General features: G+C 70.9%; 49 protein-coding genes (2 of these 49 running past the window's edge). 27 read left to right on the top strand and 22 right to left on the bottom strand.

What is annotated here, in order from left to right:
- Positions 1–969, bottom strand: partial view of a Fic family protein gene (locus OV207_RS35220; RefSeq protein WP_267559501.1) — the 5' portion only. It extends 402 nt beyond the left edge of the window; only the first 969 of its 1,371 coding nucleotides appear in the window; it begins with the start codon at positions 967–969; its stop codon lies off the left edge, out of view.
- A gap of 221 nt (positions 970–1,190) precedes the next feature.
- On the opposite strand from OV207_RS35220, the gene OV207_RS35225 reads away from it, so the two are divergent.
- From OV207_RS35225 to OV207_RS35255, 7 genes are all read left to right on the top strand, one after another.
- On the top strand, positions 1,191–2,273 hold the full coding sequence (locus OV207_RS35225) for a porin (protein WP_267559502.1): 1,083 nt from the start codon (positions 1,191–1,193) through the stop codon (positions 2,271–2,273).
- 99 nt (positions 2,274–2,372) lie between these two features.
- Complete coding sequence (gene kdpF / locus OV207_RS35230) at positions 2,373–2,462, top strand: K(+)-transporting ATPase subunit F (protein WP_120615194.1); 90 nt, start codon at positions 2,373–2,375, stop codon at positions 2,460–2,462.
- The gene (gene kdpA, locus OV207_RS35235) at positions 2,462–4,180 is read left to right on the top strand and encodes a potassium-transporting ATPase subunit KdpA (RefSeq protein ID WP_267559503.1); all 1,719 of its coding nucleotides are present in this window, start codon (positions 2,462–2,464) and stop codon (positions 4,178–4,180) included. The genes kdpF and kdpA overlap by 1 nt, the downstream gene beginning before the upstream one ends.
- Positions 4,181–4,182: 2 nt before the next feature.
- A complete protein-coding gene (gene kdpB / locus OV207_RS35240) occupies positions 4,183–6,243 on the top strand; it encodes a potassium-transporting ATPase subunit KdpB (RefSeq protein WP_267559504.1) in 2,061 nt (686 codons plus the stop codon).
- Positions 6,244–6,264: 21 nt separating this feature from the next.
- Entirely contained in the window at positions 6,265–6,867 is a 603-nt protein-coding gene (gene kdpC, locus OV207_RS35245; protein WP_267559505.1) for a potassium-transporting ATPase subunit KdpC, read from the top strand.
- Between the two features lie 13 nt (positions 6,868–6,880).
- A complete protein-coding gene (locus OV207_RS35250; protein ID WP_267559506.1) occupies positions 6,881–8,053 on the top strand; it encodes a sensor protein KdpD in 1,173 nt (390 codons plus the stop codon).
- Positions 8,050–9,888 carry a sensor histidine kinase gene (locus OV207_RS35255; RefSeq protein WP_267559507.1) on the top strand — a complete coding sequence of 613 codons (1,839 nt, stop codon included), beginning with the start codon at positions 8,050–8,052 and terminating at the stop codon, positions 9,886–9,888. The genes OV207_RS35250 and OV207_RS35255 overlap by 4 nt, the downstream gene beginning before the upstream one ends.
- Positions 9,889–9,891: 3 nt before the next feature.
- On the opposite strand, the gene OV207_RS35260 is transcribed toward OV207_RS35255, so the two are convergent.
- Both OV207_RS35260 and OV207_RS35265 read right to left on the bottom strand, forming a co-directional pair.
- Entirely contained in the window at positions 9,892–10,353 is a 462-nt protein-coding gene (locus OV207_RS35260) for a hemerythrin domain-containing protein (protein ID WP_193349957.1), read from the bottom strand.
- Positions 10,354–10,504: 151 nt separating this feature from the next.
- Positions 10,505–11,854 (bottom strand): sigma-54-dependent transcriptional regulator, encoded by a 1,350-nt coding sequence (locus OV207_RS35265; RefSeq protein WP_267559584.1) that lies wholly within the window; start codon positions 11,852–11,854, stop codon positions 10,505–10,507.
- Between the two features lie 163 nt (positions 11,855–12,017).
- Here OV207_RS35265 and OV207_RS35270 point away from each other — a divergent pair, with 163 nt between their 5' ends.
- Together OV207_RS35270 and OV207_RS35275 are read left to right on the top strand one after the other, a co-directional pair.
- Entirely contained in the window at positions 12,018–12,389 is a 372-nt protein-coding gene (locus tag OV207_RS35270) for a hypothetical protein (protein WP_227027445.1), read from the top strand.
- A 421-nt stretch (positions 12,390–12,810) separates the two neighbouring features.
- Entirely contained in the window at positions 12,811–14,403 is a 1,593-nt protein-coding gene (locus OV207_RS35275) for a methyl-accepting chemotaxis protein (protein WP_193349955.1), read from the top strand.
- 78 nt (positions 14,404–14,481) lie between these two features.
- On the opposite strand, the gene OV207_RS35280 is transcribed toward OV207_RS35275, so the two are convergent.
- A complete protein-coding gene (locus OV207_RS35280) occupies positions 14,482–16,134 on the bottom strand; it encodes a formate--tetrahydrofolate ligase (protein WP_267559508.1) in 1,653 nt (550 codons plus the stop codon).
- A gap of 178 nt (positions 16,135–16,312) precedes the next feature.
- On the opposite strand from OV207_RS35280, the gene OV207_RS35285 reads away from it, so the two are divergent.
- Positions 16,313–17,089, top strand: a complete 777-nt coding sequence (locus OV207_RS35285; RefSeq protein ID WP_267559509.1) for a hypothetical protein — start codon at positions 16,313–16,315, stop codon at positions 17,087–17,089.
- A 3-nt stretch (positions 17,090–17,092) separates the two neighbouring features.
- Here OV207_RS35285 and OV207_RS35290 read toward each other — a convergent pair whose 3' ends face one another.
- The 4 genes from OV207_RS35290 to OV207_RS35305 all read right to left on the bottom strand — a co-directional run bounded on the left by OV207_RS35290 (position 17,093) and on the right by OV207_RS35305 (position 22,332).
- Positions 17,093–17,872, bottom strand: coding sequence for a hypothetical protein (locus OV207_RS35290; protein WP_267559510.1), 780 nt, complete (start codon positions 17,870–17,872; stop codon positions 17,093–17,095).
- Between the two features lie 96 nt (positions 17,873–17,968).
- A complete protein-coding gene (locus OV207_RS35295) occupies positions 17,969–20,680 on the bottom strand; it encodes an AsmA family protein (RefSeq protein ID WP_267559511.1) in 2,712 nt (903 codons plus the stop codon).
- Positions 20,681–20,915: 235 nt separating this feature from the next.
- On the bottom strand, positions 20,916–21,377 hold the full coding sequence (locus tag OV207_RS35300; RefSeq protein ID WP_193349950.1) for a fibril protein: 462 nt from the start codon (positions 21,375–21,377) through the stop codon (positions 20,916–20,918).
- 175 nt (positions 21,378–21,552) lie between these two features.
- Complete coding sequence (locus OV207_RS35305) at positions 21,553–22,332, bottom strand: iron-containing redox enzyme family protein (protein ID WP_267559512.1); 780 nt, start codon at positions 22,330–22,332, stop codon at positions 21,553–21,555.
- 199 nt (positions 22,333–22,531) lie between these two features.
- On the opposite strand from OV207_RS35305, the gene OV207_RS35310 reads away from it, so the two are divergent.
- Entirely contained in the window at positions 22,532–23,470 is a 939-nt protein-coding gene (locus OV207_RS35310) for a dimethylarginine dimethylaminohydrolase family protein (protein WP_267559513.1), read from the top strand.
- A 75-nt stretch (positions 23,471–23,545) separates the two neighbouring features.
- Here the strand turns inward: OV207_RS35310 and OV207_RS35315 are convergent, their stop codons facing one another.
- Positions 23,546–24,340 carry a sterol desaturase family protein gene (locus OV207_RS35315; protein WP_420715287.1) on the bottom strand — a complete coding sequence of 265 codons (795 nt, stop codon included), beginning with the start codon at positions 24,338–24,340 and terminating at the stop codon, positions 23,546–23,548.
- 309 nt (positions 24,341–24,649) lie between these two features.
- On the opposite strand from OV207_RS35315, the gene OV207_RS35320 reads away from it, so the two are divergent.
- Complete coding sequence (locus OV207_RS35320; RefSeq protein ID WP_267559514.1) at positions 24,650–25,003, top strand: hypothetical protein; 354 nt, start codon at positions 24,650–24,652, stop codon at positions 25,001–25,003.
- 73 nt (positions 25,004–25,076) lie between these two features.
- Here the strand turns inward: OV207_RS35320 and OV207_RS35325 are convergent, their stop codons facing one another.
- The 3 genes from OV207_RS35325 to OV207_RS35335 form a co-directional block, all read right to left on the bottom strand.
- Positions 25,077–26,177, bottom strand: coding sequence for a hypothetical protein (locus OV207_RS35325; protein WP_267559515.1), 1,101 nt, complete (start codon positions 26,175–26,177; stop codon positions 25,077–25,079).
- A 19-nt stretch (positions 26,178–26,196) separates the two neighbouring features.
- Entirely contained in the window at positions 26,197–27,684 is a 1,488-nt protein-coding gene (locus tag OV207_RS35330) for a vWA domain-containing protein (protein WP_193349946.1), read from the bottom strand.
- 120 nt (positions 27,685–27,804) lie between these two features.
- Positions 27,805–30,645, bottom strand: a complete 2,841-nt coding sequence (locus tag OV207_RS35335) for a PAS domain S-box protein (RefSeq protein WP_267559516.1) — start codon at positions 30,643–30,645, stop codon at positions 27,805–27,807.
- Positions 30,646–30,851: 206 nt separating this feature from the next.
- Here OV207_RS35335 and OV207_RS35340 point away from each other — a divergent pair, with 206 nt between their 5' ends.
- Positions 30,852–32,681: a sensor histidine kinase gene (locus OV207_RS35340; protein WP_267559517.1), complete on the top strand. Its 1,830-nt coding sequence runs from the start codon at positions 30,852–30,854 to the stop codon at positions 32,679–32,681.
- 10 nt (positions 32,682–32,691) lie between these two features.
- On the opposite strand, the gene OV207_RS35345 is transcribed toward OV207_RS35340, so the two are convergent.
- Positions 32,692–33,207, bottom strand: coding sequence for a GreA/GreB family elongation factor (locus tag OV207_RS35345; protein ID WP_193349944.1), 516 nt, complete (start codon positions 33,205–33,207; stop codon positions 32,692–32,694).
- Between the two features lie 87 nt (positions 33,208–33,294).
- Here OV207_RS35345 and OV207_RS35350 point away from each other — a divergent pair, with 87 nt between their 5' ends.
- Both OV207_RS35350 and OV207_RS35355 read left to right on the top strand, forming a co-directional pair.
- Positions 33,295–33,576 carry a rhodanese-like domain-containing protein gene (locus OV207_RS35350; protein WP_193349943.1) on the top strand — a complete coding sequence of 94 codons (282 nt, stop codon included), beginning with the start codon at positions 33,295–33,297 and terminating at the stop codon, positions 33,574–33,576.
- Positions 33,577–33,644: 68 nt separating this feature from the next.
- A complete protein-coding gene (locus OV207_RS35355; protein WP_267559520.1) occupies positions 33,645–34,538 on the top strand; it encodes a DMT family transporter in 894 nt (297 codons plus the stop codon).
- 25 nt (positions 34,539–34,563) lie between these two features.
- On the opposite strand, the gene OV207_RS35360 is transcribed toward OV207_RS35355, so the two are convergent.
- The 3 genes from OV207_RS35360 to OV207_RS35370 all read right to left on the bottom strand — a co-directional run bounded on the left by OV207_RS35360 (position 34,564) and on the right by OV207_RS35370 (position 37,044).
- Positions 34,564–35,490 carry an alpha/beta fold hydrolase gene (locus OV207_RS35360; protein ID WP_267559521.1) on the bottom strand — a complete coding sequence of 309 codons (927 nt, stop codon included), beginning with the start codon at positions 35,488–35,490 and terminating at the stop codon, positions 34,564–34,566.
- 132 nt (positions 35,491–35,622) lie between these two features.
- Positions 35,623–36,195, bottom strand: coding sequence for an SAM-dependent methyltransferase (locus OV207_RS35365; RefSeq protein ID WP_267559522.1), 573 nt, complete (start codon positions 36,193–36,195; stop codon positions 35,623–35,625).
- 45 nt (positions 36,196–36,240) lie between these two features.
- Positions 36,241–37,044 (bottom strand): prolipoprotein diacylglyceryl transferase, encoded by an 804-nt coding sequence (locus OV207_RS35370; RefSeq protein WP_193349939.1) that lies wholly within the window; start codon positions 37,042–37,044, stop codon positions 36,241–36,243.
- A gap of 544 nt (positions 37,045–37,588) precedes the next feature.
- Here OV207_RS35370 and OV207_RS35375 point away from each other — a divergent pair.
- Together OV207_RS35375 and popD are read left to right on the top strand one after the other, a co-directional pair.
- Positions 37,589–39,010, top strand: a complete 1,422-nt coding sequence (locus OV207_RS35375) for a S8 family peptidase (RefSeq protein ID WP_267559523.1) — start codon at positions 37,589–37,591, stop codon at positions 39,008–39,010.
- A 60-nt stretch (positions 39,011–39,070) separates the two neighbouring features.
- Positions 39,071–39,541: a PopC secretion inhibitor PopD gene (gene popD / locus OV207_RS35380; RefSeq protein WP_267559524.1), complete on the top strand. Its 471-nt coding sequence runs from the start codon at positions 39,071–39,073 to the stop codon at positions 39,539–39,541.
- 316 nt (positions 39,542–39,857) lie between these two features.
- Here the strand turns inward: popD and OV207_RS35385 are convergent, their stop codons facing one another.
- Complete coding sequence (locus tag OV207_RS35385; protein WP_267559525.1) at positions 39,858–40,460, bottom strand: malonic semialdehyde reductase; 603 nt, start codon at positions 40,458–40,460, stop codon at positions 39,858–39,860.
- 167 nt (positions 40,461–40,627) lie between these two features.
- Between OV207_RS35385 and OV207_RS35390 the strand changes: the two genes are divergently transcribed.
- On the top strand, positions 40,628–41,050 hold the full coding sequence (locus OV207_RS35390; protein WP_193349935.1) for a winged helix-turn-helix transcriptional regulator: 423 nt from the start codon (positions 40,628–40,630) through the stop codon (positions 41,048–41,050).
- 24 nt (positions 41,051–41,074) lie between these two features.
- On the opposite strand, the gene OV207_RS35395 is transcribed toward OV207_RS35390, so the two are convergent.
- The 3 genes from OV207_RS35395 to OV207_RS35405 all read right to left on the bottom strand — a co-directional run bounded on the left by OV207_RS35395 (position 41,075) and on the right by OV207_RS35405 (position 43,717).
- The gene (locus tag OV207_RS35395) at positions 41,075–41,821 is read right to left on the bottom strand and encodes an SDR family oxidoreductase (RefSeq protein WP_267559526.1); all 747 of its coding nucleotides are present in this window, start codon (positions 41,819–41,821) and stop codon (positions 41,075–41,077) included.
- Between the two features lie 205 nt (positions 41,822–42,026).
- The gene (locus tag OV207_RS35400; protein ID WP_267559527.1) at positions 42,027–43,244 is read right to left on the bottom strand and encodes a PLP-dependent aminotransferase family protein; all 1,218 of its coding nucleotides are present in this window, start codon (positions 43,242–43,244) and stop codon (positions 42,027–42,029) included.
- A gap of 2 nt (positions 43,245–43,246) precedes the next feature.
- Positions 43,247–43,717: an Lrp/AsnC family transcriptional regulator gene (locus OV207_RS35405; protein ID WP_267559528.1), complete on the bottom strand. Its 471-nt coding sequence runs from the start codon at positions 43,715–43,717 to the stop codon at positions 43,247–43,249.
- Positions 43,718–43,973: 256 nt separating this feature from the next.
- On the opposite strand from OV207_RS35405, the gene OV207_RS35410 reads away from it, so the two are divergent.
- From OV207_RS35410 to OV207_RS35430, 5 genes are all read left to right on the top strand, one after another.
- On the top strand, positions 43,974–44,690 hold the full coding sequence (locus tag OV207_RS35410) for a TetR/AcrR family transcriptional regulator (RefSeq protein ID WP_267559530.1): 717 nt from the start codon (positions 43,974–43,976) through the stop codon (positions 44,688–44,690).
- A 9-nt stretch (positions 44,691–44,699) separates the two neighbouring features.
- Positions 44,700–45,695 (top strand): 3-oxoacyl-ACP synthase III family protein, encoded by a 996-nt coding sequence (locus OV207_RS35415; protein WP_193349930.1) that lies wholly within the window; start codon positions 44,700–44,702, stop codon positions 45,693–45,695.
- A 36-nt stretch (positions 45,696–45,731) separates the two neighbouring features.
- Positions 45,732–47,288, top strand: a complete 1,557-nt coding sequence (locus OV207_RS35420) for an acyl-CoA synthetase (protein ID WP_267559532.1) — start codon at positions 45,732–45,734, stop codon at positions 47,286–47,288.
- A 45-nt stretch (positions 47,289–47,333) separates the two neighbouring features.
- Entirely contained in the window at positions 47,334–48,389 is a 1,056-nt protein-coding gene (locus OV207_RS35425; protein ID WP_267559533.1) for an alpha/beta hydrolase, read from the top strand.
- Positions 48,390–48,523: 134 nt separating this feature from the next.
- The gene (locus OV207_RS35430) at positions 48,524–50,512 is read left to right on the top strand and encodes an esterase/lipase family protein (protein ID WP_267559534.1); all 1,989 of its coding nucleotides are present in this window, start codon (positions 48,524–48,526) and stop codon (positions 50,510–50,512) included.
- A gap of 47 nt (positions 50,513–50,559) precedes the next feature.
- Here the strand turns inward: OV207_RS35430 and OV207_RS35435 are convergent, their stop codons facing one another.
- Together OV207_RS35435 and OV207_RS35440 are read right to left on the bottom strand one after the other, a co-directional pair.
- Positions 50,560–51,168, bottom strand: a complete 609-nt coding sequence (locus OV207_RS35435; RefSeq protein ID WP_267559535.1) for a DUF4276 family protein — start codon at positions 51,166–51,168, stop codon at positions 50,560–50,562.
- Entirely contained in the window at positions 51,168–52,403 is a 1,236-nt protein-coding gene (locus OV207_RS35440; protein ID WP_267559536.1) for an AAA family ATPase, read from the bottom strand. The genes OV207_RS35435 and OV207_RS35440 overlap by 1 nt, the downstream gene beginning before the upstream one ends.
- A 142-nt stretch (positions 52,404–52,545) precedes the next feature.
- Here OV207_RS35440 and OV207_RS35445 point away from each other — a divergent pair, with 142 nt between their 5' ends.
- The 4 genes from OV207_RS35445 to OV207_RS35460 form a co-directional block, all read left to right on the top strand.
- On the top strand, positions 52,546–54,063 hold the full coding sequence (locus OV207_RS35445; protein ID WP_267559537.1) for an acyl-CoA synthetase: 1,518 nt from the start codon (positions 52,546–52,548) through the stop codon (positions 54,061–54,063).
- 244 nt (positions 54,064–54,307) lie between these two features.
- On the top strand, positions 54,308–55,045 hold the full coding sequence (locus OV207_RS35450; RefSeq protein WP_267559538.1) for a response regulator transcription factor: 738 nt from the start codon (positions 54,308–54,310) through the stop codon (positions 55,043–55,045).
- Entirely contained in the window at positions 55,042–56,490 is a 1,449-nt protein-coding gene (locus tag OV207_RS35455; protein WP_267559539.1) for a HAMP domain-containing sensor histidine kinase, read from the top strand. Before OV207_RS35450 ends, OV207_RS35455 begins: the two co-directional genes overlap by 4 nt.
- A gap of 64 nt (positions 56,491–56,554) precedes the next feature.
- Positions 56,555–56,675: the 5' end (the start) of an efflux RND transporter periplasmic adaptor subunit gene (locus OV207_RS35460; RefSeq protein WP_267559586.1), read on the top strand. The gene runs 1,190 nt beyond the window's last position; the window shows 121 of its 1,311 coding nt (coding positions 1–121); the start codon lies at positions 56,555–56,557; the stop codon falls past the right edge of the window.

The raw sequence follows: 56,675 nt of genomic DNA on the forward strand, positions 1-56,675 counted from the left end.
GCGTCGAGTCAGGTTGGGCAGGGCGGAGACCGTGAGCCGGGTTTGGGAGCTTTCCAGACGTCGGTTCAAGGAATTGGCGATGTGTACCAGGGCCCCGTGCAGAACTTCGACACCGAGCCACCACTGGACGAGTTCAGGTGGATCGGGGACTTGAACGGTGCTCAACCTGCTCGCGAGGTACTCGATCGCGGGCTCCTGTACCTCGGTGATTTCGCGACTGGCTCGCTCATACTCCTCGAAGCTCTGCTCCACGCGGTCCAGTGTCAGCTCCACCATCGCGGTGAGGTCCCCTGAGTGGGAGGCATCCAGGGCCGCGTAATACCGTGCACGGTCCTCGACGAGCAGAACCATGGCGGGATAGTGCTCTCGCATCAGGAGCAGGTTTGCGAGCAGTCTCCCGGTCCGACCGTTTCCATCCACGAACGGGTGGATCGTCTCGAACCAGGTGTGCGCGATGGCGGAGACGACGACGGGATGCTCCGACTTCTCGCCAGCCAGCCACGCTCCGAACGTGTGCATCTGTTCGGGCACGCGGAAGGCTTCTGGGGGCACATGCTGGGTGCCACCAATCCGCACGTTGATGCGCCGATAGACGCCCGCGTCCTCCGGCTCGATGCCCCGCAGCACGATGCCGTGCATCTCGCGCACGTCCCGTTCGCCCAACACCGTGTCCTTCCGCGCCAGGGACTCGATGAAATCGAGTGCGTGCGCGAGGTTCACCGCCTCGAAGTGGTCCTTGAGGGACTTGCCCGCGATGGTGATGCCATCCTCCAGCACCGCGCGCGTTTCGGGCAGGGTCAGCCGGTTCCCCTCAATCGCGTTCGAGTTGTACGTGTGATGAATCCGGAACCAATGCCGGAGGCTCTGCACCGCAGCAGGTGGCATCACGGCGCTGCGCAGCTGGCGCATCCGCTCGGTTGCCTGCTCCAGCCGGGGCCCCAGCCCCTCGCTCCATCGGTACGGATGCACGCCGACCACCTCCTCCTCCCACTGTAATCGCTCCCTGACCGGAGGCCCCCGGCTTGTCCGCTCGCCGCTGGGACGTTTCACCTCGCAAGGCGCGCTCGGGGCGGTTCGTGCACCTTGCAATCCGGGTATGCGTCGCCCTCCCGCAACCCCCTGGAATGTCTGGAGCAGTCCGCGCTCCGTGAGGGCACGCCGGATGCTCAAGGGATGGGGCGGTGCTCATCATGCCCCTCTCCAAGCTCGTCTCCCTGTTGCCCCACCTCCTCCTGTCCCAGTCGGAGCCCTCCATCCTGTCGCGCCTCCAGGTGGAGGGCGGCGTGGACGCCTATTACGGCTACGACTTCAACCGCCCCGCCAGCGCCACCAGCTTCCTGCCAGGCACGGGCACCACGGCCCGGCGGCACAATGAAGTCACCGTCAACCTGGCCTCGCTCGGTGTGAGCCTGGCGCCGGAGCCCGTGGGCGCGCGCGTGCTGCTGGGCTTCGGCACCGGCATGGACGTCCTCCACCGCGCCGAACCCGCAGGCGATGCCACCGGCCCCGACGTCTGGCGCTACGTGCAGCAGGCCTCGCTGTCCTTCGTCGAAGGCCCCCTCACCCTGGAGGCCGGCATCTTCCCCAGCCACATCGGCCTGGAGTCGTTCCAATCCCAGCTCAACTGGACCTATACGCGCTCGTGGATGGGCGAGTTTTCGCCCTACTATCAGACCGGCCTCAAGGGCACCTGGCGCTTCGATGACCACTGGAGCGCCCAGCTCCACCTGCTCAATGGCTGGCAGACCATCGGTGACAACAACTCCGGCAAGGCGCTGGGCACCCAGGTCGCCTACGCCTGCGACCGGTGGTCCGCCGCCGTCAACACCTTCGTCGGCAACGAAGGCACCGGCACCGAGGAGGCCCTGCGCCTCTTCATCGACACCGTCCTCACCCTGAAGCTCACCGATGTCGTGAGCGTCGCCGCCACCGCGGACGCCGGCAGGCAGGCCCGCCCCGGTGCTGACGCCGCCCTCTGGTACGCGGCTGGCGCCAACGTGCGGGTGCGGCTTGCACGGGCCGTGGCCGTGACGGCCCGCGCGGAGGTTTACCGCGACCGGGACGGTCTCCTGAGCGGCACCGCGCAGACCCTCACCGAGGGCACGCTCACGCTCGAAATGAAGCCCACGGAGCGATTCACCCTCAAGGCCGAGGCCCGCCACGACCGGTCGACCCGGAAGGTCTTCGAGGGCCCGGCCCCCGATGCGGACGGCCTTCCGCGACAGCGCCCCCATCAAACCCTGCTCGTCGTCGGAGCCGTCGCCTGTTTCTGATCTTCCGCACGGAGCACCTGTCGCGGGTGCCCGTCGGTTTCTTCGCGCTCGCGTGGGCCCCAGCCCACGGCCGCGAGCGCCTGTGAGGCACATCCCGTCATGACCTTCGAATACGTCGCCGGGACCGCGCTCGCGGTCCTGCTGTCCGTCTACCTCGTCTACGCCCTGCTCCGGCCGGAGCGCTTCTGATGACCTCCACCGGCTGGCTGCAAACGCTGCTGTTCTTCGTCCTCGTCCTTGCGCTGACGAAGCCCGTGGGCGTCTACCTCTTCCGCGTCTTCGAGGCCGGCACCCAACCCCTCCCCCGAATCCTGGGTCCCATCGAGCGCTCCCTGCTGCGCCTGTGCGGCGTGCGCCGTGAACAGGAGCAGACGTGGGGCCAGTACACCGTCGCCCTGCTCGCCTTCAGCCTGCTGGGCGTCGTCATCCTCTACGCGCTCCAGCGGCTCCAGCACCTGCTCCCGCTCAATCCCCGGGGCCTGCCGGCCGTGGGACCGGCGCTCGCCTTCAACACCGCCGCCAGCTTCGTCTCCAACACCAACTGGCAGTCCTACGCCGGTGAGTCCACCCTGAGCTACGCCACGCAGATGGTGGGCCTGACGTGGCAGAACTTCGTCTCCGCCGCCTCCGGGCTTGGCGTCGCGCTGGCCCTGGCGCGCGGCCTCACCCGTCGTCCGGGGCCGGAGGGCCGCAAGACGCTGGGCCACTTCCAGGTCGACCTGGTGCGCGGCACGCTCTACGTGCTCCTGCCCCTGAGCTTCGTCGCGGCCCTGTTCTTCGCCTCGCAGGGCGTGCTCCAGAACCTCGCGCCGTACCGCGAGCTCACCACCGTGGAGGGCGTGAAGCAGACGCTCGCCTTCGGGCCCGTGGCCTCGCAGGAGGCCATCAAGATGCTGGGCACCAACGGCGGTGGCTTCTTCAACGCCAACAGCGCCCACCCCTTTGAAAACCCCACGCCCCTCACCAACCTGGTGCAACTGCTGCTCGTCTTCCTCCTGCCCGCGGGCCTCACGCACACCTACGGGAAGATGACCGGCGACACGAAGCAGGGCTGGGTCCTCTTCGCGGCCATGTCCGTCCTCTTCTTCGTGGGCGCGGGCGCCAGCTACGCCGCCGAATCCCAGTCGAACCCCGCCCTCGCCGCCGCCCAGGTGCTCCAGCACGGGAACCTGGAGGGCAAGGAGGCGCGCTTCGGCGTCGCGGCCTCCTCGCTGTTCGCCACCGTCACCACCGACGCGTCGTGCGGCGCGGTCAATGCCATGCACGACAGCTTCACCGCGCTCGGGGGCCTGGTGCCGCTCGTCAACATGCAGCTGGGTGAGGTCATCTTCGGGGGCGTGGGCGCCGGCCTGTACGGCATCCTCGTCATGGCGGTGCTCGCCGTGTTCATCGCCGGCCTGATGGTGGGCCGCACGCCGGAGTTCCTCGGCAAGAAGATTGAAGCGCGCGAGATGAAGCTCGCGATGCTCTACGTGCTCGTCTTCCCCCTGGTCATCCTGTGCATGTCCGCCGTGGGCGTGGTGCTCCCGCAGGGCACGTCCTCGCTCAACAACGCCGGGCCGCACGGCCTGTCCGAAGTCCTCTATGCGTTCACCAGCGGCGTCGCCAACAACGGCAGCGCCTTCGCCGGCCTCAACGCCAACACGCCCTTCTGGAACCTCGGCCTGGGCGTGTCGATGCTCGCGGGCCGCTTCCTGATGATGGTGCCGGTGATGGCGCTGGCCGGCTCGCTCCTGAACAAGAAGGTCGTGGCCCCCGGACCCGGCACCTTCCCCACGGAGGGCGTCCTCTTCACCGGCCTGCTCGTGAGCGTCGTCCTCGTCGTGGGCGCGCTGACGTTCTTCCCCGCGCTGTCACTCGGCCCCATCGTCGAGCACTTCCTCGGCGCGGCCGGAAAGGTGTACTGACCATGGCCCCCGCTTCCAGGCAGGCGTCGCTGTTGGACCCGGCGCTGCTCAAGCCCGCCGTGTGGGAGAGCTTCAAGAAGCTCCACCCGCGCGCCGTCGCTCGCAACCCGGTGATGTTCGTGGTGTGGGCCGGCAGCCTCCTCACCACCGTGTTCGTCTTCAAGGACCTGGTGTCACCGCGCGGCGACGGCGCCCCCCCGTGGTTCACCGTGTCGGTGATGCTGTGGCTGTGGTTCACCGTCCTCTTCGCCAACTTCGCCGAAGCCGTGGCGGAGGGGCGGGGCAAGGCCCAGGCGAGCGCCCTGCGCCGCATGCGCCAGGACACCCAGGCCCGGCGCCTGGATGGCGACGACACGGAGGCGCGCGTCACCGCGACGGCCCTGCGCAAGGGCGACCGCGTGGTGTGCGAAGCGGGCGACGTCATCCCCGGCGACGGCGAGGTGGTGGAGGGCATCGCCAGCGTGGACGAGTCCGCCGTCACCGGCGAGTCCGCCCCCGTCATCCGCGAGTCCGGCGGTGACCGCTCCGCCGTGACGGGCGGCACCAAGGTGCTGTCCGACCGCATCGTCGTCCGCATCAGCGTGGACCCCGGCGAGTCGTTCCTCGACCGGATGATTGGACTGGTGGAGGGCGCGGCGCGGCAGAAGACGCCCAATGAAATCGCCCTGCACATCCTGCTGGTGGGCCTCACGCTGGTGTTCCTGCTGGCGTGCGTGACGCTGGTGCCGCTGGCGCTCTACTCCGGCGTGCCGCTGTCCGGCACCGCCGTGGTGGCGCTGCTGGTGTGCCTCATCCCCACGACCATCGGCGGGCTCCTGAGCGCCATTGGCATCGCGGGCATGGACCGACTGCTGCGCAAGAACGTGCTCGCGCTCAGTGGGCGCGCGGTGGAGGCGGCGGGGGACGTGGACACGCTGCTGCTCGACAAGACGGGCACCATCACCCTGGGCAACCGCATGGCCACGGAGCTGCTGCCCCTGCCGGGCGTGCGCGTGGAGGAGCTGGCGGAGGCCGCGCAGCTCGCGAGCCTGGCGGACGAAACCCCCGAGGGCCGCTCCGTCGTCACGCTGGTGAAGGACACCTACAAGCTGCGTCCGCGCGAGCTGCGCGCGCACCAGGCCACCTTCGTGCCCTTCACCGCGCAGACGCGCATGAGCGGCTGTGACCTGGTGGATCCGCACCCGCGCGGCATCCGCAAGGGCGCGGTGGAGGCCATCGTGCGCCACGCGCAGGAGCAGGGCGGCGCCGTGCCGGAGGAGCTGGCGCAGGCGGCGGGACGCATCGGTGACGCGGGCGGCACGCCGCTGGCGGTGTCCGATGGTGCCCGGGTGCTGGGCCTCATCCACCTGAAGGACGTGGTGAAGGGCGGCATCCGGGAGCGCTTCGACCGCTTCCGCGCCATGGGCATCCGCACGGTGATGATCACCGGCGACAACCCGCGCACCGCCGCCGCCATCGCCCGGGAGGCCGGCGTGGACGACTTCCTGGCGGAGGCGACCCCGGAGGCGAAGCTCGCGCTCATCCGCGCCGAGCAGGCCAAGGGCAAGCTCGTGGCGATGACGGGCGACGGCACCAACGACGCGCCCGCGCTCGCGCAGGCGGACGTGGGCGTGGCCATGAACACCGGCACCCAGGCCGCCAAGGAGGCCGGCAACATGGTGGACCTGGACTCCAACCCCACCAAGCTCCTGGAGGTGGTGGAGGTGGGCAAGCAGCTCCTGATGACGCGCGGCACGCTGACGACGTTCTCCATCGCGAACGACGTGGCCAAGTACTTCGCCATCCTGCCGGCGCTGTTCATGGGCGTCTTCCCCCAGATGGCCCCGCTCAACGTGATGGGCCTCACGTCCCCGTTCAGCGCCATCCTGTCCGCCGTCATCTTCAACGCGCTCATCATCGTGGCGCTCATCCCGCTGGCGCTGAAGGGCGTGCGCTACCGCCCCCTGGGCGCGGCGGCCCTCTTGCGGCGCAGCCTGCTCCTGTACGGGGTGGGCGGCGTCATCGTCCCGTTCATCGGCATCAAGGTCATCGACGTGCTGCTCACCACCGTGGGCCTGGCCTGACCTGAAAGGAATTGGCTCACCATGTTCTCAATCCTCCTCGTCGCCCTGCGCGCCAGCGTCGTCACGCTGGTCCTCACGGGCGTGCTGTATCCGCTGGTCGTCACCGGCGCGGCGCAGGTGCTGTTTCCCAGGGAAGCCAACGGGTCGCTCGTGAAGGACGAGCAGGGCCGCGAGGTGGGCAGCGCGCTCATCGGGCAGGGCTTCACGCGGCCGGACTACTTCCAGCCCCGTCCCTCCGCTGCCGGTACGGGCTACGACGCGACGGCGTCCGGTGGTAGCAACCTGGGCCCCACCTCCCGGAAGCTCCGCGACCGCGCGGTGGCGGACGCCGACCGGCTGCGCCGCGAGAACCCCGAAGCTCCCGGCCCCGTGCCCGGGGAGCTGGTGACGGTGTCCGCGTCCGGGTTGGATCCGCACGTGTCGCCGGAGTCCGCGCTGTGGCAGGTTCCCCGGGTGGCCCGGGCGCGCGGGGTGGACCCGGCGCGCGTGCGCACGCTGGTGGCCTCTCAGGTGGAGGACAGGGCGCTCGGTGTGCTGGGCGAACCCCGGGTGAACGTGCTCACGTTGAACCTCGCGATGGACCGACAGTTCGGTGGACCCACGCGGACCCTCGCGAGTCCTTGAGGAAGGCCCTGGCATGACGACGCGGCGCCCGCGCGCGGAAGACTTCCTGGAGCTGGTGGAGCGCGGTCGGCGGGGCCGGCTGAAGCTCTACATCGGCTTCGCGGCCGGCGTGGGCAAGACGTTCCGCATGCTGGAGGAGGCGCACGCGCTCAAGGCGCGCGGTGTGGACGTGGTGCTGGGCTTCGTCGAGACGCATGGCCGCCCGGAGACGGAGGCGCTGGTGGCGGGGCTGGAAGTGGTTCCCCGCCAGCGCATCACCTACCGCGACGTCCCGGTGGAGGAGCTGGATCTGGACGCCCTGCTCGCGCGCCGGCCGCAGGTGGCCATCGTGGACGAGCTGGCCCACACGAACCTGCCCGTGTGCCGCCACCGCAAGCGCTACCAGGACGTGCGGGAGCTGCTGGCCGCGGGCATCAACGTCATTGGCGCCTTCAACGTGCAGCACCTGGAGAGCCTCAACGACCTGGTGGAGCGCAACACCGGCGTCACCGTGCGCGAGACGCTGCCCGACAGCTTCCTCAAGAACGCCGACCAGGTGGTGAACCTGGACCTCGCGGTGGAGGACCTGCACGAGCGGCTCAAGGCGGGAAAAATCTATGCGCCCGACAAGGTGCCGCACGCGCTGGAGCGCTTCTTCACCGGCGACAACCTCTCCACCCTGCGCGAGCTGGCGCTGCGCGAGGTGGCGGAGAGCCTGGACCGCGCCACCACGGGCAGGCAGGCCCGCGCGTCGGGCGAGGACCCCTCCCAGAAGGGGGCCGGAGGCGCCTGGGGCCGAGTGCTGGTGGCCCTGTCCAGCCATCCCCCTCGCGCGGCGACGCTCCTGCGTCGGGGTTCGCGCATGGCGGGCCGCCTCAACACGGACTGGTTCGTGGTGTACGTGGAGACGCCGGGCGAGGCGCCACACCTCATCGACGCGGAGGCCCAGCGCCACCTGCTGACGAACATCGAGAAGGCGAAGGAGCTGGGCGCGGAGGTGGTGCGCCTGCGCGCGAAGGACCCCGTGGCGGCGCTGCTGGACTTCGGCCGCTCGCACGGCGTGGGGCACATCATCATCGGCCGCTCGCATCAGGCGAAGTGGCGGCAGCGGCTGGGCCTCACCGCGGACGCGCGGCTGCTGCGCGAAGGCGACGGCTTCGACATCCACGTCGTGTCCTTCGAACCCCCCGAGGAGAAGCGCCCATGACGCTGCGCTCCCGCTTGCTGCTGGCCCAGGCGCCGCTGGTGCTCGCGCTCCTGCTGCTGGGCGCGCTGGCCGTCATCACCCTGGCGCGCGTGGGCCGCTCCGGCCAGCGGGTGCTGGAGGACAACTACCGCAGCGTGCTCGCCACCCAGCGCATCACCGAACACCTGGAGCGCATGGACAGCGCGGCGCTGTTCATCGTCGCGGGCGAGCGCGAACGGGGCGCCGCCCAGCAGGCCGCGCAGCGCCCCACGCTGGAGTCCGAGCTGGCCATCCAGCAGGGCAACGTCACCGAGCCCGGAGAAGCGGACGCGACGCGGCGGCTGCACGCCGCGTGGAGGGCATATCAGGCGGCGTTCGACGCGTTCCTCCAGGAGCGTGAGCCGGAGGCGTCCCGCGCGCGCTACTTCGCGTCCCTGTCGCCGGCCTTCCAGGAGGCGAAGGCGGCCGCGTCCGCCATCCTGGCGTTGAACCAGGACGCGATGGTGCGCAAGAGCGAGCAGCTCCGCCAGCAGAGCGAGCAGGTGAACACGCTGATGGCGCTGTCGGTGCTGGCGGCGCTGGGCTTCGGCCTGTTCTTCACCACGTCGCTGGTGCAGCGCGCGCTGCGGCCGGTGTCGGTGCTGTCGCAGGCGGTGCGCCGGCTGGGGCAGGGGGATGGGGAGGCCCGGGCGGTGGTGGAGGGGCGGGATGAGATCGCGCAGCTCGCGCGGGACTTCAACACCATGGCGGAGCGGCTGGGGCAGTACCGCCGCAGCAGCCTGGGCGAGCTGCTCCAGGCGCAGGCCGTGTCGCAGGCGGCCATCGACAGCCTGCCGGATCCGGTGCTGGTGCTGGGCGCGGACGGAGGGCTGCTCAACGTGAACGCCGCGGCGGAGGCGGTGCTGCGCCTGCGCCTGGACGCGGGCGGGGACGCGCTGGGCCGCGTGGAGCCGGAGGTGCGCGCGGTGCTGGAGCGCGTGCGCGCGCACGTCGTTGGCGGACGCGGTGCGTACCAGCCCCGGGGCTACGAGGAGGCGGTGCGCGTGGAGGCCTCGCCCGAGGGGGGACGGTGGCTCCTGCCGCGAGGCAGTCCGGTGCACGGCGAGACGGGAGACGTGGTGGGCGCCACGCTCATCCTCCAGGACGTGACGCGGCTGCGGAGGTTCGACGAGCTGAAGAACGACCTGGTGGCCACGGTGGCGCACGAGTTCCGCACGCCGCTGACGTCGCTGCGCATGGCCATCCACCTGGTGGCCGAGGGCGTCGTGGGACAGGTGACGGAGAAGCAGGCGGACCTGCTCTTCGCGGCGCGCGAGGACTGCGAGCGCTTGCAGGGCATCGTGGACGACCTGCTGGACCTGTCGCGCATCCAGTCCGGCCAGCTCCAACTGGACCCGCGCGACGTGCGCACGGAGGCGCTGCTGGAGCAGGCGCTGGACTCCCAGCGCGCGGTGGCGGAAGACCGGGGCGTGAGGCTGTCCAGGTCCCTGGCCCACGACGTGGAGACGGTGCGGGTGGATCCGGAGCGCTTGCAGTTGGTGCTGGGCAACCTCGTGGGCAATGGCGTGAAGCACACGCCGCGCGACGGCGAGGTGACGGTGCGCGTGCTGCGCGACGGTGCCCGGGTGCGCTTCGAGGTGCGCGACACCGGCGAGGGCATCCCCGCCCAGGAGCAGGCGCGCATCTTCGAGAAGTTCTACCGCGCGCCGGGAGCCCCCTCGGGCGGCGCGGGGCTGGGCCTGTCCATCGCGCGCGACATCGTCCAGGCGCACGGCGGTGAGCTGGGCGTGGTGAGCACCCCCGGCCAGGGCAGCACCTTCTGGTTCACGCTGCCGCAGCCCGCCGTGGAGACCTGAGCGTCACGGCGCGGCGGGCGCACCCAGCTGGCGCATCGCCTCGCGGCGCACGTCGGAGGCGGAGCGGATGATTTCGGAGTGGGTGAGGCCGAACGCGTCCGCCCCCACCTTGCGCAGTCGCGGGAACACCTCGCGCTCCTCCTCCGCCATGTGGTGCGCCACCACCGCCTCCAACTGGCGCACCGTGGCCTCCCGGCGGCGCGTCTCCCGGCGAGCGTGCAGCAGCTCCGAGATGAGCTGGCCCATCTCCCCGTGCTCCTCCACCGCGAAGTCGATGCGCGGCCCCTCGACGACGCTTCGGGCGACCGGGTACACCCAGCGCTCCTCGATGGTGCTGTGCAGCGTGAGCGCTTCGGCCAGGCGCACGCACAGCTCCGGCTTCTCGTCGTCCGGGGCGCCACGGTAGGCCTCGAAGAGGGCCTCGGTGTCCCGGTGCTGCTGGATGAGCACGTCGATGATGTCCATGAGGCAACCCCCGCGTGGACGACCGGAGTGGCGGTCCCTCCGCAGGGTCTTCACGCGTGCGCACGGGGGCAATCCGCGCGGAAGTGCCATGTCCTCGGACGCCCCGGGCCCGGGGTCCGTGTCTTCATGCACTGGCGCACACGCCACTGCCCTACGCGTCGGGCTTCACGTCCGATTCGTACTTCTTGCGCTTGCGCCACAGCGTGGACGCGTCGATGCCGAGCAGCCGCGCCGCCTCATCCAGCGTCGGCGTGGAGGCCATCACCCGCAGGATGTGTTCGCGCTCCACGTCCTCCAGCGTGTGCGGCCCGCCCAGGCTCACGCCGGGGCCCACCGCGGACGCGATGCGCTCCGGGAACGCCTGTGGTTCCACCACGCCCGCGGGCCCCACGATGAGCGCCCGCTCCAGGGCGTTGCGCAGCTCGCGCACGTTGCCCGGCCACGGGTAGGCGCGCAGCAGGGCCTCCGTGGCGGGGGACAGCTCCGGTGCCGGCCGCTGCGCGGCGCGCGCGAAGAAGGCGACGAAGCGGCGGGCCAGCGGGACCAGGTCCTCCGGCCGCTCGCGCAGGGCGGGCAGCTTCACCTCCAAGACGTTCAACCGGTACATCAGGTCCTCGCGGAAGCGCCCCTCCGCCACGTCCTTCTCCAGGTCGCGGTGCGTGGCCGCCACCACGCGCACGTCCGCCTTGCGCGTGCGGGCCTCGCCCAGCCGCTCGAACTGCTTCTCCTGGAGGAAGCGCAAGAGCTGCGCCTGGAGCGCGGGGCTCATCTCCGCCACCTCGTCCAGGAAGAGCGTGCCCCCTTCGGCCAGCTCCACGCGGCCGGGCTGGTCCTTCACCGCGCCGGTGAAGGCGCCCCGCGCGTGGCCGAACAGCTCGCTGGCCAGCAGTTGTTCGGACAGGGTGGGGCAGTTGATGGTGACGAAGGGCCGCTTGCGCCGGGCGCTCATCGAATGCAGCGCCCGGGCGAGCACGCCCTTGCCGGTGCCGCTCTCCCCGCGCAGCAGCACCGCCGCGTCGGACGTCGCCGCGCGGGTGATGAACCCGATGGCCGCGTGCATCGCCGGGGAGGCCGTCTCCAGCGTGGCCTCCGGTACGGCCTGCGCCAGCTGCCCCTCCAGGTCCCCCAGGTGCGAGGACAGCTCCCGCTGCGCCTTCGCGCGCTCCAGCACGTGGCGGATCTGCGCGGGGGTGAAGGGCTTGGGCAGGTAGTCGCGCGCGCCGCGCTTCACGGCCTCCACCGCGGTGTCGAACGTCGCGTAGGCGGTGATGAGCACGACGTCCAGCGCGGGCGACTCCGCGAGCAGGCGGGGCAGCAGCTCCAGCCCGGAGGCGTTGCCCAGGCGCAGGTCCACGAAGGCCAGGTCCGCCGGCCCCTGGGCGAGCGCCGCGAGCGCGGCCTCGGGCGTGGCGGCTTCGCGCACCTCGCAGCCCAGGCCCTCCAGGCACACCCTCAGGGTGTGGCGGATGTTTCGCTCATCGTCCACCACGAGCACCCGCATGGGGCGCTCCAACGCCTCGGTTCCGGCACGGACTTCCATGGGGCCAGTCTAAGAGCCGGGTGCCGGGCCCGCATGTCGCTTGCGGGGTGCAACGCCGGGCCGGCTGGTGTCTGCTGCGGGACGGCCGTGCGGACTGGCACGCGCCATGGATGGAATGGAGCCCATGCGCAACGACGGGACGCCGCCCGACGAAGGGGGCGAGGACAACATCTTCGCGAAGGAGCTGGCACCCGCGCCGGACCGGTGGGTGCGCCGGGGGACGTGGATCAGCATCGTCCTGCTGGTGCTGGTGGGCGTCTTCATGTGGTTGCAGGGCGGCGAGGACCGCGCGCTCAACGCCATGTCCCCCTCGCAGCGACAGGCCCTGTTCCGGGAGACGCGCGACGAATTCGAGGAGCTGTGCCTGCCGGACGGCGGCGGTTCGCGCTACCCCCGCAAGTGTGCACAACTGGCGGAGTTCCTCACCCACTTCTCCGAGTGCGACTCCGCCTGCCTGGGCCAGGTCCAGCCCTTCCGCAAGCCGCCCCGGCCCTGAAGCCCGCGCCCGGCCCTGGCGGGGCGCTCCTGTCCCACCCTGGAGCCGCCGACCCACGGTTCCTCCAGCACCCGGGAGGCCCTTCCCAGAGGGAAGGAATGATCGCGCCAGGGTGTGGTACAAGCGCCTACGCCTGACGTGGAACGTCCTGCGAGGCAGGTCCCACCTGACAGGGCGAAGTGTCCCGCATGACCCTGCGGGGCAGTCCCGACCCGTTTACAAGATATTTCAAGGGTCACGGGCTTGAGTCGGGGGGAGAGGTGTTGTCTATCCTACGTGCCTCGACGGGGCCTCAACCGTCGGCGGGGCCCGGCCGGGCCGCGGAAGGATGAGCGACAATGAGCTGGCGCAGCAGGCCCCGCGGGGATGCACCCCCGCGCTTCATCGGGATGTCTGACGTGGGCCCGCGAGGGGGTGTGTGATGGCGTTGAGGCTCAAGCAGAAGATGATGGTGCTGCCGGTGGTGGCGTCGGTGTTCCTGGTGGCCATCGTGGCGGTGACGGTGGGGCTGGGCTCGCGCACGCGGGCGGCCTCGGATCGCATCGGCTTCAGTCTGGCCCCGTCCGTCAGCCAGGCGCAGACGGCGCGCGCGGGCTTCGCGTCGCTGCACCAGGACGTGGGCGACGCGGTGGCGCTGCACGCGGTGCAGCAGCAGACGCTGGATGCCCAGGTGATGGAGCTCACCGTGGGCCTCAAGACCCTGCGCGGCATGAAGGACGTGGACGTCCCGCGGGTGGAGGCCCTGCAGGAGGCCTTCACGCGCTACTGGCAGGAGGCGTCGAAGGTGGTGGCGCTGGCGGCCCAGAACAGCCCGGGCGCGGAGGGCGCGCTGGCGAAGCTGGAGCCGGCGTTCAAGACCGTGCACGACGGGCTGGAGGCGGTGACGGCGCAGCAGGAGGCCGCGCAGCGCGAGACCTTCACTGAGATGGAGTCGCTGCACGGCAAGACGCTGACGTGGGTGCTGCTGCTGGCGGTGGCCTGCATCGCGGCGCTCGCGGCGCTCACGGTGTGGCTGCTGCGCGAGGTGACCATCCCCCTGGCGCGCCTGACGGAGACGGCGACGCGCATCGCGCGGGACGGTGACCTGACGCAGCCCATCGACACCTCCGCCCAGGACGAGGTGGGCGAGCTGGCGCGCAGCATCGAGACGCTGATGAAGCGGCTGCGCTCGGTGCCGGGCACGCTGCACTCGGTGGTGACGGAGCTGACGGCGGCGGCGGCGCGGCTGAACACGGCCAGCCACGAGCAGCTCAACTTCCTGACCAACCAGTCGCGCAGCCTCACGGAGGCCAGCTCCACCATCGCGGAGATCGCCCAGACGTCCGGCATGGCGGCCAGCCGCGCGGAGATGGTGCTGAAGGTCGCGGCGCAGGCGGACGCGTTCAGCGCTTCAGGGCAGGTGTCCATCGAGCGCAGCGCGGAGGGCCTCCAGCAGATCCGCCAGCGGGTGGGCGCGCTGGTGGGCAGCATCGGGCACCTGTCCGAGCAGGCGGTGCACGCGGGAGAGATCATTGGCAGCGTGAAGGACCTTGCGGACCAGTCCAACGTGCTGGCGCTGAACGCGGCCATCGAGGCGGCGCGCGCCGGTGAAGAGGGCCGGGGCTTCGCGGTGGTGGCCAAGGAGATGCGGGCGCTCAGCGGTCAGTCGCTCCAGAGCACGCAGCGCATCGGGAAGATCCTCCTGGAGATCAACCAGGCCATCCGCCAGACGGTGGGCATCGCGGAGGGTGACACCCAGAAGATGGAGGAGGGCATCGAACAGGTGCTCGCCTCGGCGACGACGCTCAAGGACATCACCCAGGTGGTGCAGGAGAGCAGCCAGGCCGCGCGGCAGATCGTCGCCTCGGTGACCCAGCAGAACGCGGGCATCACGCAGATGACGGAAGTGGTGACGCAGCTGTCGGAGATGATGAGCGACGTGGTGATGGCCACCAGCAACGCCGAAGAGGCGGTGGGGCAGATCAACACGTCCCTGGGCAAGCTCCAGGAGCTGTCCACCTCGTTCCGCGTCTAGCGCTCCCGGAAGCGACGCCGCGGGGCCCACGGGCCGTCCTGGATTCACCAGGGCGGCCCGTTGTTCGTCCGGGGCGGGCTACTCGCCCTGCATCAGGCCCGTGATGCGGCCGTCCGGATGGATGGTGACGCGCCGGGCGGCGGGCTCCCGGGGCAGGCCCGGCATGGTGAGCAGCTCGCCGGTGAGCGCCACCAGGAAGCCCGCGCCCGCGGACAGGCGCACCTCGCGCACCGTCAGCGTGAAGCCCTGGGGGCGGCCCGTCTTCGTCGGGTCGTCCGACAGCGACAGGTGCGTCTTCGCCATGCACACCGGGAGCCCCGCGCCGCCCAGGGCGCGCGCCGTCTCCAGGTCCTTGCGCGCCCCGGACGTGAAGGCCACGTCGTCCGCGCCGTACACCGTGCGCGCGATGGCGCGGATCTTCTCCTCCGGGGACTGGTCCAGCTCGTAGAGGAAGCGTGGCTTCGGCGGCGCCGCGTCCGTGGCGTCCAGCATGGCCAGCACCGTGTCCGCCAGCTCCAGGGAGCCCTCGCCGCCCTTCGTGAAGCCGTCACACACCGCGATGCCCACGCCCCGCGCCTTCGCGAACGCGCGCAGCTCGTCCAGCTCCGCCTGCGTGTCCTGGGGGAAGCGGTTCACGCACAGCACCGCCGGCAGGCCGAACGCGGCCACGGATTCCAGGTGCTTCTCCAGGTGGTTGAAGCCGCGCAGCAGCGCTTCCCGGTCCGGCTCCGCCACCTGCGCCGGGCTCGCGCCGCCGTGGTGCTTGAGCGCCCGCAGCGTCACCACCAGCATCACGCCCCGGGGCCACACGCCCGCGCCGCGGCACTTGATGTCCAGGAACTTCTCCGCGCCCAGGTCGAAGCCGAAGCCCGCCTCCGTCACCACCTCGTCCGCGTACGCGAGCGCCATCCGCGTGCCCACCACGGACGAACAGCCGTGAGCGATGTTGCCGAAGGGCCCCGCGTGCACGAGGGCCGGCCCGCCCTCGCGCGTCTGGGCCAGGTTCGGCATCAGCGCGTCCTTGAGCAGCGCCACCATGGACGCCGCCGCGTTCACGTCGCTCGCGCGCACGGGCGTGCCGTCCGGCGCCTGCCCCACCACGATGCGCCCCAGCCGCGCCTCCAGGTCCTTCAGGTTCTCCGACAGCGCGAGGATGGCCATCACCTCGCTGGCGGCGGTGATGTCGAAGGACGTCTCCCGTGGCACGCCGTGCGCCTTGCCGCCCAGCCCCACGATGACGTTGCGCAGGAACCGGTCGTTCATGTCCATGGCGCGGCGCCAGCGCACCTTCGTGCCCTCCAGCACCACCGGGTGGCCGTAGTACACGGCGTTGTCCACCAGCGCGGACAGCAGGTTGTGCGCGCTGGTGATGGCGTGCAGGTCGCCGGTGAAGTGCAGGTTGATGTCCGCCGCGGGCTCCAGGCTGGCCACGCCGCCGCCGGTGCCGCCGCCCTTCACGCCGAAGACGGGCCCCAGGGACGGCTCGCGCAGCGCCGCCACCGCCTTGCGTCCGCGCTTGCGCAGGCCCATGGCCAGCGCCACGGACATGGTCGTCTTGCCCTCGCCAGGGGGCGTGGGGTTGATGGCCGACACCAGCACCATGCGGCCCTGGCGCGAGCGGCGGCCCAGGGCGTCCAGCGACACCTTGGCGCGGTCGCGCCCCCAGGGGAGGACGTCTTCCGGCGCGAGGCCCAGCTCGGCGCCGACTTCGGCAATGGGACGGAGCGTCATGGCGCGGGACTCTCCGCGTCCCGCCAGGCGAGGTCAACGCTCGCGACACGGGGGGCAGGCAGGCACCCGCGCACGGACGTTTCCTCGTGGGGCGGCCGGGTGGGAGGATGAAGGCACGAAGACGGTTTCCGGGAGCGCGATGGAATAGGCGGCCGGGTGTTCCGTCAGGGAGAACATCATGAATCGTATCCTCGGCATCGCATCGGTGGGGTTGGCTTCGGTGGCGCTCGGCGTGGCCCTGTGGGGGCCCGGTCGTTCGGAGGCTCCGGCGGCGACGGACGCCGCGCCCCGCGTGCAGGACTCGTCCGCGGACGTCCGGGCGCTCCAGACGCGCGTGAAGGCGCTGGAGGAGACGGTGCAGCTCCTGTCGCGCCGGATGATGGCCTTCGAGCAGCAGCCCGGCACGACGACGGGTGGTGCGGGTCCCGCGCCCGCGGGCCTGGCGGCAGAGGTGGCGAAGCTGCGCGAGGAGGTGCGCGGCGTGATGGTGGGCGAGGCGCTGAACTCCGAGAGCGGGAAGCAGTCGCTGAAGGAGATCATGCGCACGGTGCAGGACGAGCAGCGCACCGAGCAGCGCCAGCAGTGGCAGCAGCAGGTGGACCAGATGCGGTCGCAGGCGGAGGCCGAGCGCGGCGCGCGCGTCAAGACGTTCATCACCGACGCGCGGCTCAGCTACAGCCAGGAGCAGGAGCTGACGAAGCAGCTCCAGGCGGAGGACGCGAAGCGCCAGGCGCTGATGTCCGGCGGCAATGGTCAGCCCCGGCAGGACGTCCGCCGGCAGCTGCGCGAGCTGCGCACGCAGACCGACCAGGAGATGCAGAAGGTGCTCAGCGCGGATCAGCTGACGAAGTACCAGGAGATGCGCCGTGAGGAGTCCAGCCCGCGCGGTGGTGGTGCCCGGGGCGGCCCCGCCGCCGGCGGTGGCTGGGAAGCGCGCGGCGGCGCCACGCAGTAGCGGCTAACCGGTGGGCTCCTTCCGGGCCAGCAGCGGCCGGAAGGAGGACGCGCCGTCGGCGGGGGTCTCCACGCGCTGGACGTCCTGGAGGTCGAAGGCGTCCGCCAGGGCCACCGACGGCGTGAAGAGCAGCACGGGGATCCGCAGGGACGCCGCGCGAGCGGACTGGACCCGGTCCCAGACGGCGTTCGCGGGCAGATCCACGTCGGGCTCCTCCAGGACGAGGAAGGACTCCGCGTCCACGTCGAACGCCCCGGCGGGCTGGACGCGGAAGCCGCGCAGGAGCGCGGCCATGCTCCGCATGGCCCCGTGAACGAGGTCGCCCAGCATCCGGGCCTCCTCCTCCGCGCCGGTGCCTGGCGCTCGAGGCTCCTCCTCCGGGGGCAGGTCCGCGTAGGAGGCGAGCAGGGCCTCCTCGGCGGGCGGCGGCTCCTGCCCGGGCGCGATGAACTCCGCCGCCACGCCCGCCAGCAGGTCCAGCGTCTCCTCCACGAGGCGCCACACGCCGTCGGGGAAGCGCTGGAGCTCCACGCGGTAGGTGTTCCAATCCACGGACAGGGACAGCCTCACGGGGCTGCGCAGGCCGTCCGTGACGCCGGGCCGGGACAGGTGCTGCTGGAGCCTCCCGTGCGCCAGCTCCCGCAGCAGGGTGAAGGCGGCGATGACGTCGCGGGTGGCCGTGCCCTCCGCATCCAGCAGGACCTCCAGCGGCTCAGGGTGCAGCACCACGCCGCGCAGCGAGCGGAGCCCATCCATCTCAAGGCAGGTGAACCGGGTGCGCATGGACGGCGAGCCTATGCCAGTGGGCGGAGACGCGAACGCCGCGAAGCTCCTCGTCGGAGCCCCGCGGCGCGCGTCACTTCCGGATCCTTCCGGCGACTACTTCCCGCCGAAGATGCCTTTGAGCTTCTTCTTCGCTTCTTCCTCCGCGCGCTGCTTCGCCTTCTCCTGCTCGGCGCGGGCCTGGTCCTCCAGCTTCTTCTTCTCCTCGTTGGCGCGCGCCTCCAGCTCCTGACGCTTCGCCTCCGCTTCGGCCTTGGCCTTGTCCTGGCCGCCCATGATGATGTCCTGCACGGCCTTGCCCTTCTCACCCAGCAGGCTGCCCGCGGCCGACACACCCGCCAGCTTCAGGATGGTCGTCGCCGCCGGCTTCACGTCGATGCCCGTCACCTCCGGGCTCCACGCCTTGCCCGTGAGCTTCAGCCCCACCGGGATGGCCTCCGTCGGCGTCACCTTGCCCGCCGTCAGCGCCTTGATGGTGGAGGGCGTCAGCGACACGCCGCCCATCAGGTCCAGCGTGCCGTCCAGCTTGATGCCGCCATCGAAGCTCATCGCCGCCTCCGGCCGCGTCCAGGTGATGGGCTTGCTCAGCTGCGCGACGCCGTTCTTGATGGTCACGCTGAAGGGCAGGTTCTCCCCCAGCGACGTGACGTCGCCGCTCTTGAGCCCCTTGGCGAACGGCAGCGCCTTGGCCAGCGGCCCCGTCACCGACGACACCAGGTCCTTGCCCAGGAAGGTGCCCTCCAGCAGGTTGCCGCTGATGCCGCCCAGCAGCGTCTGCTGGAGCTTGTCAGCCGTGTAGCCCACGCCCTGCACGTCCACGTTGCCGTTGAACTTGCCCGTCATCACCTGCTTCGGCGTGCGCTCCGCCAGGGCCTGTGCCATCTCGATGCCCTGCACCTGCACCTTCGCGGTGAAGGGCCGCGCCTCCGGCGACGGGCCCAGGCGGATGGTCGTCCCGTCCGCCACCACCTTGCCGCCGTAGAGGCCCGTGGAGAACTTCTCCACCGTGATGAGGTCGTCCACCATCTTCACCACGCCCGTCACCTGGCTCAGGTCCATCTTCGTGTAGCGCAGCGATGCGATGGAGAACTGGATGTCGCCGCGGTAGCCGTTGAAGCGCGTGGCGTCCTCCGGCGGAGGAGGCAGGGGCTTGCCGCCCGTGCGCGCGAGGACCTCCTCCTCGCTCATCAACAACTTGTCCGCATCCAGCCGCGCGCTCTTCACCGCCGCCTTGAACGTCGTCGTCGCCTTCTTGCCCGTGCCGGCCAGCGACACCGTCGCGGTGCCCGTCACCGTGTCCTCCAGCGCGCCCAGGGTCATGCTGGTGACGTTCACCGTCATCCCGCTGCCCGTCTTCGCCGGCGCGTAGGTGCCCGCCGCCGCCACGTCCAGCCGCTGTCCCGGCGCCTTGTTCACCAGCAGGCCCGGCCGCATGTCCACGCCGTCCAGGTCCGCCTTCGCGTCGAAGCGCAGCGCGCCGCCGCTGGCCGCCGCGCCCGTCACCTTCGCGTTGAGCGTCATCGCGCCGCCGGCTTCCTTCGACAACTGATCCGGCACCCGCAGCCGCACCGGCGTCAGGTTCACCGCGATGTTGATGGCCTGTTCGGCCTGCGTGCCGCTGCCGCGCACGTCCAGCCCGATGGGGCCCGCCACCATGCCCTTGAGCTGCTTCTTCAGGGGCGGGTAGTACTCGGCGATGACGGCGGGGTCCAGGTTGCGCCCCACCAGCTCGAAGCCCTCCACGGCCGGCTTGTCCGTGAGCAGCCCCTTCACGCGGCCCTTGCCCGTGATGGCCGCGGGGCCCAGGTCCAGGTTGAGCTTGTCCAGCGCCAGGTCGCCCGTCTCCAGGTCGCCCGTCACGTCCGTGTCGAGCACCACGTCCAGCGCCTTGCCACCCTCCGAGCCCGCGAACTTCATCCCCAGCGCCTTGATGACGCCCACGAGCTTCGTGGGGCCCTTGCCGCCGGGCACCGCGCCGCCCAGGTCCGCCTTCCAGTCCGCGTCCAGCGTGCCCGCCTGCAGGCCCACGTCCGGCGGCAGGAAGGGGCCCAGCGGCGCCAGGTCGATGCGGTCCGCCTTCAGCGTCACCTGCTCCGGCGTGGGCGTAAGCGTCGCCGGCAGCGGCGCCGCCTGGAGCGTCATCTTGAGGTTCTGCTTCTCCGCGAGCACCGCCGCCGCCAGGTCCACCTTCAGCGGCTTGCCCACGCGCAGGTCCTTCACCTCGATGTCCAGGTCGCGCACCGCCAGCTCCCGCGCCTGCTGGCCGCCCGCGCGGTCCACGAAGCGGATGGTGCCGTCCGTGAGCGCCGCGCGCTCCACGTGCACGCCCGACAGGTCCGTGGGCTGCGCCTCTTCTTCCGGCGCCTGCTCCGGGGGCTGCTGGGCGGCCCACTTCTCCTGGAGGCGCTGCACGTTGGTGGTGCCGTCCGCCAGCCGCAGGACGTTCACGGTGAGGCCGGACACCTCCGCGTTCCGGACCTGGATGTCCTTGCCCTTCGAAGTGAGCAGCGGCATCGCCGCCACGCTCACGTCCACCGTCTTCAGCTCCGCGAGCGGCAGGTCTTCACCCTCCGCGGGGCCCACGACGACGTTCTCAATCTGCGCGCCGACATGGGGAAAGAGCTTCGTGGAGATGTCGCCAATCTGGATGGGGCGCCCCAGCTTCTGCGAGTACGTGGCGGCCTGGTCGCGCGCCGTCTTCAGCAGGATGGCGTCCAGGCGCCACAGCACCACCGCCACGATGGCGACAAGGACGACGACGATGCCCCCCAGCACATAGGGCCAACGCTTCTTCTTCACAGCCGCCACGGTTCCTCCTCCGTCGGGAGTGCGGTCGCACGCTTAGCGCAGCGCCGAGGGCGTCGCACCTCCCATGGCTAACCGGGAGGACCGCCCGCGGCGGGAAACTTCCACTTTCCAGCGTGACGAAGGGGGTCTTGCGGAAAGTCACGCCCGGGCTCCAGCCCGCCCGCCAGACCCTGCATCTAGTCACGCCGCGCCCGCCCTGGAAGGGGAGGGCACCCGAACGACCGGGCGCCCGCTGCTACAGGTCGATGATGTCCGGCTCCATCCCGGAGGGGGGCCGCGCGTCTGGCGCGCCCTCCAGGGTGAAGCCCCAGGGCGCGTACACGGACCCTCCGGTGTACGCGTCCACGTAGAGCACCACCGGCGTGTCCAACCCTTCGTACGTCACCTCGAAGATGACCAGCCGGCCGCGCTCGTTGCCCCGGCCGTCCACCTGGGTGAACTCGCAGCAGTCCCCCATCCGGCGCCACGCCACGGGCTGTCCCTGGGGGCCTCGCAGCAGCCCGAAATAGGCCGTCACGCCCTTGTCGCCCCAGCCCACCCGCACGGGGTTCTCCGGCCGGGTGCCGTAGGTCATGGGGTCCGGCCGCTGGGGCAGCAGCGGCTGGGTGCGACGCATCACGTCCTCGAAGGACGTGCCCGGGGACGCGCAGGCCGTGAGGGCCAGCACGCCCACGCAGGCGATTCGGAACAGGGACATCGGGACCTCCGCGAGGCTCGGACACCGGGATGCTCGGCAACGGCGTCCCAAGCTGGCGTCCGCCCCTTTCGCGGCGCATCCCCTCCACCCATCCGGGCCGTCCGGTGCAGGACGCACCCCCAGGCCCAGCGCACACGCGCAAGGTCCCGGGGGGAAGGACGGCCAGGCGCGGCGCTCAGCTGAGCGACTTCAGCTCCAGCCCCAGCTCGCGGCGGTAGCGCTCGAAGCACTTCGCGCCCGCCGACAGGCGCAGGAGCGCGCCCTCCGCCAGCGGCCTCGCGCACGCGGGGTTCGCGGCCACCAGGGGACGCAGCACCTCCCGGTTCCATGTCTCCGAGTGCTTCACGTCCAGCGTGGAGTGCACCGCGTAGTAGCGCCGCACCCGCATGTCGAAGCCCAGACGCTTCAGCCCTTCGTTGACGCACGCGGTGCGCCCCGGCGCCGTCTCCTCCACGATGCCCAGCGCGCCCACCGCGTGGTACGTGTAGCGGCGGTTGAACGCGAACGCGCAGAGCAGGTTCGCCAGCGCATGCGCTTCCCACACCGTGTCCTCGTCCGTGGGCTTCAGTCCCAGCTTCGCCGCCATCTCCGCGAGCATGGGCCCGTGCATCGCGTCCTCGCGCCCGCGGCCCATCTCGTCCCAGTAGTTGCGCGCCAGCTCCAGCTTCGCCTGCGTGGGCAACTGCAACTGCGTCAGCGCCACCAGGTCGTCGAAGCCCGCCTCGCCCGCGACCTCCTGCGTGAGGAACCAGCGCATCTGTTCCAGGGACGCCTGGGTCGCGAGCCAGGGAAACAGCGGGTCCTGCTGCCCGGGCCCCGTCTCCTTCAGGTCCTCGAACCACGCGATGAAGCCGTCCGCGTCCTCAGGTGCCTCGGCGGCCCATGCCGCCATGCGCTGTCGCTCCGCCTCCACGTACTCGCCCTCCAGCAGGCGCAACTGCGTCTCCGCCTGCACGCCTGCCCTCCAACCCTCCGTCGGAAATCCCGGCGCCAGTCGCGAATGGTTGAAGCGCAAGAGGGTCCGGTGCAGACGCTCGGACAGGCGTGCGTCCTCCGCTCCTACTTCCCCAGCCACCTCGCCAAGCCCGCCCATGGTGCGCACCCTCTCTACATGTCTGGGAAGGCAGGAGTGCCTTCCGACCACATGTATGGGGATGCTCTTGAATACTGGCCACTTCACTCCCGCCACCTTCGCCGTGAGTCAGGTGCGTTGCGAGAAGGACCACGTCCGCTCCCGTGACTGCGCGTATCAGGTCGCGTGGAACATCAATCCACATATGAAGGTCGGCGCCGTCGCGTGGCGCCGGGCCTGCTCCCAGCACCGGGCCTTCCTGCGGGCCCTGCGTGACGCGGGCGCGGGCTTCTTCGAGCTGCCCTTCGTCCATGGCGCGTTCGACTCCGTGTTCGCCAAGGACAACGCGGTGCTCGTGTCACAGGAGGGGGAGCTGCGCGCGCTGCTGGCCACCATGCGCCACGGACAGCGGCGCGGGGAGCAGCTCGCGCGGGCGCGATGGTTGTCCGCGCGCGGCTTCGACGTCATTGCACCGGAGCGCGTGCACATCGAAGGGGGCGACGTGGCCATGCTGCCCCAGGGGCGCGGGGCCCTGCTGGGCTTCGGCCAGCGCTCCACGCAGCGGGCCGCGGGCGTGCTGGAGGCCTTCCTGGACGCGCCCGTCACGCCGCTGGAGCTGTGCGACCCGTACCTCTACCACCTGGACACCGCGCTCACCGTGCTGTCCGACGGCACCGCGCTCGTGTGTCCCGAGGCCTTCACCCCCGACGCCCTGCGCACCCTGGCGCGCACGGAGGGCATCCAGCAGGTGGTGCCCGTCGCGCGCGAGGACGCGCTCGCCTTCGGCCTCAACCTGGTGGAGGTGGGGAACACCGTCATCGTCGGCGCGCGGGTGCCCCGCGTGGAGGCGCTCCTGCGCGGGCTGGGGCGGAGGCCCGTCAGCGTGAAGCTGGATCAATTCCACCTGGCCGGGGGCAGCGCGGCGTGCCTCGCCGCGCGCGTGCACACCCTGCCGCCGGTGTCCGCCCAGCGCTTCCGCGAGGAGCGCGAAGCGGAGTCGGTGGCGGCGATGTCCGCGTGAGGTGGAAATGGAGAACCTCCCCGGGCGGCGTGCGCACGGGGAGGTCCGGGAAAAGCGCGGTGCCTGGGCGTCGGCTCAGGTCTGCTCGGTGGAGGCGCCTTCCGGGGCGCTGAGCCCCTCCGCCTGCCAGAAGCGGCGCGGGTGTCCGTCACCGCGCGTGCCGCCGGACAGCTTGTCCACCCAGGGGTACTTCTGGGCCTCCTCGGCGGTGTAGCCCAGGTTGAAGACGGTGGGGCTCTTGGGCTTGTCCGCGGCCTTCTCGTAGAGCGTGCCGAACACGCGGTCCCAGAAGTAGTTGGTGATGCCGAAGTTGCCCGTCTCGTTGTGGAAGTGGTGCGACATGTGCAGCCGCTTGATGTCCTTCAGGAACTTGAACTGCGGCGCGTAGTTCAGGTGCTGGATGCAGTGGCAGAACTCATAGAAGCACGTGGTCACCATGCCCCAGCCCAGCGCCGCGGCCGCGCCGGAGCGCCCGCCGATGAGGTAGCCGATGGGCGTGAGCACCAGCGCGATGGTGGGCAGCGTGGTGTGCAGCGCGCCGAAGAGCACGCGCAGGTCGTGCGGGTCCTGGTGGTGGTCGAAGTGGATGCGCTTCCACGTCACCGCCGTCGCCGCGGACTTGTAGAGGAAGCGCCCGTGCAGGATGTACCGGTGGATGAGGTACCAGCCGAACGGGTACGCCACCGTCGCCACCACCACCGCCGCCGCCATGCGCACGGGGTTTTCGAACCACTTCACCGACAGCACGATGCAGGTGATGCCGATGAGGATGTAGGCGACGACGGCGTAGTAGGTGAAGAACGAATAGACCAGGTCGCGCAACGACATCCGGTCGAGGTTGTGCTTCCGGTTCAGGAAAGAGACCGCCACGGGTATCCCCTCACAGTTGTTCCGCCGCGCGGGACCCTTGAGTCGGGTGCGCGGGACACGAAGGCTCGCTCGCACCCCGGCCCTGGGGAGATGCGGCGGCGCCTGAGCTATCAGCCTGGAAGGCCCTCGGCCCAGGAACGGCGAAGCCCTCTTAGCGTCTTCCTTGAAGCATTGAGAAGCCCCCCTGTTGGAGTGGACGCGATTGTCCGCCCGCCCGTCCTGCGTGCGACCCACGGTCGGACTTCCATGGCGGGAACGGACACCCCACCTTTCATCCCACGGACGCGAGCGATCGCACGAGGGGGCCAGATGGCGCGCAAGGCACAGGGGCAACAGGCAAGCGGGACGGGCACGGGGCGGCCGGCACGGCGGGGGAGCGCGGCGTCCAAGCGGGGCAAGGCGGCCACCGCCCCCCCTACGGAGGGGCGCCTGGAGCTGCGCCGGGACATCGCTGAATACCGGGCCGCCGCCGAGGCCCAGGCTGACCGCGTGCGCGAGCGCATCAACGCCGCGCTGGAGGTCAGCCGCCGCACCCGCGAGGAGATCGAGGCGCGCATCGCCAGCCAGCTCCACACGCCCACCGTCGTGAGGAAGCAGGCCACCCCGGCCCGCAAGCGCACCCGCGCGTCCTCCCGCACGCCCCGCGCGACTTCGGAGAAATAACCTCCGCTGGTCCTGCGGGGTCTGGACCCGGGGGCAGGGTCGTGGAGGACCGGGCGAGGACCGGGCCGCGGCGCTAGGCGCGGACGGCCGGGGCGGGCTGGGGCAGGGGCGGGAGCTCCGCGCTGGTGGACTCCAGGTCCAGGGCGGAGAGCTTGTCGGCCAGCGCCTGGGCCCGGTCTACCCCGCCCAGCGGGGATGACGCCTGGGCGCCGATGAAGCACACCCGGGCCCGCTCCAGCAGGGCCACCTGGGCGTGGAGCTGGGCGAACAGCCGCTCCCGCTTCCGGGACAGCGCGTCCAGGTGGTTGAGCTCCTCTCCCAGCGACGCGGCGGCGCGCTCCAACTGGCGCCGGGCCACGCCGTCCTGGGCGTCCTGGGCGCGCTTGCGCAGGGCCTGCACCTGCGAGTCCACGCTGCCCTGGGACGCGGAGGTGAGCTGGGCCTCCAGCACCGTGTAGGACTCGGCCAGGGTGAAGGCGTCCTCGGCCAGCTTGCCCAGCACCGCCTGGAGCTTGGCGCGGCCCGCGCCGGTGGCCAGCTTGCGCGCCTCCGTCTGGCTCTGGCGGTACAGCCCGAGCGCCCGCGCCACCAGCCCGCGCACCTCGCCGGTGAGCGTGGCCTCCAGGCGCATGCCCCGGGTGGCCACCGCGTCCAGGCTCATGGCCAGGTTCACCGGCAGCGTGCCGATGCTCCAGAAGAGCGCCATCACGCCCGCGTCCACCAGCAGGGGGAAGTAGCCCCGGCCGGAGAAGAAGCGCGCGCCGAGCACGTCCTGCACGTACAGCCCCACCGTCGTGGTGACCGCCGCCGCCCCGGCGCTCAGCGCCACCTGGGTGGAGGTGCCCAGGCCGTCACGCCCGTGGCCGCGCCACGCCAGCACGGTCGCGGCGAGCGCGCCCGCCGCCGCGTGGTCCCAGGGTGACGGCAGCCCCAGGACGTAGGGGATGGCGGGCAGAAACACCACCGCCGTGCGCACCAGGGCGTTGAAGGTGGGCAGCGGCTTCACCGCGGCGAAGGCCGCCGCCACCAGCGCCAGGGCGCTCACGTCCACCCGCATGCGCAGCACCTGCGAGGCCAGGCCCGCCACCAGCGCCATGGCCCCGGCCCCCACGAACGCGGACAGGCAGCGCGTCTCGAAGTCCTCCCGGCGGATGAATTGGATGGAGAGCGACATGGCGCACCGTCCCTGCCTGCTAGTAGGAGTTGTTCTGCCCGAAGCTCTTCATCGTCTTGCGCTTCAACTGGAGCATCTCACGCCGCACGTCGCCTTCGTCGTGGGCCTTGCCATAGGCTGCCTGGGCCGCGTCCACGTCCGCAATCTCCCCGGCGAGCGCGGACGCCGAACTGCCGAAGAGGCGACGCGCGTTGGTGAGCAGATCGATGGCTCCCTGACGGTTGCCGCTCTTCATCTCCTCCGCCGCCGCGTGCAGCTGCTGCGTGCCCAGCGCGCGGATGGCGTGCACGCGCACGTCCCGGTCCAGGTTCGCGTGCACCACCTGTTCGCTGTCCGTCACCTTCGCGCTCAGGGTCAGGAGCACCTGGGACGGCAGGTCCGCCGTCACGTCCACGTAGTCCAGGCTGGCGGCCAGCACGCTCATCTCCGCGCCGCTCGCGGGCGCGTCCAGCGTCACCTTGGCCACCACGCGCGCGGACTGGCCGCCCGTCAAATCATACAGGGGCACGCGCACCGTGTTGCCCTGGCGCGTGGACGGCAGGCCCATCACCTCCACGCTGCTCACGCCCGGCGGCAGCGTCAGCACGAGGTTGACGTTGCGCGCCACGGTGCTGGCGGCCTGCTCCAGCTCCCGCGTGAAGATGGAGGCCAGCTCCGCCGAATCGCTGATGAAGCCGGAGAAGCCGCCGCCGCGCTCGGCCATGCCGCGCATCAGCACGTCGTTGAAGCCCTCGCCCACGCCCAGCGCGCTCACGGTGATGCCCAGCTCGCGCATCCGGCCCACCTCGGAGAACAGGCCCGTGTTGGACACCAACCCTTCGGTGGGCTGGCCGTCGCTCAGCAGGATGGTGCGCGTCACCCGGTACTCCCGGGTGTAGGGGCGCACCGCCTCCGCCGCGGCCTGGAGCCCGCCGCTGATGTTGGTGGCGCCCTCCACCTCAATCCTGGAGATGGCCTGGAGCAGCGACGCGCGCGTCTGCTCGTCGATGACCACGCTGGGCAGCGTCGTCACGTTGGAGCCGTAGTGCACCAGCGCCAGCCGGTCGCCCGCGTTGAGCTGCCGCACCAGGGCCTGGGCCGCGCGCTTCGCGTCCTCCAGCTTGCCGCCCATCATGGAGCCGGAGCGGTCCACCACCAGCGCCAGGTTCACCGGCACGCGCTGGACGGTCTCCGGCTTGCGCGCCGACAGCTCGAACCACGCGAAGGCCTCACCCGGCCCCGCGCGCACGTACGCGCCGGACAGCTTGCCGGTCAGCTCCAGCGGGCCGGCCTTGCCTGACGCGGGCTGCCCCACGCCCACGGGCAGCACCAGGTGGATGGGCGCCTCGCCCGGCTGCACCACCGTGTGGCTCTGGTCCGGCCCCGTGCCCGGCGCCGGCAGCGGGGCCGACGCGACGTGGGTGGGGGGGTGGTTCCGGGGCGCGTTCAGCTTCGTGAGCGCGTCGAGCGCGAGCGCGCCCACGACCAGCAGGCCAGCAAGGGACAGCAGCAGGGTGGAGCGGCGCATGGGCGGTGTGACCTCGGCGGAGGGAGAGGCGAGCGGACGAGCACACGCTCGCAGAGGCGGGCGGACCGCGCATCCGTCAGCGGGAGGAGGGTCCTCCCGATGACCGATGGAGGGCGCCGCTCAGGCGGCCTCTGGCGGGCCGCGCCGCACCAGGTCCTCCACCGCGCCGCGCACGCGGGCCTCGTCGAAGGGCTTCTCCAGGAGCGGGTTGGGGATCTGCGCCAGGAACTCCCTCGCGCCCACGGAGAAGGCCCCGCCCGACACGAAGACGAAGCGGCGCTCCAGCCCCGGGTGGTCGCGCCGCACGGCCTCGTACACGTCCCGCCCGGCGAGGTCCGGCATCATCACGTCGCACAGCACCGCGTCGAAGCGCGGCGCCTGGGCCATGCGCTCCAGGGCCTGTCGGCCGCTGGTGGCCACCTCCACGTCGTGGTCGCGCAAGAGCCGCTGCAGCACGCGGCCCACCGCGGGCTCGTCGTCCACCACCAGCACCCGGCCTCGCGGCGCCGCGGGCGCGCGGCGCACGGCGACTTCGGCCGGACGGGACGGCGGCGTGGAGGACGGTGCGGGCAGCATCACGCGGAAGGTGCTGCCCTGGCCCAGGGTGCTGTCCACGCTGATGTCGCCGCCCAGCCCGCTGATGATGCCGTGGCAGATGGACAGCCCCAGGCCGGTGCCCACGCCCACGGGCTTGGTGGTGAAGAACGGATCAAAGATGCGGCCCATCACCTCCAGGGGGATGCCGCTGCCCGTGTCGCGCACCTCCACCACCACGCGCCCGGCCTCGGCGCGCGTGGCCACCACCACCTCGTGCTCGTGCGCGGCGCCTTCCGGGATGGCCTGCGCGGCGTTCACCACCAGGTTGAGGAACACCTGGCACAGCCGGCCCTCGTTGGCCATCACCAGGGGCACCGTGCCGAAGTCCCGCCGCAGCCGCGCGCGGTGGCGGATCTCATTCGCGGCCATCATCACCACGGAGTCCAGCACCGCGTGCACGTCCACCGGGGACACGCGCTCCTCGTCCGGCCGGGAGAAGGTCTTCAGTTGGCGGACAATTTGCCGCACGCGCTCGGCGCCCTCGCACGCCTCGCCCAGCACCTCCTGCCACTCGGCCACGTCCGGGGGGCGCACCCCGCGGGAGGCGGAGGGCGTCAGGTGGTTGCGGAACTCGTCCGACAGGAAGGCCAGGTTGGAGAGCACGAAGGCCAGCGGGTTGTTGATTTCATGCGCGATGCCCGCCGCCAGCGTGCCCACCGACGCCAGCCGGTCCGCCAGCGTCAGCCGCGCCTGGAGCTGGCGCTGCTCCGTCACGTCCCGCGCGATGGACACCACCGCCGGCTGCCCGTCGAAGCGCAGGGGCAGCGACGCCAGCTCCACCACGCGCGTGCGCCCGTCGCGCAGCACCAGCCGCCGCTCGCTGGTGAGCGGCGCCGTGGCGGCGGGCGGCGTGCCCGTGCCCGGCACGTCCGCCAGGAACTCCGACAGCGGGCGGCCCACCAGCTCCTCCGCGCGCTCGAAGCCCAGCGTGGTGACGAGCACCGCGTTGGCGTAGACGATGTGGCCGTCGCGCTCGATGGCCGCCGCGTCCGGGAAGCCCTCCATCAGCGCGCGCAGGCTGGCCTCGGAGCGCTTCAGCGCCTCCTCCACCTCGCGCCGCTCGGTGATGTCGCGCGCCAGGCCCTCCACCGCCACCACCCGGCCGCTCGCGTCCGTCACCGGCGCCACCACGTGCTCCAGCCACAGGGTGCGCCCGTCGGGGAGCAGGAAGCGCAGCACGACCGGCGCGCCGTCGGAGCTCCGGGGCGACTCCAGCAGGCGCTCCAGCGCGGGCCGGTCCTCCGGGTGCACCTGGCGGTACCACAGCTCCGGATCCGCGTAGTGCGCCTCCGGCCCCAGGCCCAGCTTGGTGCGGGCCACGCGGCTCACGTAGGAGAAGCCGCGCGGCGGCTCCCGGCGGTAGAGGTACAGCACGTCCGACGCGTTCTCCGCGAGCTGGCGGAAGCGGCGCTCGCGCTCGCGCAGCGCCCGTTCAGACTCACGCCGCTCCAGCGCCACGGAGATGGCGCCGCTGGCCGCGGACAGCAGGTCCACCTCCAGCCGGTCCCACTCGCGCGCCTCGAAGCAGTTGTCGAAGCCCACGAAGCCGACGAGCCGGCCCTGCATGCGCAGGGGCAGCACCAGCAGCGTGAGGATGTTCTGGGGCTCCAACAGCTCCCGCTCACAGGCGGGGAAGGTCGCCACGCGCCCGGTGACCACCTCGCCGCGCTCCAGGATGGGGACCCAGCGCTCCAGGGTCGGCCGCATCGGCAGCTCCTGGAGCAGCGCGTTGTCCAGCTCCGCGGCCACGCCGGGGGCGCACCACTCCGCGCGCTGGCTGCACATGAGCGCGCCCTGCAAGTTGAGGTGCGTTTCGAAGACGTAGACGCGGCTGGCGCCCGACGCCTGGCCCAGCGGCGCCAGCGCGGGCCCGTACAGGTCCCCGCCCGGGGGCACCGACAGCAGCCGCTGCTGCATGTCCACCAGGGCGGTGAGGTAGCGCTCCCGGCGGGCGAGCGCATCGCTCGTGTGCTTGCTCTCCGTGATGTCGTTGAGCGTGCCCGCCATGCCCAGCAGCGCGCCGTCCTCGTCCACCGTCACCCGGGCGAACACCGCCACCCAGCGGAAGCCGCCGTCGCGCGTGAGGTAGCGCACCTCGTGCTGGACGAACTCGCGCTCGCGCGTGAGCAGGGACGAGCACACCTCCAGCGTGCGCGTCTGGTCGTCCGGGTGCACGAAGTCCATGGCGGACCGGCCCAGGCACTCCTCCACCGGGAAGCCCGTCACCTCGGTCCACGCGGGATTGAGGAAGACCCAGCGACGCTCCGTGTCCGTCTGGAAGACGACCTCCTGGAGCGTGTCGATGACCTGCCGGAAGCGCCGCTCGCTGGGGGTCCCGTCAGGGCGGATGAACGGCATCTGCATTCAGGAGACTCGCGGTGGAAGAACTTCGCCGTGCGAACAGAACTTCATGGGTCGCGGACGTGGACAGTCGAACGATTGAGGATCGCCGCCATGCAGGCAAGGGGGCCCGTGGGAAGAGCGGGATGACGGGAAGCATTCCGTGTGCTTGATGGTGATGGGGCGGGCCTTGGGGTCTGTCTTCCTTCCCGGGAGGCGGAGATGACACCATGATGCGTGCGGAAAGCCCCAGCATGTCCTCCGGCGTCACGTCTTCCTCCAGCCGCCCGGACCCGTCCCCCGACGGGGTCCCAGAGCCCTCCGCCGACGCGGCGTTGACGCAGGGTCTGGCGGAGCAAGGCCTGCCCGTGCGTGTCGTGGGCGCGGGCGTGGAAGCGGAAGGGTGGATCCTCATCGAACGGACCGGCGCGGTCCTCGCCTTCAACACGCAGGCGGCGTTTCATTTCGGCATTCCGGCCCCTGCCCGCGTGGAGCATGGCCGCCTGCCCGGGTGTGAATGGGTGCGCGCGGACGGCACACCGCTGCCCCCGCACGAGTCGCCTCTGGCGCGGGCGCTGGCGGGCGAGCAGGTGGACGCGTCGGTGTGGGAGGTGCTCCGGCCGGACGGGACGCGCGCGCTCCTGCGGGCCACCGCGGTGCCGGTGAAGGGCGGGGACGGGCAGGTCGCGGCTGCGCTCCTGCGCACGCACGGCGTGGAGGCGCTGCCCGGCGCGGTGCTGGATGCGTCGCGGCTGCTGGCGGAGGCGGGCGCGCTGCTGGGCGAAGCGGTGGACGCGGAGGCGCAGCTCGAACCGCTGCTCAAGCTGCTGGTGCCCGCGCTGGGCGACGGCGCGCTGCTCATCCTGAAGGCGCCGGGCGAGCCCGTGCGCGTGGTGGCGTCCCTGCACGCGGACGCGGGCCGGCACGCGCTCCTGAGGGATTTACTCGGCCGCTACCCGCCTGACTCCTCCTTGTCAGGGGAGCTGCCGGAGGTGTTCGTCTCCGGCGCGGTGGGCCGCCTGCCCATCCTGTCGGAGGAGCACGTGGCGGCCATCGCGCGGGACGCGGAGCACGCGCGGCTGCTGCGCGAGGTGGGGCCGCACGGGTGCCTGAGCGTTCCTTTGGGCGCGCGCGGCGGCATGCTGGGCGCGCTGATGTTGCTGCGCTCCAACGTGCTGCGCGCCTTCGACGCGGACGAGGAGCGCTTCCTGTCGGAGCTGGCCCACCGCACCGCGCTCTACCTGGAGAACGCGCGGCTGTTGCGCGAGGCGCGCGAGGCGGTGCGCCAGCGCGACGAGTTCCTGGGCATCGCGAGCCACGAGCTGAAGACGCCGCTCACGCCGCTGAGCCTCAAGGTGCAGCTGCTCCAGAAGCAGGTGGTGGTGCTGGCACGCGAGGGCAGGCCCGTGCCCACGGAGAAGGTCGCGGAGACGCTGGACGTGGTGCAGCGCCAGGTGCGCCGGCTGTCCGGGCTGGTGGACAACCTGCTGGACGTGTCGCGCATCACGGCGGGCCGGCTGCGGCTGGAGCTGGAGGAGCTGGACCTGGCGAGCGTGGCGGCGGAGATCCTCTACCGCTTCGCCCCGGCGGCGGCACAGCACGGCACGGAGCTGGAGCTGAACGCGCCGGTGCCCGTGGTGGGCCGGTGGGACCGGCTGCGGCTGGAGCAGGTGGTGACGAACCTGGTGTCCAACGCGCTCAAGTACGGCGCGGGCCACCCGGTGGTGCTGGGCGTGGAGGGCCACGGCACGCTGGCGCGGCTCACGGTGAAGGACCACGGCATCGGCATCGCGCCGGAGGACCTGGCGCGCATCTTCGAGCGCTTCGAGCGCGCGGTGAGCGACCGGCACTACGGCGGCCTGGGCCTGGGCCTCTACATCACCCGCCAGATTGTCGAAGCGTTCGGCGGCAAGGTGCGCGCCACCAGCGAGCCCGGGCAGGGCTCCACGTTCATCCTGGAGCTGCCCCGGGGCGACATCCCGGAGGAGTGGCTCACCGCGCACGCGGCGCCGGGCCCGACGGCGGACCTGGAGCCCGCGCCGGAGCCGGAGCCGTCCTGAGCCCCGGCCGTCAGGCCACCTCCAGCACCGTCCACTCCCGCACCTCGCCCGCGAGCGTCACCTCCACGGTGTCCCCGGCGCGGCGGCCCAGCAGGGCGCGGCCCACGGGGGAGTTGGGGGTGATGACGGACAGGAAGCCGTCGCCGCCGGGGCCGGTGAGCTCCGTGCCCGCGCCGGCGGGGAGCACGAAGAAGGTGCGCTCGGCGAAGCCGTCCTCATCTTCGGTGCTGACGTCCACCAGGGCGCCCAGGCCCACGGGCCCCTGACGCGGGAAGCGGGGCAGCGCCTTCTGGCCGAAGGCGGTGAGCGCCTGGAGCTCCTCCTGGAGCCGGCGCGCGCGCTGGGCCTGGCCGGTGGCGAGGCTGCCGTACTCGATGGCGGCGCGGCCGTCCTCCTTCTTCTCGGACTCCGTGGCCAGGCTGCGGGCCGCCTCGCGGGCGTCGGCTTCGGCGCGGTGGGCCAGCCGGTCGCTCTGCTGGAGACGGTCGGCCAGTTGGTGGAGCAGGGTGTGCTTGTCGAGTGGCATGGCGGTCGTTACAGGACTGTAGCGCCCGGTGCGGCGGCCTCCAGTTTTCGGCCCGGGCCGGGCGGGGGCAGGGGATACGATGGCCCCATGACGCCTCAGGAACGCTCGCAGAAGGCCCACGAACTGGTCGCGCAAGGCGCGGTGCTGCTGGATGTCCGCACCCCGGAGGAGTTCCAGCAGGGACACCCGGAGGCCGCCCGCAACATCCCCGTGCAGGTGCTGGCCCAGCGCCTCTCGGAGGTGGGCCCGGTGGGCACGCCCGTGGTGGTGTACTGCGCGGCGGGGGGCCGCAGCGCGGTGGCCGCGGAGCTGCTGCGCAAGGGCGGCTTCCCGGAGGTGTTCGACCTCCAGTCCGTCAAGAACTGGTAGGCGCCGCGAAGGCGCCCGGGGCCGCGTGACAAGCGGGCCCGGTCCGGGCGAGCGTGCGCACCGCGCCCATGCAGACCCGCACCGCCGGCTTCCTCCTCGTCGCCCTGTCCGGCGCCTCCTTTGGCGCGCTGGGGCTGTTCGCGCGGTGGGCCTACGCGGCGGGCGCGGACATGCCCACGCTGCTGTTCCTGCGCTTCACGCTGGCGGGCCTGGTGCTCACCTGCGTGATGCTGGCGCGCCGGCGGCGCTGGCCCCGGGGCCGGGTGCTGCTGGGGCTCGTGCTGCTGGGGGCGCTGGGCTACTTCGCCGAAGGCAGCGCCTACTTCGTCGCGCTCCAGCACGCGTCCGCGGGGCTGGTGGCGCTGCTGCTGTACCTCTTCCCGGCGCTGGTGGCGGTGCTCCAGGTGGCCCTGGGCCGCGAACACCTGAGCCGCACCCGCTGGCTGGCGGTGGCGCTGGCGCTCGCGGGCACCGCGCTCACGGTGGACCCCGGGCCGGACGCGAAGCCGCTGGGCATCGCGCTGGGCGTGCTGTCGGCCGTCATCTACGCCGTCTATGTCCTGTCCAGCGCGCGCGTGGTGGGCCCGGCGGGGCCGCTCGGCGCGAGCACCGTCATCCTCCTGTCGGCGGGGCTCGCCTTCGGGGCGCTGATGCTGGCGAAGGGGCCGTCCTTCCCCCAGACGGCCGGGGGCTGGGGCGCGGTGGCGGGCCTGTCCCTGCTGTCCACGGTGGTGGCGGTGCTCACGTTCTTCGCGGGCCTGGAGCGCATCGGGCCGGTGAACACGTCGCTGTTGTCCACGCTGGAGCCGGTGATGGCGGTGGTGCTGGGCGCGCTCTTCCTGGGCGAGCGACTGTCGCTGAGGCAGGGCGCGGGCGGCCTGCTCATCCTGGTGGCGGTGGTGGTGCTGGCGGGCTCCGACCCGGCCCGCCCGGAGCCGGTGTCCCGGGCGGCCCGACCGTGAAGCCCCGCGCCGGCGGTGCCGCCGGCTACAGGCGCCGCACGAAGTGGCTCACGTCGTCCACGAAGCGCCGCGGGCGCTCGGCGTGCGGGGCGTGGCCCGTCTCCGGGTAGAGCAGGTACGTGGAGCCGCGGATGGCGCGGGCCAGGGCGCGCTGCTCCGCGACGGAGAAGAAGCCGTCCTGGTCCCCGCCGATGATGAGCGTGGGCACGCGGAGGCTCCCCAGCCGCGCCGAGTGGTCCTCCGCGATGAGCCCGTCCAGCGAGTCCTGCCACACGCGCGCGGGCAGTTTGGCGCTCTCCGCGACGAGGGTGTCCAGGTAGGACGCGGGCACCGGCCGGACGAAGGTGCTGGCCTGGAACTCGCGGATGAACGTGGGGTCCACCGGGTCCGTCAGCGTGTCCACGGCGGACTTGAGCCCCAGCGCCACCTCGTTGCCCGCCACGGTGGGCGCGGAGCCCACGAGCACCAGCGCCTTCACGCGGGAGGGCGCGTCCAGCGCCACCTGCTGCGCGATGAAGCTGCCCATGGAGTGGCCCACGAGGATGGCGCGCGAGACGCGCTTCGCGTCGAGGAACGCCACCACGTCCCGGGCGAACGCCTGCTGCGTGTAGCAGCACGCCGGGCGGGACGAGTCCCCGTGGCCGCGCTGGTCCAGCGCGTAGATGTGCAGGTCGCGCGGGAAGCGCGGCAGGTCCAGGTCCCAGGTGTGGTGCGAATCCGTGTAGCCGTGCAGGAAGACGACGACGGGCCCGTCCCGGCGGCCCTGCTCCACGTAGCGGAGCGTGACGCCGGTGGACAGCCGCACGGAGCCCTCTCGGGGCGCGGAGCCGCCATGGCGGTCGGACGCCTCCAGCGCGGCGGGAGCACTCTCAAGGTCCGGCGACGTGTCCGTGGCGGGGCCACAGCCGACGACGGACAGCAGCGCGAGGAGGCAGGGGAGGGAACGGGTCATGCGTGAGGGCCTTGGGATGGGACGTGGCGGGTGGTTCCGCCAGCGTGCCCGTCATCCTAAGGTGACCTCTGACATTCCATCCGAAAACCCGATGCGGTGGGTTGTCCCCCACCCGCCGGGCTCATTCCGGACTCAGGGCCGCCGCGCGAGGATGAACTCGCCCACGCCGCCCAGGCGCTGCTCCCTGCGGAGGACCTGGAAGCCGGCGTTCTCCACCAGCCGGAAGGTGTCCCGGTTGAGGCGGCAGCCGCCGGACAGCCGGTGCCAGGCGGGGGTCAGCAGGTCCTGGGCGAGCGCCAGCACGGGGCTCGGGGCCCGCACGTGCTCCAGCAGGCGCAGCTCCCCTCCCGGCCGGAGCACGCGCCCCACCTCCGCGAGCGCCGTGGCCGGGGCGTCCACGCAGCAGAACACCAGGCTGGAGACCACCGCGTCGAACGACGCCTCCGGGAACGGCAGCGCCTGCGCGTCCGCCTGGAGCAGCGCCACGCCGGCGCGGCGGGCCCGGGCGCGCAGGAGCGCCCCCAGGTCCACGTCCACCGCCGTCACGCAGGTCACGGTGTCCGGGTAGCCCGGCAGCGACAGGCCCGTGCCCGCGCCCACCTCCAGCACCCGGCCCGACAGCCCGTCCACCAGCTGGCGGCGGGCGGCGTTCAGCCCCACCCACCCCAGCGGCGCCATCACCGCGTCATACGCCAACGCCTTCATGCGAACCCCCCCGGCCTCACGAAGCCTGAAGCGAAGCACACCCGCTTAGCGCGCGGCCTCCACCCGTCCCGACGACGGTGGCGGCTTCTGGGCCGAAGCGCTCGGCGCCTGCTTGCGCAGGAGGCCCCACACCCCGTACGCCACCAGCAGGATGCTGCCGTACTGCGCGGGCGTCAGGCCGAAGTAGCGCGCGTCCACGTACGACAGGTCCGTGGCCCGGAGGAAGTCCAGGCTGAAGCGGGAGATGGCGTACAGCAGCGCCAGCAGCGGCAGCAGCCGGCCCTTCAGCTTCCCGGCGTTGCGCAGCCCGTACAGCAGGCCGGAGATGGCGAACAGCACCACCGCGTCGTACAGGCCCAGGTCGTGCCGGTTGCCGTTGGGGAACTGCACCGCCAGGAAGAAGTCCGTCAGCCGCCCCGGGTGGTCGTGCACCGCGAAGCACCCCAGCCGCGCCACCGCCCACCCCGGCGCCACGCCCAGCGCGAAGCTGTCCGCGTAGTCGTTGAAGCGCAGCTTCTTCACCCGGAAGAACACCACCGCCGCGAAGATGCCGCCCAGCAGGCCGCCGAAGGACGACAGGCCGTCCCAGAAGCGCAGAATCTGGAACGGGCTCTTGGACAGCTCCTCCGGGTGGTAGAAGAACAGGTGCACCCAGTGGCCGAAGAGCATGCCGGCCGCCACGCCCCACATGGCGAAGTCCGCCAGCGGGTTCGGATCCAGCCCCTCGCGCTCCGCCTGCTTCGTCAGCAGTCGCGCGGCCAGCAGGATGCCCGCCGCCACGAAGACGTTGAAGGGGTTCAGCTCCAGGGGCCCCAGCTTGAACGAGGGGGCATGCCAATAGGGAATCAAGGGGGCTCCGGAAAAGGCCAGGACCCCGCCCAGGATGGACGCGGGAAGGGTCGAACGCGAACAATCGGCGCATCCCGGGCTTCCCTCCACCTCTTTCTTGCTGCCCCCACGCCCGCCGCGCGTGAAGCCCCCCACCTCCGCCTCCTCGCGCCCCCGCCCCCCCCTGCCTGCCCGTTCCCCACATCCGCTGGTGGACAGACCCCCTGTGCTCCCCCGGGCACTCCCCTCGTCCCGCGGAGGGAATCCGTTGCCTTTCCGGAGGTTCGAGGAAGCCGAGTGAGGACCGAGACCCCAGACAAGAGGTGTCTATTAAGGAAATCCCGTGAACTTTTGTCAGGGGGATGCGGTCCAATCACACGGCTGACCCCGCGAGAGGGGAGAGAGGAGGGCAGCGGATGACATGGTTCATGGGCGACGCCCGTGAGCCCAAACCACCGGACCCGAAGGGGCTTGTCAGGGTCTCCAGGTGGGCGCGGTCCTTACTCGGGTGCTCCCCTCCTTCGGGGCCCTGGAGCGGATTGGGAGTTCAAGGAGCACACCACCCATGAAGTCATTTCTCTTGGTACCCAGGGAGTCCATCGAGACGCAGGCCCGGCCGGGCGTTCGTGGCACGGCACAGGGCGAGCGCGTCCTCGTTCGCAGCACCGCGTTGCGCTTCAGCGGCGCGCAGAAGGCACCGGATGCCCTCACGGCCCTCGGGCTGCGTTCGGCCACCCTGCCCGGCATGAAGCCGGCCATCAGCGGTCAGGAGCCCAGGGGCCGCAAGCGCGGAGGCCGCAGGGTCCCGGACACGCGCGGCGCTGACTCCAGCACCGTGCCCATGCCGGGCGCGGCCGTGACGGAGCAGACGGGCTCCGAGGCGGGCAGCTACCGGTTCATGCCCCTCATCGGCGCCACCATGGCGCACTTCTACTCCGTGGACGCGGAGAACGCGGCCCGCGGGGAGCTGTCGGAGGACTTCGAGTTCATCCCGGACGTGGTGCCCCTGTCCTTCCCGGGCCCGGTGTCGGCCGGACAGACGGGACCGCGCAACCGCGGCATGAGCTCGCTCGCGCAGCGTGAATGGCCTGACGAATCCGGCGTCCCCCTGGCGCACGCCCAGGGCATCCGGGGTGCCGGCGTGATGCTGGGCATCCTGGACACCGGCGTGGACGCGGACCACCCGGAGCACGCGAGCAAGACCATCCAGTTCCGCTACGTCTCGCTCTTCCCCAACTCGCCCCACAACCCGGCCCGCGACGTGCGCGGGTTTGATCCGGACGGCCACGGCACCCACGTGTGCGGCATCGCCGCGGGCGTGCACCACGGCGTCGCGCCGGAGGTGGACCTGTACGCCGCGTCCGTCATCGAATCGGAGACCATCCGCACCAGCCTGGGTCGCGTGGCCGCCGGCATGGAGTGGCTGCTGCACCAGTTCAGCGCTCCGGAGAACGCCTCACGTCCCGCCGTCGTCAACCTGTCGCTGGGCTTCCCGCTGCAGCCGCCCCCGGGCATCTCCGAAGCGGACTACCTGCTGAATCAGCGCGCCCTGCAGACCATGCTGCGTCGACTGCTGGACAGCAACGTGCTGCCGGTTGTCGCGGCGGGTAACACTGGGCCGAACACGGTTGGTTACCCAGCGGCCTTTCCTGAAGCACTGGCTGTGGGGGCAGTCGACTTCGAGCGCACCGTGGCCACTTTCTCGGCCAGCGGCGGCGTGGGTCGGCGCTTCGTGCCTGACGTCATGGGCTACGGGGTGAACGTGTATTCGTCTACTGAACGCCGCTGCAACAATCAGGCGTTCTATGAACGAATGAGTGGCACGAGCATGGCGGCGCCTTATGTCGCGGGTATCGCTGCACTGTATCGTTGCCGTGCCCCTGACTTGACGGCGTTGGAAGTGAGGGATTTGATTCTGGCCAACGCCATCAAGCTTCCTCGCTCGGCGAATCACCGGACGGGGAAGGGCCTGGCTGTTTTCAGGTGACGCCTTAGTTGACCGGGGCCGGTGCCAGGTGAGCACCGGACCCGTGAGAGGATGCTGGCCATGGGCAGGAAGAACGACGTGCCGGGCGATCCGGGTGAGATGACGACCCGGATGTCCTCCGTGGCGGCGGTGCGTCCATTGCCGGGCAGCGGCGGCGGTCACGTGCGCATGCTGCCGGGCTCCGGCCATGGCGCCCCGGAGCGCGACGCCCAGCAGGGCGGCGACATCGACGTGACGGTGATGCCCCGCGAAGCCGCGGCCCCCCGGGGACGCGCGGCGGCCGCGCGGGCACCCGTGCGCTCGCGCGCGGAGGTCTATCAAGCAGGCAAGGCGGAGAGCGCCCGCTTCCGCGAGAGCTTCATGCACTGGCTGGAGGCCAACAAGCTCATGGGGTCCGTGCGCGCCATGAGCGAGCCGGGCGGTTCCCTGCCCATGCTCCACGTGCGCTGTGCCCCCCGCGTGCTGGACCAGCTGCGCCGCGCGCCGGAGTTCGAGGCGGGCACGATGATGCCGCTCGAACGTCAGTACTAGTCAGGTCCCTGCCGCAAGCCTCCAGTCACATGCCCCGCGTCCTCCATGGGCGCGGCCGGCGTGCTTCCTTCAGACCGCGGGCCCCGCTTCCCTTGTAACGGAAGGCGGCCCCCTGGCGGTCCAACCGCCGTCGCGAAAGAAGCCGCTCGCGTTGGGGGAGCGCCTCATCTCGCCTGGAAGGAAGCCCCGCGCCATGTTCGTCCCGGTGGAACCGACGACGGGGCCGCTTCTTCCTGATTAACCTAGAAACTCAGGATTGTGGCGCCTGAAAGCCACTGCACCGGGGTTGGATTCTTCCGTCTGGGATTGGACGGTTTCAGTCCAGGCGGCAGGCGTCCTCGAAAGCCAGGCGCGGGTTGCGCGGGAAGAGCTTCGCCGGGTCGCCGTAGCCCAGGTTGATGAGCAGGTCCGACTTCCAGCCGGTGCCCTGGAGGAAGGCCTCGTCCGTCTTCGCCTTGTCGAAGCCGCCCATGGGGCCGCAGTCCAGCCCCAGCGCCCTGGCGGCGAGGATGACGTACGCGGCCTGCAGCGTGCCGCTCTGGACGGCGCTGTACTCGCGCGCCTCGGGGGACAGCCCCGCGAAGTGGCCCTTCATGTCGCGCGCGGGGAACAGCTTGGGCATCTGTTCGTGGAACGCGGTGTCGTGCGCCACGATGACCGTCACGGGCGCCTGCATCGTCTTGTCCACGTTGCCCGCGGCCAGCAGGGGCTTGAGCCGCTCCTTGGCCTCGCGGCTCCTCACGAACACCAGGCGCACCGGCTGGGTGTTGGCCGCGGTGGGCGCCATCTTCGCCAGCTCGTAGACGCGGCGCAGGGTGTCGTCCGGCACCTGTCTGTCCAGCCAGCCGTTGTGCGTGCGGGCCTCGGTGAAGAGCTGCGCCAGGGCGCCTGCGTCCAGGGCGGTGTTCGTCGCTGCCATCGGTGTGTCCCCTTCGCGGAGCGGACGCTTCTTGCGCGCCCGCCATGGCCCATGGGTAGCGGTGACGCTTTTGATTTGCAAGTTACTTCTAAAAAGTAAGTGATGGCCGTGCCGGGTTCCTGCGGCGAGGGGAGGGGCGGCGCTATACTCGGGCAGGAGGCGCGACGATGCATGACGACCTACATCCGCTGTGCGAGCGGTTCCTGACGGCGGCCGAGCTCCTGGGCCGCCGGTGGACGGGCATCATCCTGCGCATCCTGATGGACGGGCCGTGCCGCTTCGGGGAGCTGACGGAGCGCATTGGCGGCATCAGCGAGCGCGTCCTGTCGGAGCGGCTCAAGGAGCTGGAGGCCGAGGGCGTCATCGAGCGCCACGTGGACCCGGGGCCGCCCATCCGCTCCGAGTACCGGCTGACGCAGAAGGGGCAGGCGCTCTGGAAGGTCATCCACGAGCTGGGCCAGTGGGCGGAGCAGTGGGCGGACGTGAAGCCCGCGCCGAAGCCGGACGTGAAGCCGGCGGGCCGGGATGAGAAGAAGGGCGCGAGCGCGAAGTCCGCGCGGGCCGCGCCCCGGAAGCGCAAGACGGCCTGAGCTTCCGGAGCGGGTGGGGCGGGCCTAGAAGTTGAGGCCGCCGTCCACGTCGATGGTGCGCCCGTTGAAGTAGTCGCACTCGATGACGAACTTCACCGCCACCCAGATGTCCTCCGGCAGGCCGATGCGGTTCACCGGGATGGAGGCCACCAGCGCGTCGCGGGCCTTCTGGTTCATGCCCTGCGTCATCGGCGTTTCGATCATGCCCGGGGCGATGGCGCCCACGCGGATGCCGAAGGGGGCGAACTCGCGCGACCAGGTGACGGTGTTCGCCGCGAGCGCGGCCTTGGCGGACACGTAGTTGGACTGGCCGCGGTTGCCGTGCCGCGCGATGGACGACATGTTGACGATGACGCCGGGGCGCTGGTCCGTCTCCACCATCTTCGTCACCACCTCGCGCACCATCAGCGTGGCGCCCGTGAGGTTGACGCCGATGACGGCGTTCCAGTCCTGGGTGGACAGCTTCTTCACCTGGCCCGTGGTGCGGTCCTTCTTCACCAGCAGCGCGTCGCGCAGGATGCCCGCGTTGTTGATGAGGCCGTTGAGGCCGCCCATCGCGCCGTGGGCCCACTGCACGAAGTCGATGACGCCCTGCTCGTTGGACACGTCCAGCTTGCGGCGGTGGATGCCCTGGGGCAGCTCCGCCAGCCGCTCCTCGTTGACGTCGCCCACGGCGACCTGGCCGCCCGCTTCGTGGATGCGCTGGGCGAAGTGCGCGCCCATGCCCTGCGCGCCACCCGTCACGATGATCTTCAGGTCCTTCAGCTGCATGTGCCTCTCCTTGAGCGTCGCAAGGGCGGCGATCCGCCCATCGAAAACGGCGCGCAGGGTACGCACACCCCCCCGGCGCTTTCCAGCGCCGAGGAGGCTGAAACCTGAATCGGCCTTCAACTTTTTTCACCCGCCGGATTCGCCCCGGCCATCAACGCGGTGCGTTGGGGGGCGGGGCGTGCTTCCGGGGTGGGTGGGCGTGTGGCTAGAGCGCGTCGGAGATGACGGAGCCCAGCCGGCGCATGCCCTCGGCGATGAGGTCGGGCGGGCGGTTGGAGTAGTTCAGGCGCATGAACTGGGCCTGCTGCGCGTTGGCGAAGAAGGGCGCGCCGGGGACGAAGGCGACCTTCTGTTCGACGGCGCGGGGCAGCAGCGTGGCGGCGTCCAGCCCGCCCGGCAGCTCCACCCAGAGGAACATGCCGCCGTCGGGCCGGGTCCACTTCGTGCCCTGGGGCATGTGCTGCTCCAGCGCGGCGAGCATCGCGTTGGCGCGCTCGGCGTAGACGGGCATCAGCGCCGCGATGTGGCCCGGGTAGTCGAAGGTGGCCAGCAGGCGCGCGGTGGCGCGCTGCGCGAGCGTGGCGGTGTGCAGGTCGGTGGCCTGCTTGGCGATGGTGAGCGCCTTGAGCAGCGGGCGCGGCCCCGTCACCCAGCCCAGGCGCAGGCCGGGGGCCAGCGTCTTGGAGAAGGTGGACAGCGACAGCACCACGCCCTGGTCGTCCATCGACGCCAGCGACGGCAGGTGGACGCCCTTGAAGCGCAGCTCGCCGTACGGGTCGTCCTCCAGGATGATGAAGCGGTGCTCCTGCGCAAGCCGCACCAGCGCCTTGCGGCGCTCCAGCGACAGGGTGGTGCCCTTGGGGTTCTGGAAGTTGGGGATGACGTAGAGCAGCTTCGGCTGGCGCTTCTTCACCAGCGCGGCCAGGTCGTCCGTGTCCATGCCCGCGTCGTCGCTGCGCACGGTGGCGAACTCCACCTCGTAGCCGCCGAAGGTCTGGAGCGCCGCCAGGTAGCTGGGGTCCTCCACCACCACCAGGTCGCCCGGATCCAGCAGCACCTTGCCCACCAGGTCCAGGCCCTGCTGCGAACCGCTGGTGATGAGCACCTGGTCGGCGTGGGTGTGGTGCCCCTTCCGGGCCAGGTGCGCGGAGATCCACTCGCGCAAGGGGGCGAAGCCCTCCGTGGTGCTGTACTGGAGCGCCGGGCGGCCTTCGGCGGCGAAGGTCTCCTCGAACGCCTTGGCGATGGCGTCCAGCGGGAAGAGCTCCGGGGCGGGCAGCCCGCCCGCGAAGGACAGGATGTCCGGGCGCTCCGCGATCTTGAGGATTTCACGCACCGCGGACGTCTTCATCCGGGACATGCGCTGGGACAGCCGGTAGGCCGGAGGAGGGGGCAGGGGTGCACTCATTGCGTCCGCGCTCATGTTCATGCTCCGTTCAACTTCGCTTCGGGGACACGCACGTGCGTGTCCTCCTTCAGGGTCGACAGGACGATGGTGGTGCTCGTGCGGGTGACGCCCGGGATGGTGCGCAGCGTCTCCACCAGCAGCGAGTCCAGCGTCCGCGTGTTGTCCGTCTTCACCTTCAGCACGTACGAGTCCTGACCCGCGACCCGGTGCGCCTCCAGCACGTCCGGCATCTCCGCCACCTTCTTGGCGAAGCCCTCGAAGTGCTTGGGGTGCTCAATGCTCACCCCGATGAAGGCGGTGATGTCCTTGCCCAGCTGCGTCGCGTCCACCCGCGCCGTGTAGCCGGTGATGACCCCGCGCTCCTCCAGCTTGCGGATGCGCTCGGCCACCGCCGGCTGGGACAGCTTCACCCGCCGTGACAGCTCCAGCTGCGTGGCCCGGCCATCGCGTTGAAGCAGGTCCAAGAGGCGATAATCCAGGGCGTCCATGGGGTGTTTGGCCTTATATTTATAGGTCGCCCGGGCAGGTGGCGGTGAAGTTATATGCCTTGCTCCAGGATTGCAAGTCCGTTGGTGCGCAAACTTGTGAGCCTGGTCGAAGGGTCGGATTCCCAACCTGGCGCGTCGTGTTCCTGCGCCTGCCCGCCCGGCCTTTGACGCCCTGCGTTCGTGTCTGTCTTTGACGCAGGGAGCCAACCTTCGGCTTTTGACAAGGTTGTCGGGCGGGTGCTACCCGTCCTGAAAGATGAATCGCCCTTCAACTTCAGAACGCGTTCCGGTGACACCCCGTGGCCAGCGGACGCGGCAGAAGTTGCTGAAGGCGGCGGAGGCGGTGTTCGGGGACAAGGGCTACGAGCGCGCGTCCATCGCGGACCTCACGCGCAAGGCCAGCGTCGCGCTGGGCACCTTCTACGTGTACTTCCCGGACAAGCAGTCCATCTTCGTGGAGGTGGTGGACGAGCTGGGGGCGCGCCTGCGCCGCCTCATCGCGGAGTCCACCGCCGCGTGCACCACGCGCCTGGAGGTGGAGCGCGAGGGCCTGCGCGCCTTCTTCCAGTTCGTGCGCCAGCACCCCAACCTCTACCGCGTGGTGCGGCAGGCGGAGTTCGTGGACGCGGACTGCTACCGCCGCTACTACGACCGCTTCGCCAGGGGCTACGTGCGCGGCCTCACGCAGGCCATGGAGGCCGGCGAGGTGCGCCGCATGGACCCGGAGGCGCTCGCCTACTGCCTGATGGGCATTGGCGACTTCCTGGGCATGCGCTGGGTGCTCTGGGAGGAGGACATGGGCCTGGAGCGCGTGCTGGACACGGCGATGACGCTCCTGACCCACGGCCTGCCCTCCGGCGCTCCCGTCCTCAAGGCCGTCCCGCCCCCCAAGGCTCCCAAGGCCGTCGTGAAGTCTCCTTCGAAGTCTCCTTCCCCCAGGCCCCGCCGTCCGGCGCGCGGCCCCCGGAGCTGAAACACCGCCATGCGTTACGCGAACATCCTGTCCACCGGCCGCTACGTCCCCGAGAAGCTGCTCACCAACGCCGACGTGGAGGCCATCCTGGGCGAGAAGGTGGACGAGTGGCTCCAGACGAACGTGGGCATCAAGCAGCGCCACGTGATGGCGGATGATCAGGCGACCAGCGACCTGGCCGTGGCCGCCGCGAAGGAGGCCCTGGCCCGCGCGAAGGTGGACCCCAAGGACCTGGACCTGGTGCTGGTGGCCAGCGACACGCCGGACTACCTGAGCCCCGGCACGTCGTCGGTGGTGCAGGCGAAGCTGGGCGCCATCAACGCGGGCACCTACGACATCAACGCGGCGTGCGCGGGCTGGGTGACGGCGCTGGACGTGGCGTCGAAGACGATTTCGGCGGACGACAGCTACCAGCGCATCCTGGTGGTGGGCGCCTACGGGATGACCCGGTACGTGAACTGGAAGGACAAGAAGACCTGCACGCTGTTCGCGGACGGCGCGGGCGCGGTGGTGCTGGGCGCGTCCGACGCGCCGGGCTTCCTGGGCGCGAAGCTGCTGGCGAACGGCGAGTACCACGACGCGCTGGGCATCTACACGGGCGGCACGAACCGGCCCGCCACGGCGGAGACGCTGAAGCTCACCGACGGCAAGCCCGCGGTGCAGTTCGTGCGCAAGTTCCCCTCCACGTTCAACACCGAGCGCTGGCCCATGCTGCTGGACACGCTGCTCAAGCGCGCGGACCAGACGCTGGACGACGTGAAGCTGTTCGTCTTCACGCAGCTGAACCTGCGCACCATCGAAGCCACCATGAAGGCGCTCAACCAGCCCATGGCCAAGGCGCACTACACGATGGACAAGTGGGGCTACACGGGCTCCGCCTGCATCCCGATGACGCTCGACGACGCGGTGGTGCAGGGCAAGGTGAAGAAGGGCGACCTCGTGGCCTTCTGCGCCAGCGGCGGTGGCCTGGCCATGGCGTCCGCGCTGTACCGCTGGACGGCGTAGGTCCCACCCTCGAAGACACAGCCAGGAGGTACGCGCATGTTCATCGGGGATTGGATGGGGCGGGGCGCCCTCTACTGGCCGGAGGCGGTGGCCGTGGTGGACGTGGCCCGGAAGGACGCGGGCCGCTTCACCTACCGGCGGATGAACGCGCGCGCCACGGCGCTCGCGGGCTGGCTGCGGGACGTGGCCGGCGTGCGGCGCGGCGACCGCGTGGGCATCGTCGCGCTCAACGGCGTGGAGCACCTGGACGCCCTCTTCGCGTGCGGGAAGCTGGGCGCCATCTTCGTGCCCTACAACTGGCGCCTGCACGCGGCGGAGCTGGCCGAGGGCGTGCGCTCCACCCGCCCGCGCGTGCTGCTGTTCGGGGATGACTTCCGGGACGCGGCGGCGCAGGTGCGCGAGCACGTGGGCGAAGGCCTCCGCCTGGTGGCGCTGGATGCGCAGGGACTGCCCGGCGCGGACGCCTACGCGAAGGTGCTGGAGCACGTGACCGAGGCCCCGGTCACGAACGAAGCGGTGAGCGAGGAGGACATCCTCTGTCTCATCTTCACCGGCGGCACCACCGGGAAGTCCAAGGGCGCGAAGGTGTCCTACCGGATGGTGGCGTGGAACACGCTCAACACGCTGGTGCATGAAATCCGGCAGGGCGACGTGACGGTGACGCACACGCCGCTGTTCCACACCGGCGGACTGCTCGTGTACACGCTGCCGCTGCTCACCGTGGGCGGCACCGTGGTGCTGATGCGGCGGTGGGACGCGGAGGAGATGCTCGGCCTCGTGGCGAAGGAGAAGGTGACGCTCTTCTTCGCGGTGCCCACGCAGTACCAGCAGCTGATGGACTCACCGCGCTGGCGCGGGACGGACTTCTCCTCCGTGCGCTTCGTCACCAGCGGCGGGGCGCCCCTGCCGGTGCCCCTGCTCCAGGCGTGGCAGGCGGTGCACCCGGTGCCCTTCAAGCAGGGCTTCGGGATGACGGAGTTCGGCCCCGGCATCTTCAGCATGGGGCCGGAGTTCGCGGTGTCGAAGGCGGGCTCCATCGGCCGGCCCAACTACTTCATCGACGCGAAGCTGGTGGATGACGCGGGCCAGGACGTGCCCGTGGGCGGGGTGGGCGAGCTGGTGCTCAAGGGCCCGTCCATGTGTTCGGGCTACTTCGAGGACGACGCCGCGACCCGGGAGGCCATCGACGCGGACGGCTGGTTCCACACCGGGGACCTGGCGCGCGTGGACGCCGAAGGCTTCTTCACCATCGCGGGGCGCAAGAAGGACATGTTCATCTCCGGAGGGGAGAACGTGTACCCGCTGGAGCTGGAGTCGGTGCTCTACGAGCACGCCGCGGTGCAGCAGTGCGCGGTGGTGGGCGTGCCGGACGCGAAGTGGGGCGAGGCGGGCCGGGCCTTCGTGGTGCTCAAGGCGGACGCGCAGGCCACGGCGGAGTCGCTGCTGGAGCACCTGAAGGGGCGGGTGGCGCGCTTCAAGGTGCCCAAGCGCGTGGAGCTGGTGAAGGCCCTGCCGGTGTCGCCCGCCGGGAAGATCCTCAAGCGGGAGCTGCGCGAGCAGGCCATCGCGGCGGACGCGCGAGACGCTTCGTGACGGGCAGTATCCTCTCTTCAAACAATACAACCAGGAGCGGCGCACATGGCTGACAGTTCCAGGAAGGTCGAGAAGCGGGACATCCCCACGGCACGGCTCGCGGTGCGCGCGAGGCTCGTGGGCGAGGAGGGCTTTCCGGTCATCTTCGTGCACGGCAATTGTTCCTCCTCCGCGTTCTTCGAATCGCTGCTGAAGACGCTGCCCCAGGGCTTCCGGGGCATCGCGCCGGACATGCGCGGCTACGGGGAGACGGAGCCCAAGGCCATCGACGCGACGCGCGGCATGCGTGACTTCAGCGACGACCTGGTGGCGCTGATGGACGCGCTGTCGCTCCAGCGCGCGGTGTTCGTGGCGCACTCGGCCGGCGCGGGCATGGTGATGCAACTGTCCCTGGACCACCCGGAGCGCGTGGCGGGCCTCGTGGTGGAGGCGCCCCTGTCTCCTTATGGCTTCGGCGGCACGAAGGACGCGGACGGCACGCCGTGCTGGGCGGACTTCGCGGGCTCCGGCGGCGGCACGGCCAACCCGGACTTCGTGCAGCGGCTGAAGTCGAAGGACCGCTCCACGGAGGTGCCCACGTCGCCTCGCAACGTGATGAACGGCTGCTACGTGAAGCCCCCGTTCCGCCACCCGGACGAGGAGCTGCTCCTGGACTCGGTGCTGAACACGCACGTGTCGGATGAGCTGTACCCGGGCAACTTCACGAAGTCCGACAACTGGCCGGGCGTGGCGCCGGGCACCACGGGCATGAACAACGCCATGGCGCCGCGCTACTACAACACGTCGTCCTTCGCGGCGTTGAAGAACGGGCCAGACGTGCTGTGGATCCGCGGCGCGGACGACGCCATCGTTTCAGACACGTCATTGTTCGACTTCGGCTTCCTGGGCAAGGTGGGCGCGGTGCCCGGCTGGCCCGGGGATGAGAAGTACCCGCCGCAGCCCATGGTGTCGCAGATGCGCGGCGTGATGGAGCGCTACGCGAAGAACGGTGGCCGCTACCGCGAGGTCGTCCTCCAGGACACCGGCCACAGCCCGCACCTGGAGAAGACGCAGGAGTTCGAGGCCCTGCTCACGCCCTTCCTGCGCGAGCACGCCCGCTAGCCATTCCTGACGCGCGGTGAGGCGCGGAGGGCCTCCCGGGACGACCCCGGTGGCCCTTGGCGCATCCCGCGCCCGGGGTTCCCCCGTCGCGCGTCTGCTGTCGCCGCACCCCCTTCACCCAACCGGAGGTCCGCATGCGAAGCACCTGGACGTTGTCGCTCACGGCCGCATTGCTGATGGCAGGCTGCGGGGCAGAACCCCCCGCGTCGGAGGCGCCCCCGGTGGAGGCCGCCGTCGGCACGGCGGAGGCCGCGCTGGACGCGGACCTGGCGCCGTACTTCGACGCGGTCACCACGCCGACCAACGGCTACAACGTGGTGGGCACGCTGACGCCGCCCTCGTGGTCCTGGGGGCAGATTGAGCTGCTGGAGGGGCGCCAGCGCTTCCGCAGCGAGTACTACAACCCGCGCACGCAGAAGCTGCGCTACCAGGACACGTACCAGTCCAGCGACTACCCGCTGGCCACGTACTTCGGTTCGCTCAACCAGCAGCTGGTGGACGCCTTCAACCTGGCCTACGGGAACAGCTGTGCCACGGCGGCGGGCAGCACCTGTCCTGCGCCGGGGCCCACGAAGCCGGCGGCGCGTTACGTGCTCCTGCACAAGGGGCGGGCCACGGCGGCGCGCACCTGCAACGTGAACCTGACGCCGACGCTGCTGGTGCACGGCGCCATCCAGGACGCGAACGTCTGGATGTTCCCCAATGGCAACAACGGTTCGGGCGGCACGTACGAGAACGCGGCCCAGAAGACGGGCCTGGTGCAGGACCTGGAGTCGAAGGGCCGCTGCGTGTACGCGGTGACGTTCGGCTCGTTCCACGGCGACAACTACAACCACGCCATCCACGTGGCCAACGCGGTGAAGCGCATCAAGGCGCTGCACCCCGGCGTGGCGCGGGTGGACATCGTCGCGTGGAGCAAGGGCGTGCTGGCGGCGGACCCGTGGCTCGCGAACGCGGCGACGTGGGGCGGCTTCAGCACCACGCGGCTCTTCGAGCGGCTGGCGAAGGAGCAGGCGTCGCAGGTGCCGCCGTATGACGACTCCGTGCGCGTGTACGTGCCGCTGTCCGGGCCGCACAAGGGCATCGACCTGAACTTCCGCCACCCCATCCACACGCTGACCATCGCGAGCACGTCGTCGAACGCGCCGGTGGGCCGTGGGCCGATGCCGTGGACGTACTTCTCCGCGTTCCAGTGCGTGACGTGGGGCCCGGAAGTGCCCTGGTACAACAACCCGTATGCGGAGAGCGTGTGTGAGGGCGCCGGCAGCATGTGGCCGGACTTCTTCCGCCGCATCTACCTGTCGAACATCACGGGCCTGAGCAGCACGGGCGCGCCGGTGTCCGCGAGCACGCTCCAGTCGCTGAACACCACCCAGGGCCTGGCCGCGAGCGCGTTCAACTTCGACGAGTACAACATGAGCCTGTTCGGCGCCGTGAACGACAGCGGCAAGTACGTCACGGCGTACCCGGGCCAGCTCCAGGCGGCGTACGACCTGCGCGGCACGTACCCGATCCCGGACCGCAGCTCGTACGTGTGGGACAGCGTGGATCCGAACGAGAACCGCTACTTCCCGTGGCTGGATTCGAAGCTCATCTACAACCCGTTGAACCCGTTCATCGCCGCGGGCTACATGGCCGCGACGGACCACCGCGTGTGCCGCACCACCGCGTATGACCCCGTGGGTTCGCCGTGCTTCGCGTACCACGCGTACAACACGAACCAGAACGCGGAGGGCTACAACATCTCCAACTACGCGAAGTACCGCATCATGCAGGGCCTGGGCATCGCGGCGGCGATGGAGATGGGCGGCAAGTTCATCACCCGGCTGGCGGAGCACGGCCTGGACCCGCGCCTGAAGTCGCTCTACGTGCTCTACGGCACGGCGGCCGGCGCGGCGCCCTACGAGACGGACGGCATGACGTCCACGACGTCCGCGCCGCGTGGCGACGGCGTACTGTTCGAGGCGAGCATCGCGGCGATGCCCCAGCTCACCCAGGGCTGGACCGCGGCGAAGAAGACCGCGGACGCGAAGCAGGAGGGCATGGCGTACGACCACCTGAGCATGGGTGTCACGCCGGCCGTGTGGAACAAGATCTCCGCGCACTTCGTTTCGCGGGATTGATGTGACGTAGCCTCCTTCCCCATCGTGTGAACGGTGGGGGAGGGGTGTCAGGGTGACTGCTGGGGTCGGGGTGGAGCGCTGACGCCCAGCAGTGCGCCCATGTCGCGGAAGAGTTTGTCGAAGGAGTCCGCGCGCCTTGCGGCTTCGAGGTCGAATATCTTCGTCAGGGCGGCTTGATCGATGGTTGGGCTGTATCCGTCGGGCATGCGCTTGTGCAGCCAGCCCTTCGCATCGCGGATGCGTTCCGAATGGGGCGGGGCCCGCAGGTCAGAGGGAAGTCCCCGGTGGTTGCGAAGGGACTCTGCGGCCGCGAGGAACCACGCTTCGTATTCACACTGTGCGACGACCACGGAAATGGCACGGTCCGACCGATGCTTTCGTGCCCACCCGAGGAGCCGGGGGCCCAGCACGCAGGGCAGATCCTCGTCGGCATCCAGCAGGACGAGGATGCATCCGTCGCCGCCTACCTTCCGAGCCGTCAGTTCGATGACCCGGCTCAGTTCGTCCTCTTTGACGAGCTTTCCTCGCGATAGACGGTGGGGCGGATTCAGGATGTCCAACCGGACTTCTGGTGCAAGGAAGCTCGCCAGACGCCTCACGAGAATAGGGGCGGCCAGGACTTCTCCGGCTCCCTCCACGATGAGTCCCAGCTTCATCAGGCGTCGTGCTCCCAAAGTTTGAGCTGATCCGCTTGGGGGACCGCTTGCCTGTCGGGAGGTAGTTGGTCGGCCTTCAGCAACTCGCCCACCGTGTAGAGCCGGTCCTTCAATGCGGAACGGGTTTCGGCATCGACCTGGGCGATGATGCTTCGACCTTGCTCTGAAACCACGGAAAGGATCTCGTCCGCGAGGATGCTGGAGTCATCCAGCAGCTCAGGGCTGTGGCTGGTGACGATGACCTGGGTGTACTGCGAGGCGTTCCGGAGAGCATCACGGAGGACACCTGCTGCGGCAGGATGAAGCGCGACCTCGGGTTCCTCGATGCCTACAACCTGGATCCGCTGTTCAACCCGAGTCTGGAACAGCGCGACCAGGATGCCAAGCGCGCGCAGTGTGCCATCCGACATGTTGATGGCCGGAAATTGCCAGTAGCGGTTATCGGTACCTTCAATCTTCTGTAGGAACAAGAGCGTTTCCAGGTGGCCAACGCGAGTGTATCCCACCGCTTGCAGGCTCGGCACGATGGCACGCAGATACTCCTCAATGCGCTCCTTCGTAGAGTAGCCATCCGGTTTTTCCAGGCGCTCCAAGACGCTGGGGAGATTGGATCCATCACGGGACAAGAGTTCTCCCCTGTCAGGTGGCTGCGGGGCACGGAGTTGGTCCGGGTTGAGGTTGTAAAACCCCATGCTTGAGAGCGCGTCGAAGGCAGGGCGGAACTCTGGCAGACCTGCTGCGTTGACCAGATACAGGCGGTCCGCCGAGGCAGGTGGAGCAACTGGGGCTGGCTTGACGACGAGGATGCCTTCACGAACGTGATACCTCGTCTCGCCGATTGCGCACTCCTCATCGTGGACTACGTAGTCTCCGGACATGCTTGTTCCGATGCCGACCGAGAAATGTCCGGTAGCACCAGTGGCGAGTTGAAAGTCGAGGCGAATCCCAAAGTGGCCCACGGGCTTGAGTGAGCGGCGTACGATTTCCTCGACCCCTCCACGAGTCCTGAGTGCCTGTGCAAGAGAGGTCCGCAAGGCGTCCGTGATGAGCCTCAACGCGTCCAGGAAGTTGCTCTTGCCCGAGCCGTTGGGACCCACGAGGAACGTCAACGGCCCCAGTGCGACATCGCAGGCCTCAATGCTGCGGTAGTCGCGCAGCACTACGCGGGTGATGAAGGGCGCCCGGCTTCCGGGCAGGTGGACGGCAGGCTGCCCGGAGTTTTCGGCGGAAGGCATCAGGTTCTCTCCACGGACACGACCACTGCTCCGGGCCGGCCATCGTGCCAGCAGGCCCAGGAGAGCGGTAGCGTTGCGTGAACACGCAGCGTCCGCATCCTGAATCCAACAGGTCCACCCGCTTCGCTCTAGCATCCGGCAAATGCCCATCGTCCATGACTGGCTGGCCCGTCGGGCGTCGCTTGCCCCGGAGCGCGTGGCGCTCATCGACGCGCTTCGTGACAACCGGCGCATCTCGTGGCGCGAGTGGAACGCGGCGGCGCACCGGACGGCGCTGCTGTTGCTCGACCTGGGGGTGACTCCCGGGGACCGGGTCTCCGTGCTCGCGTACAACGGCGTGGAGACGCTGGACCTGCTGTTCGCCTGCGCGAAGCTGGGCTCCGTACTCCAGCCCCTCAACTGGCGTCTGGGTGTGACGGAGCTGCGGGGGCTGCTCGCGGACGTCGAACCTCGGGTCGTCTGCTTCGGTCCGGAGTTCCGCTCCCAGGTGGACGCGCTGCGCCCCTTGCTGCCCCAGGTCCTTCACTGGATTCCCCTGGCGGATCCGCTCCCTGGTGAACGTTCCTTCGCTTCACGTAACGACCTGCCTGCTTCACGGATGCTGCCCGTCATCGACGTGGAGCCTGACTCACCGTGGGTGCTGTGCTCCACCGGGGGCAGCACCGGCCTGCCGAAGTCCGCCGTGCTCACCCATGGCTCGCTCACCGCGAACGCCGCGAACACCGTGGTGAGCTGGGGCCTCACCCAGGACGACGTGGCCCTGCTCAACGCGCCCCTGTTCCACACCGGCGGCCTCAACGTGTTCACGCTGCCACTCGTGTACGTGGGCGGCGCTTCCGTCGTGTGCCGGGCCTTCGACGTGGAGCAGACCTTCGACCTCATCCACTCGGGCACCGTCAGCGTCGTCTTCGGCGTGCCCACCATGTTCATCGAGATGCAGCGCCACCCGCGCTTCGACTCGGTGGACTTCTCCCGTCTGAAGCTCCTCATCAGCGGCGGCGCCCCCTGTCCGGCCCCCGTCTTCGAGCGCTTCTTCGCCCGCGACATCCCCTTTCGTACCGGCTACGGCCTCACCGAAGCGGGACCCAACAACTTCTCCCTGCCCTCGCACGCCGTGCGCTCCCACCCGGGCTTCGTCGGCGTCCCCCTGTTCCATGTCGAGGCTCGCATCGACGGCGAACAGCAACCCGGCGACGTGGGCGAACTGCTGCTGCGTGGCCCCCACCTGTGCGCCGGCTACTGGCGCAACCCGGAGGAGACCGCCCGCGCCTTCGTGGGCGGCTGGCTGCACACCGGCGACCTGGCCTCCCGCGACGCGGCCGGCCTCTTCCGCATCGAGGGCCGACGCAAGGACCTGATCATCTCCGGCGGTGAGAACATCCACCCCTCGGAGGTGGAGAGCGTCCTCGCCGGCCACCCCGACGTCGCGGAGGCCTGCGTCATCGGCGTCCCCGACCCCAAGTGGGGGGAAGTACCCCGTGCCCTCGTCGTCCCCCGGACTGGGACGGCCCCCACGCTCGCGGCGCTCCTGGCCTCCTGCGAGGGCCGCCTCGCCCGCTACAAGCTGCCCCGCACGCTGCGCCTTTTGACCGCCCTGCCGCGCACCCCGGCCGGCAAGGTGGACCGGCGGGCCCTCGCCCTGTCGCACGGCGGGGACTGAATACCGGACCCACCCCCGCCGTCATGTCCCGACACGGAGCGCACCCCCAGGGCGGGCCGGTGGCCCCTGCATGTCCGGCCGGACACGAACCCGTAATATTTGGTCATGAAGCGGAAGCCCCCAGGAAATATGGGGGTGACAGGTTGTGGGTGCGGTCTGGAGGCGGAAGGCGGGGCTCCGGTCTTTTGGAGAGAAGCCCGGGTCCCCGCTTCCACCTCTGGCCCGCATCCCGGGAGACCGACCCATGGAGATGCCCCCCCGCCCCACGCCTTCGGAGGAAGCCACCATCCAGGTGCTGCTCGTCGAGGACGACGAACGCCTGGCCCGGCTCACCGCCCGCTACCTCCAGGAGCACGGCATCATCGTCACCATCTCCGCGTCCGGCACCGACGCGCTCGCCCAGACGTCCCGCCACGCCTACGACGTCATCCTGCTGGACCTGATGCTCCCTGGCCGCGACGGCCTGGAGGTGTGCCGCGAGCTGCGCACCCGCACCGACGTGCCCATCATCATGCTCACCGCGCGCGGCGAGGAGGCCGACCGCGTCCTGGGCCTGGAGTCCGGCGCGGACGACTACCTGCCCAAGCCCTACTCGTCGCGCGAGCTGCTCGCCCGCATCCGCGCCCAGGTGCGCCGCGCCCGGGGCAAGGCGGGCCCCACCAGCCACCCCGTGCACGCGGGCCGGTTGGTGTTGGACCCCCGCAGCCTCAGCGCCTCCCTGGACGGCAAGCCGCTGACCCTCACCACCTATGAGTTCAGTCTGCTGCGCGTGCTCGCGGAGCGCGCCGGCCGCGTGCTCAGCCGCGAGCAGCTGCTCGACCTGGTGAAGGGCAGCGCGGACGAGGTGTTCGACCGCTCCGTGGACGTGCACATCTTCCGCCTGCGCCAGAAGCTGGAGGTGGACCCCCGCAACCCGCGCCTGCTCAAGACGGTCCGCGGCGCCGGCTACCTGCTGGCCACCGGGACCGAGGCGGAGCCGTGAGGCAGGCCCGGCGCCTCTTCCGCCTCCCCACCGGGCTGCTCGCCCGCATCTACCTGGTGGGCGTCATCCAGATCGTCCTCGTGGGCATCGCGCTCACGCTCGCGCGGGACTTCCTGCGCAACGAGGCCTGGCGCAACCGCTTCGATGACGAGCTGTCCTACTTCGTCGACGAGTGGGCCGCCCTGCGCGACGACCCCGCCGCGCTCCAGGCGTCGCTCGACCGCGCGCAGCAGCGCATGGGCATGCGCGTCACCCTGCGCGACGCGGAGGGCCGGCTGCTCGGCAACACCCGCCCGGAGCCCGCGCCCGCGCTCGGCCCGGACGAGCTGCGCGTCAACTCGCGCGTCACCCGCAAGGGGGCTCCGGGGTCCTTTCCGGGCCACGGCGGCGCGGGGAGGGGCCTCCTGGTGGTGAGCCCCTATCCGGGCCCCATCCAGGTGTATGCCTCCGTGTCGCTGCCGCCGCCGCCCCCGCCGCCCGACGGCGAGCGCCAGACGGCCATCGTCGTGGGCCTGGTCCTGGCGTGCACCGGCATCACCTCCGTCCTCTTCGCGCGCACGCTGGCGGGCCCGCTGGAGAGGCTGGCCTCCGCGGCCCGGGCCTTTGGCGCGGGCCGGCTGGACGTGCGCGCGGGCCTGCGCCGCACCGACGAGCTGGGCCTCGTGTCGGAGGCCTTCGACGAGATGGCCGGCCGCATCACCCAGCTGCTGCGCTCCCAGAAGGAGCTGCTGGCCAACGTGTCCCATGAGCTGCGCACGCCCCTGGCGCGGATCCGCGTGGCGCTCGACCTGGCCGCCGAAGGTGACGCCCAGACGGCGCGCGAGCTGCTCCCCGACATCACCGAGGACCTGGCGGAGCTGGAGCGCCTGGTGCAGGACGTGCTCACCACGTCGCGCCTGGAGCTGGTGACGGAGGGCGCCAGCGGCGCCGCGCCCCCCCTGCGCCTGGAGCACGTGGACGCGAACGCGCTGCTGGACAAGGCCGCCGCCCGCTTCCGCGCCGCGCGGCCCCAGCACCGCCTGGAGGTCCAGGTGGACGGCGCGCTGCCCGGGCTGGAGGCGGACCCCGTCCTGTTGCGGCGCGTGTTGGACAACCTGCTGGACAACGCGGGGAAATACTCAGAGGCGGGCACCACCGTGAGGCTGCTCGCCCGCCCGGAGGGCGACGGCCTCCAGGTGGAGATCCGCGACGAGGGCATCGGCATCGACGCGGAGGACCTGGCGCGGGTCGGCACCCCCTTCTTCCGCACCGACCGCAGCCGCGCCCGCACCACGGGGGGCGTGGGCCTGGGCCTGGCCCTGGTCCGGCGCATCATCGCCGCGCACGGGGGCCGCCTGACGCTGGAGAGCCAGCCGGGGCAGGGCACCACCGCCCGCGTCCTGTTGCCAACCACCGGGGCGGCGGACACACCGGACGGCCGCCTCGTCGCGGGTCATCTTTCGTAATAGAGACGAGATTCGCCGAAACATTCCAAAACGTACAACAAGGGGCATGAAGGCCTTGAGCGAGATGCCGCGGGAAGCGCCGGCCCTGGCGCCGGTGCCATTGGAAGAGGACGAGGTTCGCAAGCGCCGGGTGCCTCGCTGGGCCTGGGTGCTGGGGCTGCTGGTGGTGGCCGCGCTGGTGGGAT

Source organism: Corallococcus sp. BB11-1 (genome assembly GCF_026626625.1).
Taxonomy (GTDB): Bacteria; Myxococcota; Myxococcia; order Myxococcales; family Myxococcaceae; genus Corallococcus; species Corallococcus soli.

Coding starts and splice junctions, on each gene's coding strand:
- OV207_RS35225 (WP_267559502.1), top strand. CDS start 1,191: ATGCCCCTCTCCAAGCTCGTCTCCCTGTTGCCCCACCTCCTCCTGTCC.
- kdpF (WP_120615194.1), top strand. CDS start 2,373: ATGACCTTCGAATACGTCGCCGGGACCGCGCTCGCGGTCCTGCTGTCC.
- kdpA (WP_267559503.1), top strand. CDS start 2,462: ATGACCTCCACCGGCTGGCTGCAAACGCTGCTGTTCTTCGTCCTCGTC.
- kdpB (WP_267559504.1), top strand. CDS start 4,183: ATGGCCCCCGCTTCCAGGCAGGCGTCGCTGTTGGACCCGGCGCTGCTC.
- kdpC (WP_267559505.1), top strand. CDS start 6,265: ATGTTCTCAATCCTCCTCGTCGCCCTGCGCGCCAGCGTCGTCACGCTG.
- OV207_RS35250 (WP_267559506.1), top strand. CDS start 6,881: ATGACGACGCGGCGCCCGCGCGCGGAAGACTTCCTGGAGCTGGTGGAG.
- OV207_RS35255 (WP_267559507.1), top strand. CDS start 8,050: ATGACGCTGCGCTCCCGCTTGCTGCTGGCCCAGGCGCCGCTGGTGCTC.
- OV207_RS35260 (WP_193349957.1), bottom strand. CDS start 10,353: ATGGACATCATCGACGTGCTCATCCAGCAGCACCGGGACACCGAGGCC.
- OV207_RS35265 (WP_267559584.1), bottom strand. CDS start 11,854: ATGCGGGTGCTCGTGGTGGACGATGAGCGAAACATCCGCCACACCCTG.
- OV207_RS35270 (WP_227027445.1), top strand. CDS start 12,018: ATGCGCAACGACGGGACGCCGCCCGACGAAGGGGGCGAGGACAACATC.
- OV207_RS35275 (WP_193349955.1), top strand. CDS start 12,811: ATGGCGTTGAGGCTCAAGCAGAAGATGATGGTGCTGCCGGTGGTGGCG.
- OV207_RS35280 (WP_267559508.1), bottom strand. CDS start 16,134: ATGACGCTCCGTCCCATTGCCGAAGTCGGCGCCGAGCTGGGCCTCGCG.
- OV207_RS35285 (WP_267559509.1), top strand. CDS start 16,313: ATGAATCGTATCCTCGGCATCGCATCGGTGGGGTTGGCTTCGGTGGCG.
- OV207_RS35290 (WP_267559510.1), bottom strand. CDS start 17,872: ATGCGCACCCGGTTCACCTGCCTTGAGATGGATGGGCTCCGCTCGCTG.
- OV207_RS35300 (WP_193349950.1), bottom strand. CDS start 21,377: ATGTCCCTGTTCCGAATCGCCTGCGTGGGCGTGCTGGCCCTCACGGCC.
- OV207_RS35310 (WP_267559513.1), top strand. CDS start 22,532: ATGCTCTTGAATACTGGCCACTTCACTCCCGCCACCTTCGCCGTGAGT.
- OV207_RS35320 (WP_267559514.1), top strand. CDS start 24,650: ATGGCGCGCAAGGCACAGGGGCAACAGGCAAGCGGGACGGGCACGGGG.
- OV207_RS35325 (WP_267559515.1), bottom strand. CDS start 26,177: ATGTCGCTCTCCATCCAATTCATCCGCCGGGAGGACTTCGAGACGCGC.
- OV207_RS35330 (WP_193349946.1), bottom strand. CDS start 27,684: ATGCGCCGCTCCACCCTGCTGCTGTCCCTTGCTGGCCTGCTGGTCGTG.
- OV207_RS35335 (WP_267559516.1), bottom strand. CDS start 30,645: ATGCAGATGCCGTTCATCCGCCCTGACGGGACCCCCAGCGAGCGGCGC.
- OV207_RS35340 (WP_267559517.1), top strand. CDS start 30,852: ATGATGCGTGCGGAAAGCCCCAGCATGTCCTCCGGCGTCACGTCTTCC.
- OV207_RS35345 (WP_193349944.1), bottom strand. CDS start 33,207: ATGCCACTCGACAAGCACACCCTGCTCCACCAACTGGCCGACCGTCTC.
- OV207_RS35350 (WP_193349943.1), top strand. CDS start 33,295: ATGACGCCTCAGGAACGCTCGCAGAAGGCCCACGAACTGGTCGCGCAA.
- OV207_RS35355 (WP_267559520.1), top strand. CDS start 33,645: ATGCAGACCCGCACCGCCGGCTTCCTCCTCGTCGCCCTGTCCGGCGCC.
- OV207_RS35360 (WP_267559521.1), bottom strand. CDS start 35,490: ATGACCCGTTCCCTCCCCTGCCTCCTCGCGCTGCTGTCCGTCGTCGGC.
- OV207_RS35365 (WP_267559522.1), bottom strand. CDS start 36,195: ATGAAGGCGTTGGCGTATGACGCGGTGATGGCGCCGCTGGGGTGGGTG.
- OV207_RS35375 (WP_267559523.1), top strand. CDS start 37,589: ATGAAGTCATTTCTCTTGGTACCCAGGGAGTCCATCGAGACGCAGGCC.
- popD (WP_267559524.1), top strand. CDS start 39,071: ATGGGCAGGAAGAACGACGTGCCGGGCGATCCGGGTGAGATGACGACC.
- OV207_RS35385 (WP_267559525.1), bottom strand. CDS start 40,460: ATGGCAGCGACGAACACCGCCCTGGACGCAGGCGCCCTGGCGCAGCTC.
- OV207_RS35390 (WP_193349935.1), top strand. CDS start 40,628: ATGCATGACGACCTACATCCGCTGTGCGAGCGGTTCCTGACGGCGGCC.
- OV207_RS35395 (WP_267559526.1), bottom strand. CDS start 41,821: ATGCAGCTGAAGGACCTGAAGATCATCGTGACGGGTGGCGCGCAGGGC.
- OV207_RS35400 (WP_267559527.1), bottom strand. CDS start 43,244: ATGAGCGCGGACGCAATGAGTGCACCCCTGCCCCCTCCTCCGGCCTAC.
- OV207_RS35405 (WP_267559528.1), bottom strand. CDS start 43,717: ATGGACGCCCTGGATTATCGCCTCTTGGACCTGCTTCAACGCGATGGC.
- OV207_RS35410 (WP_267559530.1), top strand. CDS start 43,974: ATGAATCGCCCTTCAACTTCAGAACGCGTTCCGGTGACACCCCGTGGC.
- OV207_RS35415 (WP_193349930.1), top strand. CDS start 44,700: ATGCGTTACGCGAACATCCTGTCCACCGGCCGCTACGTCCCCGAGAAG.
- OV207_RS35420 (WP_267559532.1), top strand. CDS start 45,732: ATGTTCATCGGGGATTGGATGGGGCGGGGCGCCCTCTACTGGCCGGAG.
- OV207_RS35425 (WP_267559533.1), top strand. CDS start 47,334: ATGGCTGACAGTTCCAGGAAGGTCGAGAAGCGGGACATCCCCACGGCA.
- OV207_RS35430 (WP_267559534.1), top strand. CDS start 48,524: ATGCGAAGCACCTGGACGTTGTCGCTCACGGCCGCATTGCTGATGGCA.
- OV207_RS35435 (WP_267559535.1), bottom strand. CDS start 51,168: ATGAAGCTGGGACTCATCGTGGAGGGAGCCGGAGAAGTCCTGGCCGCC.
- OV207_RS35440 (WP_267559536.1), bottom strand. CDS start 52,403: ATGCCTTCCGCCGAAAACTCCGGGCAGCCTGCCGTCCACCTGCCCGGA.
- OV207_RS35445 (WP_267559537.1), top strand. CDS start 52,546: ATGCCCATCGTCCATGACTGGCTGGCCCGTCGGGCGTCGCTTGCCCCG.
- OV207_RS35450 (WP_267559538.1), top strand. CDS start 54,308: ATGGAGATGCCCCCCCGCCCCACGCCTTCGGAGGAAGCCACCATCCAG.